Source organism: Gemmatimonadota bacterium (assembly GCA_041390125.1).
Taxonomy (GTDB): Bacteria; Gemmatimonadota; Gemmatimonadetes; order Longimicrobiales; family Gaopeijiaceae; genus JAGQIF01.
In genome coordinates this window covers 230687-288357 of the sequence record JAWKQN010000002.1, presented here as the reverse complement: position 1 = coordinate 288357, position 57671 = coordinate 230687, and the positions used below count along the sequence as shown (strand labels likewise).

Sequence of the window (57671 nt, the reverse complement as noted above, 5' to 3'; positions counted from 1 at the left end):
TGCCGTCATCGCGTCCCTGATCGCCGGCGTGCGCGCCGATCCCGCCGTGCGCCGCATCGAGGGCGACTTCGACTACCTCGTCGGTCGCTCCCGCGTCCCCTGGTATCACGACGCATCCGAGATCGTCCCGTTCGCGTCGCAGACCGGCGCTCTCCTGAACGATACCGCCGAACGCGTCCTCGTCCGGGCCGAAGCGGTCCTGGCGCTCGCCCGTCAACGGGCGGTGCAGAACGGGCGGGCGGCGCTCGCCGCGGCATTGGCGGCCTTCGGGCTGGGCACGCTGGTCCTGGCCGGGCTGTCGCGCGGGCGGCAGCGCGAAGAGGCGCACCTGCGCAGCGTGGCCGAGACGGATGCCCTGACGGGCATCTCGAATCGCTTCGCCCTGTTCGCGCGTGAGCAGGCGCGGCTGCGGGACCCGCAGCGGGCGCCGTTCGCGCTGTTGCACATGGACCTGGACCACTTCAAGGAGATCAACGACCGCTACGGTCACTCGGTGGGCGATGCAGCGCTGATCGCCTTCGCCGACGTGTGTCGCGGTGTGGTCCGCCATGCGAGCGACACGCTGGCGCGCATCGGCGGGGACGAGTTCGTCATCGTCCTGCACGAGCTGCAGGATCCGGGAACGGAGGCGGCGGCCGTGGCCGACCGGATCCGCACCCTGTTGCAGGAGCCGCTGGACCTGCTCGGGCACAAGCTGGCCCTGAAGGTGAGCGTCGGGGTCGCGGTCGCGCATGGACCGGTGGAGCTGGAGGCCTTCCTGCACCAGGCGGACGTTGCGCTCCTGGATGCCAAGAAGGATCGAGGCAGCCGCCACACCCTGTTCGAGCGGAACCTGCACGGCAACCTGATCCACGAGCTGGAGGAGGCCCTGGGCGCGGGCCTGGTGCAGCCGGTCTTCCAGCCCATCGTGCGCGCCACCAATCAGCGCGTCGCGGGCTTCGAGGTCCTGGCGCGCTGGGAGCGCGCCGACGGCAGCGCCGTCCCCTCCGAGAGCTTCATCCGCGCTTTGCAGGCGCTGGACGCGAGCGCACGCTGGTTGCGTATCATCCTGGTGCGGGTGGCCGAGTTGAGCGCGTTGGTCCCCCACGACTTCGGGGGGCGGTTCTGGATCAACGTGAGCCTCGCCGACCTGGTGGCCACGGGATCGGAGTCCGTGCCCGCGCTCTTCCGGGCGTCGGGGATCCCACTTCACCTGCTTGGCGTGGAGGTGACGGAGCGTGTATGCTGCGCAGATCTGGCCGCGGTCCGTGACACGCTCGTGGAGCTGCGCGACGCCGGCGTGCAGGTCGCCCTGGACGACCTGGGCAGCGACGGCGTGCCGCTGCGCCATCTGCTGGATCTGCCGCTCGACCGTGTGAAGCTGGACGGCGGCCTCATCCGCGGTCTGGAGCGCTCCGAGAGCGTCCGGCACATCGTCCAGGGCCTGTTCGCGATCGCGGTGCACCTCAAGCTGCAGATCGTGGCCGAGCAGATCGAGACCCCGGAGGAGCATCGTACGCTGTTGCAGCTCGGGGTGACCTACCTGCAGGGCAACCTGCTCGGGCCTCCGATCGCGGCGGCCCACGTGCCAGCGCTGATCGAACAGGGCTACGTGGAGGCGCTGGGCGGGGTCGCCTGACCGGAACGGCCGGGCCGCGGTCGGCTTGACAGGCCGCGGGGACGGCGCCGAATCTGGCCCGGTCCCCAACGGAAGCGAGGCCATGGACTCCCGCCGTCGAGGCCGCCCCCACGCCGTGAGCGCCGGGTGAGCCTGCCCCTCCTGTCGCTGCTGGCTCTGCTGGCGGCGATCCTGATCAGCTCCTTCACCCGCGTCAACGTCGGCGTCCTGTCCATCGCCTTCGCGTTCGCCATCGGTGTGGGGCTGGGCGACCTGGGCACGCGGGACGTGGTGCGCGGCTTTCCCGGCAGCCTCTTCCTGACGTTGGTCGGCATCACGCTGCTGTTCGCGATGGCGCGGCAGAACGGCACGCTCGACCGGATCACCACGGCGGCGCTGCGACTCGCGCGCGGCCGCGCCGGCCTCGTGCCCATCGTGTTCTTCCTGTTGGCGCTGGGATTCGCGAGCGCGGGGCCCGGCAACATCGCCGCGGTGGCGATGCTCGCGCCGGTGGCGATGGCCGCCGCGGCCCGGGCCGGCATCTCCCCGTTCCTCATGGCCGTGATGGTCTGCAACGGGGCCAACGCCGGAGCGCTCTCCCCGATCGCCCCCACGGGCATCATCGCGAACGGGCTGATGGCCGACATCGGGCTCCCGGGCGTCGAATGGCGTACCTACTTCAACACGATGATCGCGCAGTCCTTCGTCGCCCTGGTCGCCTTCGCCGTGCTGGGCGGCGTGCGTCTCCTGGCCCGCGCGGATGGTGCGGTCACGGCCGACATGTTGGGGCTGGAGCAGAAGGGGTGGGACTGGCGACAGCGCTGGACGCTGGCGGTCATCGGGCTCCTGCTCGTCGGCGTGGTCGCGTTCGATCTGGACGTCACCATGGGGGCCTTCCTGGCCGCGGCGGCGTTGTCCGTGACGGGGGCCACCGACGAGCACGAAGCGCTGGCGCGCGTGCCCTGGGGAGCGATCCTGCTCGTGTGCGGGGTGACGGTGCTGGTCGCGATCGTGGGCAGCAGTGGCGGGATCGAGCTCGCGGCCCGCTGGATGGCCGGCGTCTCCAATCCCACGAGCGTCAACGGCCTGATCGCCTTCGTCACCGGCGTGCTGTCCGTCTACGCCAGCACGTCCGGCGTCATCCTGCCCGCCTTCCTTCCGATGGTGCCGGATCTGGTCTCGCACCTGGCCGGCGCCGATCCGCTGGCCATCGCGTCGTCCATCAACGTCGGCGGCCACCTCGTGGACGTGTCGCCCCTGTCGACGCTGGGCGCCATCTCGCTCGCCGCCGCACCGGACGAGGTGCGGGCCCGCCTCTTCAATCAGCTCCTGGTGTGGGGGCTGTCGATGGCCGTGGTCGGGGCGATCGTCTGCTGGGTGTTCTTCGGCCTGCTGGGCTGACGGCATCCCGGCGGCTCGGCGCCGGTCCAGCGCCAGGGCGAGGCCGGTCCGCGCGTCCCGCCGGATCGGCTCAGGGCAGCCGGGGCGCGGTGGGCAGGACGGCAGCGATGATCTCCCCCACGAGCTCGCGCGCCAGCGCCGCAGCGTCGCGTCCCTGGAGCGGGACCCGGCGGGCGAAGACGTGGGCCCCGTCCGAGTGCCGCACCACCTGGACGAAGAGGACCGAGTCGGCCGCGCGCGCGCCCCCCGACACCACGTATCCGGCCTCGAGGCGCGCGCCCACCTCGGCCGCGGTGGCGCCGCCCTCCACCAGCGGACCGGTGGTGAGCGGGCCCACCACCGCCAACCGGTCGGGGCGGGCGGCGGTCAGCTCCGCGACGAGGGCCTCCTCCACGCCCCGATTGAGCCGGTCCAGACCGCCCGGCGAATCCGGATCGGACAGCGGGAGGACGATCCACCGCTCCGGCCCGGGCCCCACCGGGGTGGGGGGCGTGATGGCGCGGTTCCAGGCGAACAGCCCCAACAGGCCCACGAGACCGACACCGGCCGCCCACCTCCAGGGGCGCCTCGGCCGGGCGGACGCGGCGCCCGGGGCGGCGGCCCCGGAGTCGGCCGCGAGCGGCCCGCCGGCGGCGACACCGGGCCCGGCGGCTGCGGGGGAGAGCGCGGCGCCCTCCGTCTCCACCGGCACCAGGAAGCGGTAGCCGCGCCGGGGCAGCGTCTCGATGAAGCGGGGCGCGTCGGCGCGCTCGCCCAGCGCGGAACGGATCTGCCGGATGCAGTAGTTGATGCCCTGGTCGAACTCGACCTTGGTGTCGGGCCAGACCTGCGCCTGCAGCTCCTCGCGGGTGACCAGCGTCCCGCTGCGCGCGGCCAGCACGGCCAGGACGCGCGCCGGCTGCGGTTGCAGGCGCACGTCCCCCTCCGGACCGCTCAGGTCGCCGGTGGCGGGATCGAACGCGAAGCCCGCGAAGCGCAGTCGGGAGGGCGTCATGTCCCACGATAGTCGGCGCCGGGGTGCCCGGGACAGCGGGGCCGGCCACGCCTCAGCGTTTCCTCACCGCCCTCTCAGCGCCCGCCCCTTGGACGGGCGCAGTCGCACGCGCACTCTGCAGGAGGCGATCCCCACATCGGGCGGGCGCCGCGCTCCAGCCGGAGGTTCCACCATGGCGGGACTCGCATCGCTGTTCGATCGGCGCTCGTTCCTCACCGGGGTGCTGGCCGCCCCGGCCGTGCACGTCCTGGCGCCGGGCACCGCCTCCGCGCTCCCCTTCTTGCCCCAGGCCGATGCGAACGGCTTCCGGCAGGACCCGGCTCTGGTCCAGGAGGTCGTGGGGGCCTCCCACCGGGACCTGGAGCGGGTACGGGCACTGGTGGAGAGCCGGCCCGCCCTGGCGCGTGCCTCCTGGGACTGGGGCTTCGGGGACTGGGAGAGTGCGCTCGGAGCGGCCTCCCACACGGGTCGCCGGGAGATCGCGGAGCTCCTCATCGCGCACGGCGCCCGACCCACCCTGTTCACGCTGGCGATGTTGGGCCACGTCGATGCCGTGCGGGCGTGGGTGCATGCGCAGCCGGGCGTCGAGTCCATCGCCGGTCCCCACGGGATCACGCTGTTGGCGCATGCCCGGGCGGGACGCGAACCGGCGAGCGCCGTCGTCGACTACCTCGAGGGGCTGGGCACCGCCGATCCCCGCGCGGTCTCCCAGCCGCTCGACGCCCGCGAGCGGGCCGACCTCATCGGCACGTATGCCTACGGCAGCGCCGAGACGGAGCGGTTGGAGATCGGGGAGAACGCGCAGGAGCTCCTGACGCTCACGCCGCCCGGGGGGGTGGTCCGCAACCTCTTCCACCTGGGCGGGCGTGCGTTCCACCCGGCAGGGGTGCCGTCCGTGCGCATCCGGTTCCCGGACGAGGAAGGGGAGGCCCGGACGCTGACGATCCACGACGGCGATCAGCGCCTGGAAGCGCGCCGCCCGTAGGCACCGGAGGTGCGTCCGGGCGGTACGGGTCCTGGCGGTGCGGGTCCTAGCGGTGCGACTCGAACACGCTCACGGTCCCGTCGTGCTCGAACGACAGCACGTCGTACGGGTCGGTGCGGGGGCCTTCCATGCCCGGTGAGCCCATGGGCATGCCAGGCACCGCGAGGCCCGCGATCTCGGGCTTCTCGGACAGCATGCGGGCGATGTCGGCGGCGGGGACGTGACCCTCGACCACGTATCCGTCGATCACACCGGTGTGGCACGACTGCAGACGGGGATCGACGCCCAGGTCCGCCTTGATGGCGCTCAGGTCGTTGAGGTCCCGCGTCTCCACCTCGAAGCCGGCCTCGCGGAGGTGATCCACCCACGCGCTGCAGCAGCCGCAGGTCGGCGTCTTGTAGACCAGCATGGGACCCGCGGCCGCCACGGCGGCAGCGTCCACGGCAGGGGCCGGATCGGCGAAGACGCGGGTGGCGGCGAACGTACCGGCGCCGAGAGCCGCGCCCAGGATGGCGATGGTGGCGACGCGCATGGGACCTCCCTGACGCGCTGAAGCGGGTGGCAGGAACGCCCAAGTCTGTCACCGCAGGCTCGGCGGGACAACCCGAACGGCTCCCGAAGCGCTGCACTCGCACCGGCTCCTGCCCGCCCGGATGCGCCGGCCGCTACGCTCCGGAGACCCGGCCGCTCCCGGGTCCGCCGCGTCTCAGGGCCGCAGCGTGTCGTGCTCGCCCACCTCCGGCTCCGCGCCCACCGCCTTCTTCAGGCGCGCCATCACCGTGGTGGCCGTGCCGGTCGACGCCCAGAACTCGGCGGCGTGCGGTCGCACCTCCAGCGTGCGCAGACGCGGGTCGTCCTTGCCCTCGAACCAGGTCCCGAAGAGGGGATTCCAGTAGCGGTCGATCCGTCCCTCGTTGCGCGTCACCTTCGCCTCGCCCTGTACGACGACGTAGGCGCCGTCGTCGGGGTTGCTGTAGATCAGCGTCACCCTGGGATCCGCTTGGATCTGGTCCGTGAGCGACTGTTGGGTCCCGGTCACGAAGTAGAGCACTTCGTCCTCGTCCAGGATCTCCTGCGTCGTCATCGGGCGCGCGTCGATGCGATCGCCGGACGTGCGTGTGCAGAGCATCGCGAAGCGGATGTCTTCGATGAGCTCGGCGAGGCGCGAGAAGTCTTCCTTCTGGGACATGATGCGTCTTCCGTTGAGCGAGGATTCAGCGAGGATCGGATGGGGCCGCGCTAGGCCAGGAACGCGAGCCAGGCGCCGTAGGCGGAGCCACCCGCCATGAGCAGCAGGGTCAGCACGAGCGCGAAGCGGGCCCCGGTCGAGGTGTGGGTCCACCAGCGTCGACCGCGGGTGAACCAGGCGCGGCCCCGGAGCTCGCCGGCGTCCAGCGCCTCCGCCACGCGCTCGGACTCCTGCCCGATCAGGGCGGCTCCGAACGCGAGGCCCAGGAGCCCCGGACCCGGAACGAACAGCGCGACGACACCGGCCAGCAGGAGCACCACGCCGAGCAGGATCCACAGCACCGACACCCACCGTCCGCGTCGGTCCGCCTGGCGCTGCCGGTACCGGTCGCAGAAGCGCTCGCCGGGCCGGGAGCGCTTGAAGCGTTCCCACGCCCCCTTCACCCCGTCCAGCATGTGCACTCCCTTCGCGTGACCGGACCGCCGACAGCGGTGCCCCCTTGTTGTCTGGGCAACCGACGGGCCGCGTCGCCGAGGCGCGTCCGAGGCGGGGAACCGCAGGGGGAGTGGACGCAGCCGCGTCCGTCTCGTGCGGGTGCCTCCGCCGTGAAACAACGCCGCGCCCGACAGTGGACACGGGCCGCGTCGGGGCACGACCTTCCCTGGAAGGCCCGCGCCACGAGGAGGTCGATCCCATCATGCGAGGTGTCCGCCAGCTCCGTTCCCTTCTGCTCGTCGCGCTGCTGAGCGGCTGCGCCGGCGGGGTCACCGCAGATCCCGCGGCCCACATGGGCGAGCACTTCATGGCGTCCGTGGATCTGCAGACCGCCGTCATCCGGGGCGATCTGGAGGAAGCCCGTAGCCACGCCGAGTGGCTGGCGACGCACGACGAGCCCACACGGATGGCGGCGACCGAGGAGGCCTTTCGCGGCCTGCGCGACGCGGCCCGTGCGGGCGCATCGGCGCGCACTTTGACGGGGATGGCCGAGGCCACGGCGCGCATCGCGTACCAGTGCGGCGCCTGTCACACGGCCACGGGCTCGGGCCCGGAGATGCTGCCCGGCAGCCCGCCCGACCCTGGCGCCGACGCCCAGGCTTCGATGTTCGGGCACATCTGGGGAACGGATCGGATGTGGGAGGGCCTGGTCGCGCCATCGGAGCCCTCCTGGAGCGCCGGGGCACGGGTGCTGGCGCTGTCGCGGCTGGATGCGTCCGCCGTGGTCACCGATCCGGCCCGTCAGGCGCGCCTGCGCGACCTCGAGGCGGAGGTCACCGACGTGGCCGAGCAGGCGGGGCGGACCGGCGATGGCGGGGAGCGCGCCCGCCTCTACGGACGACTGCTCGCCACGTGCGCGCCGTGCCACCAGACGCTGGGATTGGATCCGCTGGGGATGCCGCGCTCGCCCTGAGCGCAGGGCGGGGGAGACGAGGACGGAGATGACGCGCGTGCCCGATGGACCTCGTGGGTGGTTCTCGGTGCGACGGCCGCCTGTGCGGACGCCGTCGCACCGCCGCCGGACGGAGGCCGCGTGGTTGGCGTGGAGCCCGTGTGCGGTCGCGTCGGGGTGCCCAGGGACGCGGAGGTGCGCGTCGGCTAGACCGGGGAGTGGGTCACGGTGGACGTGCCGGCGGTGCTCGGCGGGGGCCCCTGGATGCTGGCGGCCGGAGACCTGGACGGCTGTGATCGGCATCGATGAACTCGACGATCTCGTGCTCTTGTACGAGAATCCTGGGTGAGCTGGAATCCCCTCCGTCCCGCCGGATCGTCCGTCATGGCCCACGCGCTCGACCCCATCCTGAGGCCTCGTTCCATCGCCGTGATCGGTGCCTCGCGCCGCCCGGCCTCCATCGGCTGGCAGATCCTCGACAACCTGGTGCGGCACGGGTTCACGGGACCGGTCTATCCCGTCAATCCGAAGACGGACTCCGTCCACTCCATCCGCACGTTCGCCAGCATCCGCGACGTTCCGGGACCCGTGGACCTGGCCGTGATCTCCATCCCCGCCCCGCTCGTGCTCGATGCGGTGCGGGACTGTGTGGAGGCGAAGGTGGGGGGGCTCGTGGTCATCACCGCGGGCTTCCGTGAGGTCGGAGGCGCGGGTGTGGAGCGCGAACGTGCGCTGCTCGAGCTGCTGGAAGGGACGGGCATCCGACTCGTCGGCCCCAACTGCATGGGTGTGCTCAACGTGGAGCCCGACGTGCGCATGAACGCGACATTCGCGCCGTCCGATCCCCCGTACGGCCCGGCGGCCTTCATGAGCCAGTCGGGCGCGATGGGACTCAGCGTCCTGGATTACGCCGAGAGCTTCGGCATCGGCCTGTCGATGTTCGTTTCCGCCGGCAACAAGGCGGACGTCAGCGGCAACGACCTGCTCGAATACTGGGAAGCGTCCGATTCGGTGCGCATGGTGCTCATGTACCTGGAGAGCTTCGGGGACCCTGCGCGCTTCGTTCGCCTCGGCCGCCGCATCACGCGCAGCAAGCCCATCTTCGTGGTGAAGTCGGGTCGCACCGGCGCGGGCGCGCGCGCGGCGGCCTCGCACACCGGCGCGTTGGCGCAGACCGAGCTCGCGACCGACGCGCTGATCGCCCAGGCCGGTGCCATCCGGGCGCACACGGTCGAGGAGCTGTTCGACCTGGCGTCCGCCTTCGCCCACCAGCCGGTTCCCCACGGACGTCGGGTCGCGATCGTCACCAACGCGGGGGGGCCGGGCATCATCCTGGCAGACGCCTGCGAGACCTACGGCCTGGAGGTGGCACGGCTGGAGCCCGCCACGGAAGCACAGCTGCGCGAACATCTGCCGGCGGAGGCGAGCGTCCGCAACCCCGTGGACATGATCGCGAGCGCGACCGCCGAGGACTACGAGCACGCGCTGCGTATCGTACGCGCGGATCCCGGGGTGGACGCCGCGATCGCCGCGTTCGTGCCTCCCCTGGGCATCCAGACCGTGGACGTGGCCAGCGCCATCGTGCGGGCGTCCGAGGTGGCGCCCGAGAAGCCGGTGCTGGCCGTGCTCATGGGTCGGCAGGGGCTGCCGGCGGGCCAGGCCGAGCTGCGCGCCGCCGGCATCCCCGCCTACGTCTTCCCCGAGTCGGCGGCGCGCGCCCTGGGCGCGCTGTGGCGCTACCGCCGGATCCTGGAGCGGCCCGAGGGCGAGCCGCGGGTCTACGACGACGTGGACGACGCGGCGGTGGAAGCCGTCCTGGACCGGACCGCGGCCGCGGGCCGCGCCAAGCTGAGCGAGGCGGACGCGCTCGCGGTCGCGCAGGCCTACCGGATCCCGACCGTGCCCTGGGCGTTCGTCGAAGGAGCGGGCGCGGAAGCCGCGACGGCAGTGGCCGCGGCCGCGGAGCGGCTCGGGTTTCCGGTGGCGCTCAAGGTCATGAGCCCCGCCATTGCCCACAAGACGGACGTGGGCGGTGTGCAGCTCGACCTGGAGGACTGGAACGCGGTCGCGGACGCGGTGGCGCGTATGCTCGTGGAGGTTCCGCGACGTGTGCGGGAAGCCGGAGCCGGGGATCCCGCCATCGAGGGATTCCTGCTGCAGCGCATGGCGCCCGCGGGACGGGAGACCATCGTGGGGCTGACGCGCATCCCTTCGGTGGGGCTCATGGCCATGTTCGGTCTCGGCGGGCTCTACGTCGAGGTCATGCGTGACGTGGTGCTGCGGCTCTGCCCGCTGACCGACGCGGACGCATCGGCGATGTTGCGCGAGGTCAAGCTGAGCCGGCTGCTGGAGCGTGTGCGCGGCGAGCCGGCCCGGGACCGGGCGGCGCTGGTGGAGACCATCCTGCGCCTGGCGCAGCTGGGAGAGCGCCATCCGCGGATCGCGGAGCTGGACGTCAACCCGCTGATCGCCCTGGAGCAGGGCGCCGTGGCGGTGGACGTGCGCGTGCAGCTGGCCACCTGATCCAGGGAAGGCGGGCGGGCACGGGCTTCCGGCGGCGGCTCCGACCCTGTTAGGCTTGGGTCCATGCCCTCCGGCGCCGCCCCTCCGAACGCGAGACCGCCGCTACGGCTGGGGAGGATCCCCTGGCGCCTCCGGACGCACTGGCGATCGTCCCTCCGCCGCCGCCTGACTCCACCCCGGCTCCTGGCCGGATCGTTCCTCGTGCTGATCGCGTTGGGTACGATGGGGCTGCGCTGGCTGCCGGGTCTCTACACCGGGGCGCGGCTGTCCTGGTTGGACGCGCTGTTCACGGCCACGTCCGCGGTCTGCGTCACGGGGTTGATCGTCGTCGACACCGCCACGGCGTTCACGCCTCTGGGACAGGCCTTCGTCCTGCTTCTGATCCAGCTGGGGGGGCTGGGAATGCTCACGCTGACCACCGCGCTGATCCTGGTGCTGGGGCGTCGACTTTCCCTGGCGCAGCAGGATGCCTCGGTCGTGGGCCCCGACGTCACGCCGGACATCGACTTCCGGTCCTTGCTGCGCGGCGTCCTGCGCTACACGCTCGTCCTGGAAGCCATCGGCGCGGGCTTCCTGTTCGTGCTCTGGCTGCCCCGCTTCGACGCGCCGCAGGCGGCGGCGCACGCGATCTTCCACGCGGTGAGCGCGTTCTGCAACGCGGGCTTCTCCACGTTCTCGGATTCACTGACGGGCTTTCGGACCGCTCCGGTCACGCTCACGGTGGTGATGGCCCTCATCACGCTGGGTGGTGTGGGCTTCCTGACCCTCGAAGAGCTGCGCCTCGCGCTCCGGGCGCGGCGGCATCGGCGGCCCTTCCGGCTCACCCTCCACTCGCGCCTCGTGCTCGTCACCTCCGTCTTCCTGGTCGTGGGTGGCGCCGCGCTGTTCGTGCCGCTGGAGTGGTCCAATTCGTTCCAGGATCTGCCCCCTTGGGCGCGGGTGCTCAACGGGGTCTTCATGAGCGTCACCGCCCGCACGGCGGGCTTCAACACGATCGACTACAACGCGGCAGACGACAGCTCCAACTTCGTCACCATGCTGTTGATGTCGGTGGGGGGCTCCCCGGGCTCGACCGCGGGCGGTCTGAAGACCACCACGCTGGCCCTGCTGATCCTGCTGGCCTGGTCCCGGCTGCGTGGCCACGGTGTGACCAGCTGGGCGGGACGGACCGTCCCGGAGCGCACGGTCGACCGCGCCGTCGGGCTGTTCGTCGTGGGGTTCGCGGCCGTTCTGTTCGGCATCTTCCTGATGGTCCTGTTCGAGCTGGGCACCTCTGCCCCGGTGGGCCGGGGAGACGCATTCCTGGACTACGCGTTCGAGGCCGTGAGCGCCTTCAACACGGTGGGGCTCTCGATGGGGGAGACGGCTTCGCTGACGGTGCCCGGCAAAGTGCTGGTGACCTTGCTCATGTACATGGGGCGGGTGGGCCCCCTCACGGTCGTGGCGGCGTTCGCAATCCAACGCCGCTCGGATCGCGCCCACGAATTCCGCTTCGCCTACGAGGACGTCGTCGTCGGATGAGGATGCCATGAAGCGCTTCGTGATCGTCGGTCTGGGCAACTTCGGCTCCTCGGTGGCCGAGGCGCTGCACTCCATCGGCCACGAGGTGGCTGCCCTCGACCGGACTCCCGACCGGGTGGACCACATGGCTTCGCGGGTGTCGCGGGCGGCGGTCGGGGACGGACGGGAGATCGAGACATTGCGCCGCGTCGGCGCGGAGGGTGCCGACGCCGCCGTCGTGAGCACCGGGGACGACATCACCGCGAGCGCCTTGACCACGCTCGCGCTCAAGGACGTGGGGATCGACGAGATCTACGTGAAGGTGATCTCGTACGAGCACGCGCGCCTGATCGAGAAGCTCGGTGTGACGGAGACCATCTTCCCCGAGCGGGAGTCCGGCATCCGGCTGGGGAAGCGCATCTCCAGTCGCTCGTTGCTCAACTACGTGCAACTGGGCGAGGACTTCAGCGTGCAGGAGATGGCCGTCCCCACCGCCTGGGTCGGCAGCACGCTGCGCGACCTGGAGCTCCCGAAGCGCATGCGGGTCACCGTGGTGGCCGTGCACGACATGCTCATGGGGACGATCACGCCCGTTCCCGACCCCGACGCGGTGCTCAAGGAATCCGACACCCTCCTGGTGGCGGGCACGGACCGCGATCTGGCCCGGGCCGCCAAGCTGACCTGACCCCGAGCGGCGCTGCGGCCCGGCGCTTCCGTCGGGGCCGCGCCCTTGCCGTCCCCGCGGGAGCGGGCCCATCCTGGCCCCCTGCCGTCCGGTTCGAGGCCACCCACCGCCGGGACGCCCGACCGGACCCCCAAGGACGGAGGATCCGATGGGCCGTTCGTCACTCGCCGCCGTTTCGGCGGCTGTGCTGCTCTCCTCGTTGCTGCCCGCGTCGCTGGACGCCCAGCAGCAGCGGCGCTCCCGACAGCTCCGTCAGCTCCAGGACGAGGCGCTGCAGGCGGTCGAGTCCCGGGCCAAGCAGGTCCAGGAGATCGTCGACATGGTCTTCTCGTTCGGCGAGCTCGGCATGCAGGAGTTCGAGACCTCGAAGTACCTGACGGGCATCCTCGAGGAGAACGGTTTCACGGTGGAGCGGGGCGTGGCGGGCATGCCCACGGCCTGGGTGGCGCGCTGGGGCTCGGGGGATCCCGTCATCGCGTTGGGCTCCGACATCGACGGCATCCCCCAGTCCAACCAGAAGCCGGGTGTGGGCTACCGCGAGCCCATCCTCTCCATGGCCCCCGGGCACGGCGAGGGGCACAACTCCGGACAGGCCGTGAACATCGTCGCTGCGCTGGCCGTCAAGGAGATCATGGAGCGCGAGAACATCCCGGGCACGCTGGTGATGTGGCCGGGCGTGGCCGAAGAGCAGCTCGCGGGCAAGGCCTATCTGGTGCGGGCCGGGGTCTTCGAGGATGTCGACGTGAACATCTTCACGCATGTCTCCAACAACTTCGGTGTGTCCTGGGGGCAGTCGGGCGCCAATGCGCTCGTGTCGGCCCAGTTCCGGTTCCGCGGCGAGACGGCGCATTCCGCGGGAGCCCCCTGGCGCGGCCGTTCGGCGCTCGATGCCGTCATGCTGATGGCGCAGGCGTGGGAGTTCAAGCGCGAGCACCTGCAACCCGCGGCGCGCTCCCACTACGTGATCGTCGACGGGGGCGACCAGCCCAACGTGGTGCCGCAGCTCGCCACCATCTGGTTCTATTTCCGCGAGCGCGACTACGAGGGCGTGCAGGCCATGTACGACGCCGCCAAGAAGATGGCCGAAGGTGCCGCGCTCATGACGGGTACCACGGTCGACACCATCATGACCATCGGCTCGGCGTGGAGCGGTCACTTCAATCGGCCCGTGGCCGAGGTGGCCTATGACAACATCAAGCGGGTGGGGCTGCCGGCCTGGGACGAGGCGGACATCGCCCTCGCCAAGGGCATCCAGCGCGAGCTGGGCAGCGAGGAGGAAGGCCTGGCTACCGAGATCGGCGATCTGGGCGGACCCGTGGACATGCGTCGCTCCCTGGGCGGAGGCTCGGACGACATCGGTGACATCTCCTGGAACGTCCCCACGATCACGCTGCGCTATCCCTCGAACGTGCCGGGGACCCCGGGCCACAACTGGTCCAACGGCATCGCCATGGCCACACCCATCGCCCACAAGGGAGCGGTGGCGGGGGCCAAGGTGCAGGCGCTCACGCTGCTGGACCTGTTCCTGCGACCCGACCTGGTGGCGGACGCGTGGACGTACTTCCGCGACGAGCAGACCACGGAGACGACCTACACGCCGTTCATCCTCCCGACGGACGAGCCACCGATCTGGCTGAACGCCGACATCATGGAGCGCTACCGCGAGGAGATGCGGAAGTTCTACTACGATCCCAGCCGGTACTCGACGTACCTGGAACAGCTGGGGATCGAATACCCGACCGTGCGCGGCCGCCCGGTGAGCGACGACGGACGCTGACGTTCCGGGTTCGCCGCGCGCGGGCGGCGGCTGCAGGCAGGAAGCCCGTGGAGCTCCGGCTCCACGGGCTTCTCGTTTCCGGGACGCCGTGGGGGCCGCTCAGGTCAACAGCAGCCGTCCCGCCATCACGAGCACCGCCACCAGCACCACCCGTCGGATCCAGACGTGCCCCTTGAGCACGTTGAGGCGGACGCCGGCCCACCCGCCGACCAGGTTGCCGGCGGCCAGGATGGCGCCCAGCCGCCAATCCACCATGTCGGCCCGCGCGAACGTGAGCAGCGCCGGGAGGGTGAAGCCCAGCACCACCAGGACCTTCAGCGCGTTCCCGCGCACGAGGTCGAAGCCCGCGAAGGTGGTGGCCGCGAGCAGGAGGAAGCCGACGCCGACCTGGATGAATCCGCCGTAGAGGCCGATGCCGAAGAAGGCCGCGGCCAGGACGGCGCGTCCCCGAGCCGAGGTGGGGACCGCGGCCTCCGTGGGGGTGCGCGCCTTGAGGGGGTCCCAGATGGTCCACACCGCGACCAGCAGCATGACCACGGCGATCACGTCCTGGAGCTGCGCGTCCCCCACCCGGGTCGCGAGCCAGGATCCGACCAGCGCGCCGATCGTCGCCGGAACGATGGCGAACCCGGCCCAGCTCCAGGGCACGAGGCGATGGCCGTGGAAGCCCCAGACCGCGCCGAGGCTGTTGACGAGGATGCCGACGCGGTTGGTGCCGTTGGCGACGGTGGCCGGCAGGCCCAGGAAGATGAGGGCGGGCAGGGACAGCATCGAGCCGCCTCCGGCGAGCACGTTGATGGTGCCCGTGACCACGCCCACGGCGAACAGCAGCAGTTCCGACATGGGCCCCGAACCTAGTGATCGCAACGGGATGCACCAGACCGGTCGTGAACATCGCGACCGATCCGGTGGGAGGAGCGGCGGCCTGCGCGGCGCTGCGGTCGTGCCACGACCGGAACGGCGGCACGCCGCTCGCTGTATTGCCCCCCATGGAGCGGATCGCCCTCATCCCCGTGCAGTTCGTGCCGTTTCCCGGCACGATCATCCAGTTGCGTCTCTCCGACGACGCGGCGCTGGCGCCGTTCCAGGACTGTCGCGACCAGGACCGCGCCCTCGGGTTCATCTTCCACGACGAGGCGCGCTTCGGGACCTACCGGGTCGAGGAAGGCGGCGTCGGTTGCACGGCGATGATCCGCGCGCTCCAGGACGAGGCATCGGGCGGGCCGCGCGTGATCGCGCAAACGCTCGCCCGGTTCGAGATCGCGGATGCGCTCGTCGTGGACGGACCCCTGCTCGAAGCGGTCGTGCGCCCGTACGTGGATCGCGGGGACAGGGGGGAAGGGCTGGTGGAGCGCAGGGAGCAGACGCTCGCGCTCTTCCGCTCCGTGATCCGCGCTCTGCCCGGGGCGCGGCGCGCGCTGCCCCGCCTGGACTGTCAGGAGGACGTGTCCTTCCGCATGGCGCCCTCGGTGGGCGCTGGCGCGGGCTGGAAGCAGAACCTCCTCGAGATGCGCGACGAGCGTCGGCGGCTGGACCGGCTCGACACCTTCTTCCTGCAGGCGATCGCCCGCTACCGCGCTCCCGATCTCGACGCCTGAGCGCGCGGGCGGCTCACGCGCAGCCTCCCACCGGCCCTTCCGGCGCCGGCGTGCGCGATCCCCAGCCGTAGAGATCGGGCAGGTGCCGGGTGGTTCCGTCGGGCCCATGCACCTCGAGCTCGTAGCGGAAGACCACCCGGGTGCCGAGCGGGGCATGGTAGTAGAGCCGCCAGGCATCTCCCTCGGCGAGTCCCACGCACCCGTTGGAGACGGCGCTCCCGAGCGTCTCGCGGTTGGTGGTCGGGTGCAGCAGCTGCCCCCAGCGGCGCCCGTCCAGCTCCGGCTCCAGCCAGGGGATCCGCGGCAGGCCGGTCAGCCGACCGTCGTCCCGGCGCGTGACGGTGTAGCGGTGGTTGTCCACCGGATTGCGGAAGACCGCATCGCGCTCGATGCGGACGATGGTGCCGCGGCCCGGGTGCGTGCGGAGATCGACGTCCCGACCGGCCATCTGCAGATACCGGGAGCGATCCTGCCCCACCCGCACCCGGAAGGCGTGGATCTGCGCACCGTTCTCCAGGATGCGCAGCGTGAACTCCGGGATGTTGAGGTCGATCACCGTGGCGGCCAGCACCGCGCGGAGCGAGTCCACCTGGCTCGGGTCCGGGATGAGGAGCGTGTCGCCGGCGCGCAGGGCCAACAGGGCCTGCGGATCCTCCGCGAACCGGCCCTGCTCCATCATCGTGTAGTAGTCGGTGGCGGCGAGGCGGTCGACGATCCAGGGATTGGCCCGGACCAGCACGTGCTCGGTGAGGGGCGCCGCGGGCGTGTCGTAGCGCGCGACCAGGCTGTCGACGACCTCGAACCAGCGGCGGATGGGGACGTCCCGGTCGACGACGTGCCGGCGATCGGTCGGTCCCTGACCCCAGAGCGGCGACACCCCCGTGAGCACCACCGTGACGACCCACAAGCCCGCGCGCCGCACCACGCTCAACTCCAGCGGAACCACCGTAGCGCCAGACCGAAGGCGCCGACGGTCCAGGCGCCCAGGATCGCCAGCATGGGTGCGATGCCCGCCAGGCCCACGCCTTCGAGCATGACCGCCCGCAGCGCGTCGTTGATCGCCGTGAGTGGCAGGGCCTTGATGAACGGTTGTACGACGTCCGGGAAGAGCGCGTAGGAGAAGAACACACCGGAGAGGATCCACATGGGCATCATGACCAGGTTCATGAGGCCCGACACCCCCTCGATGGTTCGGGCGCGGCTGGCCGTCAGCAGGCCGAGCGCCGAGAAGGCCAGGGCACCCGCGACGGACACCAGCACCACGAGTCCGAAGCCGCCGCGCACCGGCACACCGAAGAGCAGGACGCCGAACCCGATCAGGACGCCGACCTCGAGCGCCAGGAACATCAGGCGGAACAGGATCTGCGCCAGCAGGAAGTCGCTCCGACGCATCGGCGAGGCCAGCAGGCGCTTGAGCAGCTTCTTCTGGCGCAGCTGCGCGATGCCGAATCCGACGCCCCACATGCTGGTGCCCATGATGTTCATGCCCAGGAGGCCCGGCAGGACGAAGTCGATGTAGCGGCCTCCACGCTCGGCGCTCCCGATGGTCGCCACGTCGATCGCGGGCGCCTGTCCCGCGGCCCGTTGCAGCGCGCGCTCGGTGAGCACGCGGGCGAGGCGGCTCTCCTCCCGCGTCGAGTCGAACTGCAGCGTGAGCCCGGGAGTCGTGCGCACCAGCACCGCGACCCGACCGGTGCGCAGGGCCTGCTCGGCCTCGGCGTCCGACTGGAGCGATACGACCAGATCGGGATCGGCGTCGAGATCCGCCTGTACGCGCTCGGCGTCGGGTCCTGCGACGACCGCCACCGGGACCGGCTCGGGCGCGCGATTGCGGAACGCGATGCCCAGCGCGATCGCCAGCAGGAGAGGGAAGACGAACACCCAGAAGACGGCTTCGGGTTCGCGGATGAACTCGCGGAAGCGCCAGAGCGTCAGCTGGACCAGCGGCCGCTCAGCCATCGCGCAGGCTCCGGCCCGTCAGGTCGAGGAACACGTCCTCGAGGGTGGCGTGGTGGGTGGTCAGCTCGCTCAGGGCCAGCCCCTCGCGCTCCAGCACCCGCATGAGCTCGGGAACCGCCTGGTGCACCTGTTCGGCGGTGAGGCGGTAGCGGTCTCCGACGCGCTGGATCGCGCGCGTGTGGGTCAATCCCTCCCACACCACGGCGTCCGGAGAGGTGTCGGCACCGAGCGCGAACTCGACCACGTGCTCCGCCTCCAGCGAGCGGATGAGCTCGCGCGGGGATCCCAGCGCGATCAGGCGGCCGCGATCCATGATGCCCACCCGGTCGCAGAGCCGCTCCGCCTCCTCCATGTAGTGCGTGGTGAGCAGGATCGTCGTGCCGCGACGATGCAGGTCTCCGATCACCTCCCAGAGCTGTCGCCGTGACTGGGGGTCCAGGCCGGTGGTCGGCTCGTCCAGGAACAGCAGGTCGGGATTGCCGACGAGGGCGCAGGCGATCGCGAGACGCTGATGCTGTCCACCCGAGAGGGTCCGCACCCACGCGTTGGACTTCTCCCCCAGCTGCACCAGGTCCAGCACGTCGTCTACGGGAAGGCCCACCGGATGGAACGATCGGAACAGCGTGAGGATCTCCCGGACGCTGAGCTTCTCGGGGAGCCGGGTCTCCTGCAACTGCGTTCCCAGACGTTGCCGGAGCTCGGGTTCGTCGTGGCGCCAGTCGAGCCCCAGGATCCGCACCTGGCCCGCGTCGGGCCGGAGCAGGCCCTGGAGCATCTCGACCGTGGTGGTCTTGCCGGCTCCATTGGGGCCGAGGAGGCCGAAGCATTCCCCCCGGGGCAGCTCCAGATCCAGGTCGTCGACGGCCGTGAGCGAAGCGAAGCGCTTCGTGACGCCACGGCACACGACGGCCGGAGAGGAGGCCGGGGCGGGGGACGCATCGGTGGTGGGCATGGGCTCCCGGACGCACGATCGGCCCGACGCACGGTGCGCCGGGCCGATCCTCTACCCGCGGGAGGCGCGGGAGATTCGGGGAGGAACGCCTGTGGGCGTCCGCCTAGGCGGCCATCGCCTCCGGCGTCTCCGTCCGTCGATGCTTGAGGTCGCGGAAGCCGATGAGACGCTGCTGCTCCTCGTCCCACAGCGTCAGGCGCAACAACCGCCACGAGTCGCGCAGCCGGATCTGGGTCGCCTGTTGGAGCTGGGGCACACCTTCGTGCGCGTCCTCCAGCTTGTAGTTCGGGATCAGCGCGCTCAGGTGGTGCACGTGGTGCAGGCCGATGTTGGCCGTGATCCACTGGAGCGGCTTGGGCAACACGAGGTGGCTGCTCCCGTGGATGGTGGCGTCGTAGTAGTTCCAATCATCGTGCCGATGCCAGTACGTGTCCTCGAACTGGTGCTGCACGTAGAAGAGGTACACGCCCATGGTGCCCGCGAACATCGTGATGGGCACCTGCACCAGCAGGAACGCCTGCCAGCCGACGAGGAGCGACATCCCCACGATGACCGCGGCCAGGGCGGCGTTGGTCCACCAGACGCTGCGCCACGCCTGCGTCCAGTCGCGCGGGATGTCCCAGGGGTAGCGATGCTTGATGACGAACAGGACGGTGGGGCCGATCCCGAGCATCACGAGCGGGTTGCGGTAGAAGCGGTAGTACCAGCGCTGCCCTGGCGTCATCGACAGATACTCCGACACGGTCTTGGTCGTGACGTCGCCGAAGCCCCTGAAGTCCAGGTCGCCGGAGTGGGCGTGATGGATGGCGTGCGTGCGCCGCCAATACTGATAGGGCACGAGCGTCAGCACGCCGATGCAGAACCCGACGATGTCCCGGGCCCGGCGCGACGTGAAGAAGGAGCCATGACCGCAGTCGTGCTGGATCATGAACAGGCGCATGAGGAAGCCGGCCGTCGGGAACGCCAGGAGCAGCGTCAGTGCGTAGTGGACCTGCAGGCTGGCGTACATGAGCGCCCACATGCCGAAGAAGCCGAGGGCGGAGATGACGAGCTGGCGGACGCTGCGACGGTCGTCGGCGCCCTTGTAGGACGCGATGAGGGCGTTCCACTGGGCCGGCGTCAGGGCCTTGGGTGCGGGGCCCGAGGATTTGGGTTCGGCCATCTACCAGGATCGGGATTGGGAGTGGATTCTCAACAGGGCTCGGCCGCGCCCAAGGTGGGCGTTCGGGCTGCATTGGTCAACGGGCGGAGCGCGCCGTTCGGAGCCGCGCGCGGCGGTCCGGAACCCCGGTCGCTCGTCCGCACCGAACCCCATACCGGATACCGAGTTGTGACTCGGGTCCCGGAGTGGCCTGCGGTGGGTCAGCACTCGAACGGTACCCGCTGCAGGCGCTCCGGGTCCGCGATCGACCGCAAGATGTGGTCCAGGGTCGGCCCTCACCGGCGACGGCTCGCCAGCGCCAGGATCCCCAGCCCACCCAGTCCCGCCAGGAGGGACGATCCCAGGATCGCCACCCGCACGGACGCAAGCGCCTCGGGCCCGAAGGCCAGCTTGGCGATGAACAGCGACACCGTGAAGCCGATGCCGGAGAGGGTCGCCACGCCCGCGATGTGCCTCCAGCCGACGCCCGCCGGAAGGCGGGCCCACCCGAGCGCCACGGCGAGCCCGGTGGCCGCCAGGACCCCCACGGGCTTCCCCAGCACGAGCGCCACCGCGATGGCCTGGGCCGCCGTGCTGGACACGGCGTCGCGCAGCGCGGCCGGGTCCAGCGCCGTTCCCGCCATGGCCAGACCGAACACGGGCAGCACGACGTAGCTGACCCACGGCCTGAGGCCCCGCGCCGCCCGCTCGGCGGGCGCCTCCGTGCGGGCCACCAGCTCCTCCATCGCGCCCAGCAGGGCGTCACGCGAGGTGGGGCCGCGGTCCAGCCGCTCGGCCAACGCCCGGACCCGTCTCGCCGCCTCCTCGCGGTCGAAGAGCGGACGGGCCGGGAGCACCAGCCCCAGCACCACACCCGCGATGGTCACGTGGACCCCGGAGAGCGCGGTCGATGCCCAGAGCAACAGCGCGAGCCCGCCATAGAGCCACGGCGCGCGCGCGTCGGTGCGTCCCAGCAGGAGCAGCGTGGCCGTCACGGCCCCGGCGGCCGCGAGCCAGCCCCAGGCGATCCCGTGCCCGTAGAAGAGGGCGATGACCAGGATCCCGCCCACGTCGTCCACGGCCGCGAACGCGAGGAGGAACGCCTTGAGGGATGCCGGGATGCGGTCGCCGAGCACCAGGAGGAACGCGAGCGCGAACGCGATGTCCGTGGCCACCGGAACGCCGAAGCCCGACTGGGCCGGTGTGCCGCGGGTCCACGCGAGGTAGACGGCGATCGGCACGGCCATGCCGCCGATTGCCGCCGCGACCGGGAGCGCCGCCCGCCGCAGCTCGGACAGGTGTCCGTGCGTGAGTTCCGCGCGGATCTCCACCGCGATGGTGAAGAAGAAGAGGGGCAGGAGCAGCAGGTCCACGAGATCGCGGAGCGACGCCTCCGCGCTCCAGGCCCCGAGGTCCAGCGCCACGGTCCGGGACCACAACGCCTCGTAGCTCGATCCCCAGGGCGAATTGGCCCACAGCAGCGCAGCGATGCCCGCGAGGATGACCGGCCACCCCGCGGTCTCGTCGATGCGCAGGCGGCGGATCGTGGGCACCCCCACACGCCGCGCGAAGCCGGACCGCCCCGCGCGCAGCCGCAGCCGGCCTTCGGTGCGATTCCGGGCCGGGCGCTCGCGTGCGTCGGGCTGGGCGGAGGGCGGATCCCGGTGCATCGGCGCGCGCGACTGCGGGAGGGGCGGCGGCTCAGCCGCTCCCCGCCTCCACGTGGTAGTGGAGCAAGGCGCCCACTCCGTCGCCGATCCGGTCCAGCCGCTCACCGACGGCGCGCGGCAGCAGGTGCGCGTCGGCGCCGTTCGCCCCGAACGCGGTGCCGATCAAGCGGTCGGCCAGGTCGGGATCGCGCTCCTGGAGTCCCACGGACACCGCCAGGGTGCGTACACGCCGCTCGCGCAGCGCCTTCTCGGTCGCCTCCCGTCCCAGGCACCCGTCCCCCTGGGCTCCGGCCTTCTCCGCGATGTCGTCCAGCAAGGCTCCGAGTCGTTGGGACGAGAGCTCCGAGGCCGCGGACTCCACGCGCTGGGCGAGCTCGGCGCGCCCCATGTCGAAGTTGAGCGAAGGGTCTTCCGCCAGACGATCCTGCAGGTCGGCCGGCAGCGCCCCACGCAGCGCGCTCATCTGCTCCCGTGTGCCGCCGACCACGAGCGATGTCTGGCCATCGTGGATCTCGAGCTCGTCGATCAGCCGCTGCACGAGCCGGCGCGCCCCGGTGTCCAGGACGCTCTGGGCCGCGTCGGTGCCCGTCTTGCCCCGGATCCCACTGCGGTTGGTGGCACGCTTGGCCGTTCCGATGTCGGTGAGGTCCCCGACGAAGGTGTCGGCGTGCAACTGGTCCACGTCGGTGAGCTCGCCCTCCTGGTAGCGGTACACAGCGGCCTTGCGGCGGTCGAGCACCACCAGCAACACCGGGCGGGTCTGCTTCAGCGCCCGCACGTAGGGGGCGATGCGAAGCCCGCGCTCCCAACGCACGAGGTCCGGCATGGGCACGTCGATCCGGTCCGTGTGGATCAACGCATCGGCCGTCGCGAAGCCCACCCAGCCCCGGCCGGGGAGGAAGGACGACGCGGTGTCCGCGTCCAACGCGGCCCGGATGCGCTGCTGCGCGGCGTCGAAGGCCTTGGGCTCATCGTGGGGCGCGCCGTCCAACGCATCCTGTGCCTGGGCCATCCCGCCCTTCAAGCGGATCCTCCAGGCGTCGCGCTGGGCCGGATCGTGTTGGTCGGCGTTGACATACACACTCAGGACCCGGTTCTGCTGATGGGTCCGGTAGAGATCGATCAACTGGTCGCGTGTGAGCACGGGCGCTCCTCGGGAACGGGAGAACACGCACGCGGGCCACCCCGGCGGGTGGCCGGGATGGCGCGCGGATCTTCAGAGTACGCCGAGCGGGGCGTGTCGATCAACGGATCTCGTAGTGGGACTGCGCGACGAGCGGCTCGATGGTGAGCATGATCTGGTCGCCGGCGGTGACCGGAATCTGGCGCGTGACGAACTCGTTGGCGCTCCCGATGGGGTCGGCACGAAGGCGCAGGTCGTTCAGCGTGACGTGGGACGGGAGCTCGTAGACCTGCGTCTGACCCGTGGTCACGGTACCCAGGCGGTAGTCGGCCCCACCCGCGATCGCCTCCACGTTGAAGTCCAGCGTATTCCGGTTCTCCACGGCGACGGTCACCTGCTCGGCGGGCGTCATGTCCCCTTCGTACCCGGGCTCGGGATCGCCGGTCGCGCAGGCGCCGACCACCAGCGCCAGTGCCAGGGTCCACATGCTGCGTGTGCGTTTGATCTCCATCGATGTCCTCCTCAACGTGCGGTTCCAGGTTGGTTGGAAGGGGGTGCAAGTCCCCTGCCGGTCCCGCCCCATGAGGAGTCTCAGGCGACCAGCGCCGGGATCATGGTCTCACAGGCGAAGGCCGCCTCGCGGCAGGCCTCGCTGCAGACGCGACAGTGTTCCATTGCGCCCGCGTGTGCATCGCACTCACGGGCGCAGGCCCGAGCGATCTCCGCGCACGCACGCAGCGCCCGCTCGAGCGCGGACTTGTCCTGGCGACCGGCCCGGCAGAGGAGGCGTGCCGTCATCTGCGCAGCGTCCGCGCACTCCTGATTCAGTCGGATGCACTCCCGGAGGGGCGCCGGGTCGGGCTCCGCCAGGCACGCGTCCGCGCATGCGATACAGACCAGGGCGCACTCGGTGGCGCCGTGGATGGCGGCCATCGCTTCGTCCCCGGCCTCGCTGGCGGGGTGCGGATGATGGTCGAACATCGTCTTGAGGCGTTCCATGGGTCCTCCCGGCTTCGGCATCGTGGTCTCACGCGGGCGTGGATTCGGCCCGACGCCCTTGCATCCGGGGCAACGCGCGGGCCAGACCGGGAGGCCGGACGCGGTCCACCCGAACAGGCGGATGCGGGGCACGGTCCGTGTTTCGCCTCGACGGCCGTTGAACGGAACGCGCGCGGATCCGTGGGTCCCGGCACCCCGTTGCCGTCGCCCGGGGCAGGTACGGCTCCTGCCCTCTCGGAGGAGAGTTCCCGGCCCGCGTCTCCGGGCACGGCTCGCACCCCCACGTCCCGAGGAGGCGGATGGGACCCGGATCGGCTTCCGTGCCCCTGCTCCGCCCGGAGCCCCGCTCCGGTGCGACCGTTCCCCGCCGCCGACGCGCGTGGGTGGGGCCGGTGGGGGCCGCGTTCCTGGCCGCCGCCTGCGCCGGACCCCAATCCACGCTCTCCCCCGCCGGAACCGACGCCGAGCAGATCGCGATGCTCTGGTGGTGGATGGCGGGTGGCGCGGCGTTCGTGTGGTGCACGGTGGTGGGCATCGCAGTCTACGCGATCTGGATCCGCCCGGCGGAGCACGACCGCACGCACGGCGTGCGCCTCATCCTGGTCGGAGGCGTCGTGTTTCCCACCGTCGTGCTGGCCGCGCTGCTCGCATACGGCCTGTCCATCCTGCCGCGACTGCTGCTTCCGGGAGAGTCCGACGGTCTCCGGATCGAGGTGGTCGGCGAGGAGTGGTGGTGGCGGGTCCGCTATCTGGAGCCCGGTCAGGAGGCGGTGGAGTCGGCCAACGAGGTCCGACTGCCGGTCGGACGCCGCACGACGCTCACGCTCACCAGCGCGGACGTCATCCACTCCTTCTGGGTGCCGGCGCTCGCTGGGAAGATCGACATGATCCCCGGCCGCACCAACCGCATCGCGTTGGAGCCGACGCGCACCGGCATCTTCCGGGGAGCGTGCGCCGAGTTCTGCGGGACCTCCCACGCCCTGATGGGTTTCCGGGCGGTCGTGATGGAACCGGACGAGTTCTCGGCGTGGTTGGCCCGCGAGCGCCGTCCGGCCGCCGGAGCGGAGCCGACGGACACCACCGGTGGCGCGCGGATCTTCCGCGGCTACGGCTGTGGCGCGTGCCACACCGTCCGTGGGGTCAGCGAGATGGGGACCGTCGGGCCGGACCTCACCCACGTGGGGAGCCGGGTGTCGCTGGCGGCGGGGATGCTTCCCAACGACTCGGCGGCCTTCCACACGTGGATCGCCTCCAGCAGCACCCTGAAACCCGATGTGCACATGCCCGCCTTCTCGATGCTCACCCCGACGGAGCTCGGCGCGCTGGCGGCATGGCTGGAGCGCCTGCAATGACACCGGAGCCGCCGCGCACCGCCCCCGGCGACCCGGGACCGCTGGAAGGACCTCTCGACCCGGAGCTGCAGCAGGCCCAGGTGGAGCGCCTCCTGAAGGTCTGGAAGGGCCCGAGCGGATGGCGCTACTGGTCCGCCGTGAACAACAGCGAGGTCGGGCGGTGGTACACCGCCGCCGCGTGCTGCTTCTTCCTCTTCGGCGGCATGCTCGCGCTCGTCATGCGCATCCAGTTGGCCGTCCCGAACAACGATTTCGTCTCGGCCGACCTGTACAACCAGCTGTTCACCTTGCACGGCACCGTGATGATGTTCCTGTTCGCGGTGCCGATCTTCGAGGCCTTCTCCATCTTCGTGCTGCCGGAGATGCTGGCGGCGCGTGAGCTGCCGTTTCCCCGGCTGTCGGCCTACGGGTTCTGGTGCTTCCTGCTCGGCGGCATCTTCGTGTGCGGGTCGATCTTCTTCGGGGCCGCACCCAAAGGCGGGTGGTTCATGTACCCGCCGATGAGCACCGACGCGCAGCCCGGCATCGGGGCCGACATCTGGCTGCTGGGCCTGAGCTTCATCGAGATCTCGTCGCTGGCCGCGGCGGTCGAGCTCATCGTGGGCGTCCTGAAGTGCCGGGCCCCCGGCATGCGGATCAACCTCATCCCGCTGTACGCCTGGTACATCCTGGTCGTGGCGGTGATGATCCTCTTCGCGTTCCCGCCGCTCATCGCCGGTGACATCCTGCTGGAGCTGGAACGGCTGCTCGACTGGCCGTTCTTCGATCCTGCCCGTGGGGGCGATCCGCTGCTCTGGCAGCATCTCTTCTGGATCTTCGGTCATCCGGAGGTCTACATCGTCTTCCTGCCGTCGATCGCAATCGTCGCGATGATCGTGCCGACCTTCGCCCGCACGCCGATGGTCGGGTACTCCTGGATCGTGTTGGCCGCCGTGGGCACGGGCTTCCTGAGCTTCGGCCTGTGGGTCCATCACATGTTCACGACCGGCCTGCCGGGCATCTCGCTCGGGTTCTTCTCCGCGGCGTCCGAGGCGGTGGCGATCCCCACGGGCATCCAGATCTTCTGCTTCCTGGCCACCCTGCTGGTCGGCCGTGTGTCGCGCGCGGTCCCCATGCTGTTCGCCTTCGGTGGGCTGGTCACGTTCGTGCTGGGGGGACTCACGGGCGTGATGGTGGCGCTGGTGCCCTTCGACCTGCAGGCGCACGACACCTACTTCGTCGTCAGCCACCTGCACTATGTCATGATCGGCGGGACCATCTTCCCCATCGTGGCGGGCATCCACTACTTCTTCCCGCTGCTCACCGGCAAGCGCCTACGGGACCGGCCGGGGCGCCTGTCGTTCTGGGTGATGTTCATCGGGTTCAACATCACCTTCCTGCCCATGCATCTCAGCGGGCTGCGCGGTATGCCGCGCCGCGTCTTCACCTATCCTGCCGATCTGGGCCTGGATACGCTGAACCTCATCTCCAGCGTGGGCGCATTCGTCCTGGCGGCCGGCTTCCTGCCGCTGCTGTGGGACATCGTCTGGACGCTGCGCAAGGGAAAGACCTCGGAGCGGAATCCGTGGGGCGCGGGCACGCTGGAATGGCTGACCGAGATGCCCGGGCAGCCGTGGGGCACGCGTTCGCTCCCGGAGATCGACTCCCGCTATCCGCTGTGGGATCAGCCGGACCTCATGCGCCACGTGGACGAAGGCCGCTTCTACCTGCCCGACGCACAGGAGCTGAAGCGGGAGGCGCTGGTCACGAGCCCGATCGACGCGATCCCCCAACAATGCCTGCGGGTCTCCGGCCCCTCCTTCCTGCCCATGCTGTCGGCGTTCGCCACCGGGGGCGGCTTCATCTTCGCCACATTCCACTGGTGGTGGGCCGCAGCAGCGAGCGCCGGGGCCGCGGTGGTGCTGCTGCTGGCCTGGGTCTGGACCGGGACGGCGCAGATCCCCGAGAAGGACGACAAGGACGTGGGGCTGGGCGTGGTGCTCCCGACGTACGTGTCGGGACCGGAGTCTGTCGGGTGGTGGGGGGTGCTCATCACGATGCTCGGGGACATCACCGCGTTCGGATCCCTCATCTTCGGCTACTTCTTCTACTGGACCGTCCATCCCGACTTCCTGCGGCGGGCGGCGTCGGCGCCCCTGACGACCGGGCTGCTGATCGGTGGGGGGGCGCTGCTCGCGTCGTGGCTCCTCACGCTCTTTGCGCGTCGTCTGAACGGGCGCCCCCGCGGGACGGCGTTCTATCAGGTTCTCAGCGGTGGATTGGCCTGCACGCTCCTGGGAGGCAGCGCGCTGGTGCTGACGCTGCTGCGCTCGGGCCTCGACCCTACTGCGCACGCATACGCCGCCATCGTGTGGGTGATCACGGTGTGGACGGTGCTGCACGTCGCGCTGGGCGGGCTCGTGCAGGCGTATTGCCTGGCGCGCCGGGCGGCCGCGCGCCTCACGCCGCGGTACGACATCGACATCGTCAACACCACGCTCTACTGGCATTTCCTGGCGCTGACCGTCGTGGTCACCGTCGGCGTGCTGGCCGGTGCCCCCTGGCTGGCGTAGGCGGGACGATGAGCGATCCCCTCCCGAGCACCGCGGAGCGCGACCAGACGCTGTGGCTGCTGGTCCTCGGGCCTTTCATCTGGGTCGTACACTTCTTCGTGTGCTACCTGAGCGGGGCCCTGGCCTGCGCGCGCGCGGCCGACCCCGCCCACTCGCTCGGCACCGTGCGCTGGATCGTGGCCGTGGCCACGATCGTCGCGTTGACCGGGATCACCGCCGTCGGGCTCTACGGCGCGCGCCGCCATCGCCTGGAGGAAGCGCCGCTGCCGCATCACCACGATACGCCCGGCGATCGCACCCGCTTCCTCGGCTTCGCGGCCGTGCTGCTTGCGTCCCTGAGCGGCGTGGCCACCCTGTTCGTGGGGATGGTCGCGCTCTTCGTGGAGACCTGCCGATGAGGGGCCGCCTCCTGACGGGGACGCTCGCGCTGGGACTGCTGGCCCTGCTGTGGTCGGGTGTGCTTCCGCGGCTGGCCCCGGGGCCGTTCTCGGCCCACATGGTCGTGCACATGGGGGTGGTGGCCGTCGTGGCTCCTCTGCTGGCCTTCGCGCTCGCCGGCTCCGGGCTGGACCCCGTCCGCGGTCACCCTGCGCGGCTGCCGGCCCTGCCGCTCACGGCGGTGGAGTTCATGGTCGTCTGGGGATGGCACCTGCCGGTGTTGCACCACGCCGCGCGGGCGGGCGGAATGGCACTGCTGCTGGAACAGGGGTCCTTCCTGCTGGCCGGTCTGGCCGTCTGGATGTCGGCGCTGGGCGGGGACGCCGCGGAGCGTGCGGGGCGCGCCGCCGTGGGAACCGTGGCGCTGCTCCTGACGTCCATGCACATGACGCTTCTCGGGGCGCTGCTCGGCCTCGCGCCGCGACCCCTCTACCATGCGGGCGCCGCGCGCGCTGCGCTTCGCGACCAGCAGGTGGGCGGGGCCTTGATGCTGGGGGTGGGTGGTGTGGTCTACCTGGTCGCCGGCGTGGCGCTCACCGCGGCATTGCTCGGCGGCCGACGCGTGCGCCACCCGATGGAGGAGGCATCGTGAGGGTGACCCGCCGCTGCGTGCTGTGGGCCCTGGTCGGCGTGGTCGGCGTGGGCGCGCTGGCTGTGCTCGCAGGCGCGATCCCCATCCGCGCCAGCGTAGGGCACTGGCCCCCGACCCGGTGGCTGCTCCAGCTCGCCAAGGGGCGGGCGGTCGCCACGCAGTCCCTCGCCGTGGAGGCTCCGCCGCCCCTGGACGATCCGGCGCGGGTGTTGCGCGGCGCTGGCCACTACCAAGGCGGTTGTCGCCCGTGTCATGGGGCTCCCGGGATCGAGCCGAGCCGCATCACCGAGGAGATGACGCCCACGCCGCCTCTCCTCGCGGTGCACCGCATCGACGAGCGGAGCGATCGTGAGCTGTTCTTCGTGGTCAAGCACGGCATCAAGTTCACCGGCATGCCGGCCTGGGTCGCTCGCGAGCGCGATGATGAGGTCTGGGACGTGGTGGCGTTCCTGCGCCGGCTCCCGGACCTCGACGAGGCCGGGTACGCCGGGTTGGTGTGGGGTCCGCCCCGGGACGCCGTGGAGCCCGCGGCGGGCGACGCGGGGACGGAGGAGGCCGCTCCCGGGATCGTACGGGAGATCTGCGCGCGCTGCCACGGTCTGGACGGCACGGGACGAGCGGGAGACGCCTTCCCCCACCTGGCGGGGCAACGGGCGGCGTATCTGCAACACAGCCTCGCCGCGTATACCAGCGGCGCCCGTGCGAGCGGGATCATGCAGCCTATCGCGGTCGCCATCGAGGCGAGCGAGCGCGCGGCGGCCGTGGCGTGGTATGCGAGCCGTGCGCGTCCCAGCGAGCCCACTCTGGGGCCGGCGGATACACTGCGCGTCCTCGGGCGGGCTCTCGCGGAGCAGGGAGATGCCGCGCGCCGGATCGCGGCGTGCGACGCCTGTCACGGCAGCGACGCACCCACCCCCGGGGTCTACCCCCGGCTGAGTGGACAGCCGGCCGACTACCTGGAGCGGCAGCTGGAGCTGTTCGCGCGCGGTGTGCGCGGTGGCTCCATCTGGTCGGCGATCATGCGCGAGGTGGCGAAGCCGCTCACGCCCGCCGACCGCGCCGCGCTGGCTGCGTGGTACGGCCGGGACGGCGCCACCCCGCCGGAGTGAAGAGGGCGCTGGAGCAGGCCGGACCCCGCTGCGGACGGGAACGGGTCAGTCCGGAGGATCGCCCCCGGTCAGGGCGCGCCATCCACGGCGTGCGCCTCGTTGCGCGAGCAGCCGGGCCACGCTGGCCCCGGCCGCGCTGAGCAGCCCCCACCCCAGCGCCTCCTGCCAGCGCACGTCCTTCGCGTCCGGATCGACGGGGGGATCGGCGTGCAGGGCCGCCTTCCACCCTTTGCGCAGGATCAGCCGGGTGAGCGCGCCAGCGGCCATGATGGAGAGGCCGGCGGCGATCCTCCAGCTCAGCGAGCGTGACATGCAACACCTCCAGGGGCGCGAAGGGAATGGGAGCCCGCCGACCAGGGGGTCGGACGGATGCCGAACGTCTGCTCCAGCGCCCGGTCGGCCGCGCGCGCGCCGCACAGGCCGTGGACACCGCCTCCGGGCGGCGTGGAGGACGAGCACAGGAACAGCCCGGGCACCGGCGTGCGATAGGGATCCCACCGCACGGCCGGTCGGAAGACCGTCTGGCGGAGCGTCTGGGCGCCTCCGCCGATGTCGCCTCCCACGAGGTTGGCGTTGTCGCGCTGCAGCGTCTCAGGGCTGCGCACCGCACGGGCGCGCACGACGTCGGTGAAGCCCGGCGCGTACCGCTCGACCTGCGCCTCCATCTCCGCCACGCGGTCTGCGTGCGAACCGTGGGGCACGTGACAGTAGCCCCAGGCCGTGTGCATCGAGCCCGGTGCCCGTGTGTCGTCGAACAGGCTGGGCTGCGCGAGGATCAGGAACGGCGCATCCGGCAGCCGCTGGTGGTGCGGCGCCGTGACGGCTGCGTCCACGTCGTCGAGCGTTCCGCCGACGTGCACGGTTCCGGCCCCGCTCGCTGCTGCATGACGCCACGGGATCGGCTCCGACAGGGCCCAGTCCACCTTGAAGACGCCGGGACCGTAGCGGTATCGGCGCAGCGCGTGGGCGTAGCGCGCAGGGAGCCGGTCCCCCGCGACGCGCAGCACCTGCCACGGCGTCAGGTCGAGGAGCGTGGCCCGGGCGGGCGGCAGCTCGTCGAGGGAATCGACGCGGTGCGAGGTCTCCACCGCGCCCCCGAAACGCTCGAGGATCCGCACCAGCGCCCGCGTGAGCGCCCCCGCGCCTCCGCGCGGGAACGGCCACCCCACCGCGTGCCCTGCCAGGGTCAGCACGACCCCTTGCGCCGCACTCCCTGGCGCGCTCAAGGGCCGCACCGAGTGGGCGCTCACGCCGGCCAGCAACGCCCGCGCGCGGCGGCCCCCGAAGCGGCGCTCCGCGAGCCCGCGCGCGGACCGGAGCGCGGAGAGCGCGAAGCGTCCCGTGACCACCGGATGTCGAGGGATGCGCAGGGGTCGCAGGATGTCGTCGAGCAGCGCGTCCCAGTCGCGCAGTAGAGCGGCCGTCCAGCCGGTCCAGGCGGCCCGGTCCTGCCCGTCCAGGTTGTCGGCCGTCTCGTCGGGGGAGACATGGAGGAGCACCGGCTCCTCGCCTTCGAGCACATGGGCAAGAGGGACGCGGGGGTGGACCCATTCCAGGCCCGCGCCCTCGAGATCCAGGCTGTCCAGGAAGGGAGAGGCGACGGCCAGGGGATGCACGGCCGAGCAGAGGTCGTGCACGAAGCCGGGTTCTGTGCCGGCGTAGGAGCGCACGCCCCCACCGGGATCGGGCTGGGCCTCGAAGACGCGGACGGCGATCCCGTGACGCGCCAGCTCGATGGCGGCGCACAGACCGTTCGGGCCGGAGCCCACCACCACCGCGTCCACGCTGGACCCGCTCAGCTCCGGGGCTCCAGCCGGATCTGCACGTCATCGACGTAGTAGATGCGCGTCACCTCATACGTGCCCCACACGCCGATGCTCACCCACAGCGAACCGTCCGCGTCGGAGCGTGCGGTCAGGCCGTAGGATCTGTCCACCCAGACGATGCCGCTCCCGAGACCTTGCTCGTGACCGGTGTCGCCCTGGAAGGTCAGGTCGGTGCGTGTCTCCGGATCGTGCCCGTGTGCGCCGGCGATCACGGTCCAGAGGTTGATGCTCCCGCCGTCTCCGGTGCCGAAGGCGAAGGTGAGGTCGATGTCGTACTCTGTTTCGGGCTCTACGTCGAAGCGCCGTTCGATCCAGATCTTTCCGGCGTCGTTCAGATTCTCGAGTCGAAGTCGCACGGCGCGATCGCCGTCGTCCGCGAACCGCGTGGTGGTGTCGATCTCCCAGGAGATCGGCGGATCGTCCAGATCGGTGGCGTCGGGCTCCCAGTTCCCCAAGCCGCTCTCGAAGGAGAACGCATGGACGTCTCGACCCGGGCCCACCGGGTCGTCGTCACCGCCACATGCGGCCACTCCACTGAACACGAGCAGCGCGGCTCCCAGGTGCAGAAGGGAACACCGTACAACAGCGGTCGAGGTGTCAGACCCCATTCGAGGCTCCTTCGGGGGACCGGCGACAGGCAGAAGGGTGGCACCGTGCTGCGGTCGATGGCGGCAGGGCCCGTGCCGGACATGCGTAGCCCTGTGGCTCTCTCCCTCCCGCTCTGGACCCCCGGAACCGACCCGCACACGACTCCGGATCGTGCACGAGGCCGGTGGCCGAAACAATCGCGAAGCAGGATGGCGAGCGCGGCGGCGCACCGGGGTTGGCCGGGCGCGGAGTGCTTCTTGCGCGCAGCGTCCGGCATCCCGGGTTTCCCGCTTCCGCGGCTCGATCCCCGTCCGGAGGATGCTCCATGCGCCAGAGTCCCGTCCGCCTCCATGGCTGACATGAACCCCACGCCGCCGTACTCCGCATCCCGGTACGAGCATCTGCGCGAGCAGCACCGGGCCACGCTGTGGATCCCGTGGACACTGATCCTGCTGGGGATCTGGATGATGCTCGCCCCGGTGACGTTCGGTCACCTGAATCCGGCGTTGTGGGTCGAGCCGAGCGGCGGTCGTGGCGTGTGGTTCTCGGATGGGACGCACACCGCCCTGCGCGCCAGCCTGATGACCTGGAGCGACGTCCTGTCGGGGGTGCTACTCGTGGGGTTGGGATGGCGTCGCCTTCGCCCGGATCGGCCCATCAGCGGGTGGCTCGCCTGCGGTGTGGGCGCATGGCTGAACGCAGCGCCGCTCCTGTTCTGGGCTCCGACCTCCGCAGCCTACCTGAACGACACCCTCGTGGGGATGTGGGTCATCGCCTTGACCATCCTCATCCCGCGCATGCCCAACATGACGTTGTTCATGCGCATGGGCGGGGCCCGGCCTCCCGGTTGGACGTACAATCCGTCGTCGTGGCCGCAGCGCTGGATCATGATCGCCACGGGGTTCCTCGGGTACCTGGCCTCGCGGGCCTTGGCCATGTACCAGCTGGGCTACGCTCCCGGCATCTGGGATCCGTTCTTCGGTGAAGGCAGCCGCCGCGTGTTGGACTCGGCCATGTCGCACTCCCTGCCCATCTCCGACGCCGGCCTGGGCACGCTGGCCTACACGTTCGAGTTCCTGATGGGCTTCATGGGTGGAGTGAGCCGCTGGCGTACGATGCCCTGGATGGTCGCTCTGTTCGGTGTGCTCGTGATCCCGCTCGGCCTGGTGCACATCGTTCTGGTGATCTCCCAGCCGCTCGTGGTCGGGGCCTGGTGCACGCTCTGCCTGGCGGCGGCGGCCATCATGCTTCCCATGATCCCCCTGGAGGTGGACGAGGTGGTTGCCATGCTCCAACACGTGACGCGGGCCCGGGACCGCGGCGAAGGCACCTGGTCCGTGTTCTGGAAGGGCGGCGACCCTTCCGCCGCGGAGGAAGACGAGGGTGGCATCGAGCTGGTCGAGCTACCGGAGAGGCCCGGGGTGGTCCTGCGCGCCTCGGTGCGGGGGTTCAGCGCACCGGTGCCGCTCCTGCTCACCGCGCTCGGGGGCCTGGCGTTGATGGTGCTCCCTGGACTCCAAGGCGTCGGAGGCACGGCGGCGGATGTGTTCCACCTCGGAGGCGCGCTCCTGCTGGTCGTGGCCGTCATCGCCATGGCGGAGGTGCTGCGCAGCGCCCGCATGCTCGCCGTCCTGCTGGGTGGGAGCGTGGCCGTGGCCGCGTGGGTGGTGGACGCTCCACTGGGCTTCGCGCTCGTCGGTACGCTGATCGCAGTCACCGCAGCGGGCGCTGCGCTGCCGCGCGGTCCGGTCCTCGACCGCTACGGCACCTGGGACCGCTTCATCCGATGACGCGCGAGCAGACGCCACCGCGTGCCGCGGGCCGGGCATGACGGCGCTGTTCCTCGACCGCTCTCCGGTGGTGCAGGCGCTCCTGGCCGGCACGTTCACCTGGGCGGTGACGGCCGTGGGCGCCCTGGCCGTGGTCCTCGCGCGCGATCCGGGGCGGCGGATCCTGGACGTCCTCCTCGGGTTCGCCGCGGGCGTGATGATCGCGGCCAGCTTCTTCTCGTTGCTGCTCCCTGCGGTGGAGCAGGCGCGCGCCGCCGGCGGATCCGCATGGTTTCCCGTCACCGTCGGGTTCCTTCTCGGCGGCGGCTTCCTCGCCGTCCTGGACCGCGTGCTCCCCCACCTCCATCCGAGCCTGCCGGTGGAGCGCGCAGAGGGACCGCGAACCGCCTGGCAACGCTCCACGCTGCTGGTGGCGGCGATCACACTGCACAACATCCCCGAAGGGCTCGCCTTGGGTGTGGCCTTCGGTGGGGCCGCCCTCCAGGGCGGCGGTGCAGGCACCACGCTGGCGGCGGCCGTGGCCCTGACCGTGGGGATCGGTCTGCAGAACCTCCCGGAAGGGATGGCCGTCGCGCTGCCCTTGCGCGGGGAGGGCATGGGGCGGGGAAGGGCCTTCCTGTACGGGCAGGCCTCCGCCCTCGTGGAGCCGATCGCGGCCGTGGGGGGCGCCGCAGCCGTGCTGACCTTCCGCCCGGTCCTCCCCTACGCGCTGGCGTTCGCCGCGGGCGCGATGATCTACGTGGTCGTGGAAGAGCTCATCCCCGAATCGCACGCGCACGGACACCCGGATGCGGCGACCGCGGGGGCCCTGTCGGGCTTCGCCGTCATGATGTGCATGGACCTGGCGCTGGGCTGAGCGACGGATGCCGATCCGGTGGCGGACGGTGCACCGGCATCCCGTGCGAAACAATCTCGACCCGATCGTACGCGACCCGGCCGCGGGGGGCAGGCTCGCGCCCCACGGACCCGATGCGCCCTCCTGCAAGGGCTCGCGAGGGCTCGTCGGCCTGTGCGCGCGTCCGAGCGCGCGCGGACCGGCGTGGAGCGCTTCCTGCTGATCCGGGAACGGTTGCGCCCGTCCGGGCGTGTGGCCGAACACCGACGTCCCGGGAGACGCCGATGGAGCCGACGGAACCGAAGGGCATGAACGAAGCAGCCGGTGTGGACCCCGAGCGCGCACCCCACGGGGCGGAGCGGATCCAAGAGTGGTTGGATGGTCTGGTGGAGCGGGTACGCTCCGGGCGGGCCTTCAGCACGAGCGCGGGGGCCGAGCCCGACCGCGACTACGCGTACCTGGAGGTGCACGACGACACGGGACACCACTCGATCCTGCTCTTCTCCCTGAGCCGCGATGACGAGGGGGTGCGGATCCGCTCGCATCACTTCGTCGGTGCCGCGGACGAGGTGCGTGCACGCGTGGACGACGTGGTCCACCGTCGTGACGGCTGACCGGAGCCCGTCGGCCCCATCGTCGCAGGAGCCGAGCGCCGAGGATCTCCAGGAGTCGCACAGCGGCTCCGATCAACCCAGCACGTACGGCGAGATCCTGGCGGAACAGATCTGGACGGCGGTCCACGAGTTGGAGCGTCCGACGGGAGGCCTGATCCTGTCCGGCTTCTCGGCCGGGCTGGACGTGGGGTTCAGCGTCTTCTTCATGGCCATCGCGTTCAGCATGTTCGGCGCCGACTTCTCCGACGTCGGCGTGCGTATCTTTGCGGCCAACCTGTACTCCTTCGGATTCATCCTCGTCATCCTGGGCCGCTCGGAGCTGTTCACCGAACACACCACGCTCGCCGTGTTTCCCGTGCTCAACCGGCGGGCTACGGTGGGGCAGCTGGGTCGGCTGTGGGGGCTCGTCTACGCGTCGAACCTGGCTGGCGGCGTCGTGGCGGCGATCATCGCCACGCAGGTCGGCTCCCGGCTGGGCGTGGCCGAAACCCGTGCGTTCGGGATGATCGCGGAGCATCTGCTCCGCCCGGACGGCGGGGTCACCTTCGCGAGTGGAGTCCTCGCCGGGTGGCTGATGGGGCTTCTCTCGTGGCTGCTCGCGTCTGCCAAGGACACGATGAGCCGCATCGTCATCGTCTGGATGATCACGACGGGCATCGGCCTCGCCGGCCTCCATCATTGCATCGTAGGCACGGTGGAGGTGGTCGCCGGAGTCCTCGTGGATCCCGCCCTGACCTGGAGCCAGTATGGCGGGTTCCTGCTGTGGGCGACCCTCGGCAATACGGTCGGTGGCACCCTGTTCGTGGCCATCATCAAGTACGGCCATGCCGTGAAGAGCCGCTGAAGCCCCTACGGCTCCGCAGGTGACGGAAGGCCGACCGGCCCCGATACGGGATCGGGTGTACACGCCAAGTGGGACGTGGGGGATGCCCTCCGGGGCTGCCGAGGTGTCCGGCCGCGTCGACGATGGACGAGCCCGGGCGCGTCGACGACGGACGAGCCCGGGCGCCCCCTGGGTCAGATCCCGTACTTGTCCCGCACGTGGCGGGGTAGCTCCCGCAGGTAGTCCTCGAACATCCCCCGCTGGTCCGACGCGCCGGCTCCCGATCCGAGGCGGGAGGACACCTGCTCGAAGTCCACCCCCGCTTCGCGGAAGACATCGGCCAGCGAGCGCCTGGGCACCTCGTCCTCCATGCCGAGGAACCGCGCCGCCTCGTAGGCGCTCAGGTCGCCCCGCACCTCGTCTCCGTGGAAGACGAGGGGTGAGGCGGTCCAGCCCTCCGACCGTATCCGGTCGATCGCCTGCTGCACCTCGGGCGAATGCTCCACCTCCGGCGTGGGGCGCTTGATGTCGCCACGGTCGGTCTCGGAAGGGTCAACGGTCATCTTCGGCACCTCCAGGTTCAAGAACGTTCACTCGACAGGGTCGGGGTGGGCGCACGCGCCTCGCGATCAAGGCGCGATCAGGGAGAGCGGGGATGGTCGCGGACCCGAGGGATCGTCGCCCCGGGATCGTCGCTCCGGGGGATCGTCGCCCCGAGGATCGTCGCTCCGGGGATCGTCGCCCCGGGGATCGTCGCTCCGGGGATCGTCGCCCCGGGGATTGTCGCGGATCCGGGTCGGGGGCCGGGCAGCGGGTGGCAGAGCCATCCCTCATCCGAAGAGCACCCAGGCGCCCCCTCCGATGGACAGCAGCACGAGATTGCAGATGAGATACAGGACCTCGTAGAACCAGCCCTGGCTCTCGTCGCCCCAGAAGCCCGTCTTCCAGACGAAGACCTTCTTGTAGATCGCGCCGAGCATCACGCCGATGAGCAACAGCGCGGCCCACCGGACCCACAGTCCCAGCACGAGCAACACGGCCGCCCCGAGCTCGATGGCCCCCAGCAGCGCGGTGGCCGCGACGGGAAGGCCCACGCTTTCGGCCCGCTCCCGTGGCTTGCTGAGGTGGGACCAGCCGCTGCTCCCGAAGAGCAAGGCCAGCGCCAGGCGGAGAAGGAACAGGGCCAGCCCGCTCAGGAGCGTCGGATCAAGGACCACGCCGGCCCCCGTGCATGTGGGTCGCCGTGGCGTCCCCGCATGCCGACCCCCGGTGGCCGGACGGGGTCGGCAAGCTCGGACCCTCGTGGAACGCGATCATCGGGCACCGACCGGGTCGGGACGCGGGGTCCGGGCGGGGGACGGTTCGCCCGCCGCCGGGGACCGCGTCCGGTCCAGGGCCAGCGCCCCGGGGCCACCGAGCACCAACGTGAGGAGGCCCGCGACATAGAGAAGGTTCACTTCGTAGCCCGGCATACCGAACTGGGGGCCGGCCTCCGTCATCCCCGTGATGTTCAAGAAGTTGAAGCCGTGAGGCAGGTGAACCAGGAACATCGCCGCCAGCTGCACCAGGATGTTGAGGGTCGCGAACAGCCCTACCAGCCCTCCCAACAACAGGCTGACGCCCCCGAAGGTCTCCACCGCACCGATCACCCACGCGCTGAGGTCGGGAGCGGGAACGCCCAGACCCGCGAGCATGCCGACGAACGCGACGTGACCTTCGGCGGAGAAGAGCTTCGGGACCCCGTGATAGAGGAGGCCGGCGCCCAGCATCACGCGTAGTGGGAGCGGAGCCCAGGGTCTCGAGAACGCTCGGGTCGACATGGTGCCTCCGGCGTGGTGGAGGAGAGATCAGCCGTCACCACCCGGATGGGGCACATCGCGTACCGTGCTTCGTGCCTTCGTGGCGTACCTCGCGGGATCTGGCGTCTCGCGCAGGACGGAGTGGGCACAACGCGTACCGTGCCTCTGTGTCGTTCGGATAGGAGGGATGCGGCCGCGATCGGAGGCGCGCTATCCCTGCGCGTCGTCGGCGCGCTGCCCCTGCGCGTCGTCGGGAGGCCGCGCCCCGGTCCGCCGGGGTCCAGGTACGGAACGCCAACCGTTCAGGCGCGACTTCGGTGAAACACGCCCCCTCGTCATGCGGCGCCGTCGGCGTTGAAACACGACACCACGGTGCCATCTTCGACGCCACACCACCCCCGAACGGCAAAACCATCGGCAACGGCGCGATCGCCGACCTCCGACGTACGGGCAACGCAGGTGGGAACGACGTTTGCCCCCAGGGACGCAGACCCTCACCCACCCGGAGCCCGCCCGAGACCGCCGTCCGACGTCGGCGGGCTGGAGGAACGATGTATAGACGACTGACTTGTTCGCTTTCGATCCTTGCTTCCCTCGTACTTCTACCGGCCGCGTCGGCGGCCCAGCAACCGACCACCGTCACCGGCGTGGTCACGACCACCGAAGGAGAGCCCCTGCCGGCGGCCAGCGTACAGATCGCCGATCTCAACCTGGGGTCCCTGACCAACAATCAGGGGCGCTACCTGATCCTGGTCCCCGCCTCGCGCGTGACGGGACAGGAAGTGGTGGTGACGGCCAGCCTCATCGGGCGGGCCGCCGCGACGCAGCGCGCAACCCTGGCCCCCGGAACCGTGACCCTGGACTTCCAGCTGGGCGCGGATCCCCTGCGACTCGAGGAGATCGTCGTCACCGGCGCGGGAACCACCCAGGAGCGGCAGAAGCTCGGCGTCTCCATCAACACGGTGAGCGCCGACGAGATCGTGGAGAGCCAGGAGGGAAACATCGTCCAGGCGCTCGCGGGTAAGGCGCCCAATGTCGAGGTCACCAGCTCGGCCGGCGATCCGGGAGCGGGCTCGTACATCCGCATCCGGGGCGTCAATTCGCTTCTCGGAGACGGTCAGCCCCTGATCGTCGTCGACGGAGTTCCCATCGACAACTCGTCCAACACGATCGAATCGAATGCCGGTGGTACGGTGGAGCAGAACCGCGCTGCGGACCTGAACCCACAGGACATCGCCGACATCCAGATCCTGAAAGGTGCCTCGGCGGCGGCCATCTACGGCTCCCGGGCCGCCAACGGGGTGGTGCTGATCACCACCAAGAAGGGCCGCCCGGGCACGAACCAGGTCCAGTACAAGGTCTCCTACTCCTTCGACGAGGTGACGGAGACGGTGCCGGTCCAGACAAGCTTCGGGCAGGGGATGAGCGACCTTCCGTTCGGCGGTACGACCAACGACGCCTGCCAGGACGTCTACGGGTTGCCACAGCGCCAGTGCCCGGTCAGCTGGGGGGGCGAGATCCCCGCCGGCACACCGGTCTTCAACCACGCCGATGAGGTGTACCAGACGGGCAATCGCCTGGAGAACTTCCTGAGCCTGTCGGGCGGGAGCGAGACCACCAACTACTACCTGTCCCTGGGTCGCCTGGACCACGATGGCGTGATCCGCGGCAACTCCTCCTATGAGCGCACGACCGTGCGCCTCTCCGGTAGCCATCTCTTCCGGGAGGACTTGCGGGTCGGAGCCAACTTCCAGTACTCGGACGCGTCGGGAGACCTCATCCAGCAGGGCTCCAACATCAGCGGGATCCAGCTGGCCGCCCTGCGAACCCCGCCCGACTTCGACAACCTCCCCTATCTGACCGACGACGGCCTGCACCGCTCCTACCGTCTGCCCGACCCGAACACCGTGGCCCAGAGCCGTGGGTACGACAACCCCTTCTGGGTGGCGAACGAGATCACGAACAGCACCGAGGTAGGACGGACGTTCGGGAACATCCAGGTCGAGTACACCCCTACCGACTGGCTGTCGGTCAACTACACGCTGGGCGCCGACTACGCGAACGATGAGCGCCTGACCGTTTTTCCCAAGAGCTCGTCCGACTTCCCGGACGGCCGCCTCATCCGGGCGGACCTGCTGAACTTCCAGGTGGACCACAACCTGGTCGCCACTGCGCGTCGGACCTTCAACGACGACTTCGCGGCCTCGCTGGCCGTCGGGCAGAACCTCAACCACCGCGAGTTCAAGCGGTACCAGGTAAACGGCCAGAACCTGATCCTGGGCACCGACCAGCTCGACTTCACCGTGGACCGGATCCCCAACGAGTTCTACTCGCGGATCCGCACCGACGGGTACTTCGCCCAGGGGACGGTCGATCTCTGGGGCCAGCTCTTCCTGACCGCCGCCCTGCGCGTGGACGGTTCGTCCACGTTCGGAGGGGACGGTGAGCGCTTCGCCTATCCGAAGTTCAGCGGCGCGTGGGACTTCACGCAGTACCTCGGTGGCGGGGAGGGCGTGGTGAGCTTCGCCAAGCTGCGGGCCGCGTATGGCGTGGCCGGGAAGCAGCCGGATCCCTACTCCAACGCGACCGGCTTCACCACCGGGACGATCACCGACGGATGGCTCACGCCCAACGGGCTGGAGACGATCTACTCGGGCCTGGAGGGTGTCGTGTCGCAGGCAACCCTGGGCAACGCCAACATCGATCCCGAGCGCACCGAGGAGTTCGAGGTGGGCGGTGACCTGGCCCTGCTGGACAACCGCGTATCGCTGGCGCTGACCTACTATCGCCAGAACACGACGGACGCGATCCTCGCGGTCGACGTCCCGCCCAGCACGGGGTTCACCTCCAAGTTCGAGAACGCCGGTGAATTCGAGAACTGGGGTTGGGAGGCCACGCTGGGCCTCGACGTCTATCAGGGCGACGCCATCGACTGGAACGTGGATTTCCAGTGGGCGACCAACGAGAGTTGCGTGCAGAGCCTGGCCGGCGCCGAGACCTTCGGGCTGGCGGGCTTCACCGGCGCGGTGGCGTCTGTGGTGGCACCGGAGCGGGATGCCAACGGGAACATCACCCAGTGCTATCCGTTCGGCGTGTTCTACGGTGATGACTTCATCCGCTTCGGACGTGGCAGCACCGTGAACGGCGTGGCCATCGACGACTCCTTCTCCGGCTGGAGCGCCGGGGATCTCTACATCGGAGCGGACGGCTTCCCATTGTCCGACCCGCAGACGCGCGTCATCGGAGATCCGAATCCGGACTGGACGGCGAGCATCAGCAGCTCCGTGACGATCTACGACAACCTGCGTCTTTCGGGCTTGTTGGACTTCAAGATAGGGGGTGACGTGTGGAACGGCACCAAGGGCGCGCTCTACTTCTTCGGCACGCACGAGGACACGGAGCCCTACCACGGGAATGGTCAGGCCGAGGTCTTCGGCGAGACCTACTATCCGAATGAGGGCGTCGCCGGACCCGGCGCTGGACAGGAAGTCCAGCTCAACTGGCTGACGTGGTTCTGGAACGGCATCGGCAGCAGCTTCACCGGGCCCAGCATCCAGTCCATCGAGGACGGTGGCTTCGTCAAGCTGCGCGAGCTCGGGCTTTCCTACACGTTCCGCGATCAGGACTGGTTGGAGCGCAGCGGCTTGAGCAGCCTGGCCCTCTCCGTCTACGGCCGGAATCTGATCACGTGGAGCGACTACTCCGGCGTGGACCCCGAGACCAACCTCTGGGGCCAGAGCCTGGGCCGCGGGATCGACTACTTCAACAACCCGCAGACCCGATCGCTCGTCATCAACCTGACCGCCACCCGCTGAGCGAGGACCGGAATGAATACACGACGAATCCCACGACGCTCACGGGTGGGCGCGGCCCTGATCTTCGGGGCCGCCGCCCTCACCGGGTGCGACTTCATCGAATCGACGGCGCTGGACCCCAACGCCGTACCTTCCGCGACACTCGACCAGCTGTTCACGGGTGTCCAGGTGAACACGTTCTACGTGAGCGAGAGCCAGATCGCCCGGCTCGCGGCCATGTGGACGCAACAGATGGCGGGCACGGACCGGCAGTTCGCCACGTTGGACCAGTACATCTTCACGGAGGAGGAGGCCGACGGTGAGTTCAACTCCATCTACGGGGGTGGAGGCCTGATCGACATCCGGAACGGCATCCTCCTGGCGGAGGACCAGGGCCGCACGACGTACGCGGCGATCCTCAAGATCCATGAGGCATACCTCATCGGGATGGCGGCCAGCGTCTTCGGCGCCCTCCCGTACTCCGAGGCCGTGGACCCGGATGTGACCGATCCTGCGCTGGACGACCAGCTGGCCATCTACGACATGGTCCAGACCCGGCTGGACGAGGCCATCGCGGAGTTGCAGGGGGGCACGGGCTCGGGGCCCGGCCTCGTGGACCTCAACTTCGGGGGCGATGTGGCGGCCTGGACGGCCGTCGCCTGGACCCTGAAGGCCCGCTTCTACCTGCACACGGCCGAGGTAGATGGCCTGCCGGCCTATCAGGCGGCGCTGCAGGCGGCGCAGAACGGGATCATGGACCCGTCGAACAACTGGACCACGGTGCACTCGACCGCGGCGACCGAGCAGAACCTCTGGTACCAGTTCCAGCGGGACCGCTCGGGATACATCAGCGCCGGGGACTACCTGATCCCGCTCATGATCGCCGAGAACGATCCCCGTCTGCCCTTCTACTACAGCGCGGTGGATGGCAACATCCTGCCGAGGCAGTCCGGTCTGTCGGAGCTCGGCTACGGCGGACGCGACTTCAACATCCCCATCGTGACGTGCGCCGAGAACGAGTACATCCGTGCGGAGGCGCTCTACGAGACCGGGGACGAAGCCGGAGCACGTTCCGCGGCGGAATCCGGTCTGGCCTGCCAGGAGCAGCGGTGGGACGTGGATCTGTCGGGCTACGCGGACAACCTACCCGGTGTGACGGGCGCCGACCTGCTCGAGGAGATCATCGAGCAGAAGTACACGGCGCTGTTCCTCAACATCGAGGTCTGGAACGACTACAAGCGCACGTGCTATCCGGCCATCACGCCGAAGGCCGCCGGTGGAGTGCCGCCGCGGCTCTTCTACGGCCAGACGGAGCGCCAGACGAACTCCAACATCCCGGTCCCGGCGAACCAGCAGGATCGCAATGAGAACGACCCGAATCCCTGCTGAGGCAGGGTCGGGGCCGATGCGCGCGGACGGGGGCGGACGCAGTCCGTCCCCGTCCAGGCGTATCCGTGCCCTGCTCCTCCTCGCTGCGTTCGCGACCGGCGGCTGCTACGGCTATCGTCCGGCGGAAGGCCCCTTTCCGCAGGGGACCCCGGTGCGCATCGGAGTCGAGCCGGGCCGGGACGTACCGCTGCGCAGCTTGACCGCGCGCGACGTTGTCCGGGTGGAGGGTGAGGTGGCGCGGTGGCCGAGCGCCGACGTCGGACCGCTGTCGCTCTCCGCCTCGTGGGTGGAGTCCGCGACGGGCTACGGCCTGCCGGGAGAGGGATGGACGGTCGAAGTGCCCTTGGATGCGGTGCGGTCGGTCCAGGTGAAGGAGATCTCCTGGCTCCGCACGGCGGTGTTGGGCATCACGGCCCTGACGATCGGTGTGGTCGCCTTCGATGCGTTCGAGCTGGGTGGCGGAGGCGGATCCGGAGATGGCCCGGGGGGCGAACCGCATTGATGGTGGGGTGCCGAGGCGCCGAGCGGCGTCAGCGCTCCCCCCACACGTGTACCGGCTCGCCGAGGGTGCGCTTCAGATAGAGCACCTGGATCCCCACCACCACGGTGAGCGCCAGCGGCGTGGCGAACATGACGCCGCCGATCCCCAGCAGCGTGCCCATCCCGATCTGCGCGGCGATGAGCACCACTGGAGGAACCGAGACCATGCGCTTCTGCACCTGCGGAGTGATCAGATAGCTCTCCAGGAACTGCACGAGCGCGTAGAGCCCCAACACCTGGAGCGCCGTGGTCGGTCCCTGACCGAGCGCCACGAGCACCGCCGGGGCCGTGGCCGCGAGCGGGCCCAGGAACGGCACGAAGGAGAAGAGGCCTGCGATCAGCCCGAGCGCGAAGGCCAACGGGATGCCCAGCAGGAAGAGCCCGACCATGGTGAGGATGCCCACCAGCGTCATCGACACCAGACGCCCCAGGAGCCACCAGGTCAGTGCCCCACCGAGATGCTCGAAGAGGTCTTGCGTGGCTTCCCGTCCACGAGGCGGGACCAGCCGCACGATCGCTCCCGAGTAGCGGTGGAGGTCCGCGGCGAGGAAGACCACCAGCACCGCCCACGCCACGAGCGCGAAGAGCGTACCCGTGGTGACACGGAACGCCGTCAGGAGGCTGCTACCCGCGGCGCCCTCGCCCTCTCGGAACTGGGCGATCAGGCTTTCGATCTCCGCCGTCAGCGGCTGCAATACGGGGTTCGCGGTCAGGCTGTCCCGGACGCGGTCGAGTCCCGCGGGAATCCGTTCGGTCAGCACCTCGAGCTGGGACGTGAACCGCAGCCCGGCGAACCACAGAAAGGCGGCCACCAGCACGACGGCGCCCAGCAACACAAGCACCAACGCCCAGCCCCGACTCAGCGGCGTGGCCCCAGCGAGCGCCTCTGCTCCACGTGAGGCGGCGGCGGCGAACAGGGCGGCCGCGAAGAGCAGGAGGAGATCGTCCGCCAGCTGCCAGCCGAGAAGCAGGAGGACAACGAGCCCGATCCCGGTGAGCAGCAGCCGGAACGGGCCGGGTGGGACCAGCCGGTTCAAGCCTGGGGCGACGGCGGAAGGTCCGCGGTCACACGGAAGCGCCTCATCACGGTGCGGACGATGAGGAAGATGACACCCCAACGGAGCGCGCGCATGGGGTGCAGTAGCGTGAAGGTGCGCACGGGACTCTTCTTGTAGGCGTAGAGCTTGCCCAAGGTCTTCAGCACAGGATCATCCCTCCGGACACGGTTGTTTGCGTCGGGAGGGAGCAAGACACGCACCACCGGCGGCGGCAACGCGGAGCCGAGCGTAGCGGGGCCTTGGCGTGTCGAGCACCCGCTGTCCCGTGACGATCGTGTTTCGCCAGGATCTTCTGCGCGCGGCCCGTGCGTTCTTGTCGGTACTTCGCCGCCGAGGTCCGCCCCGGACGAGGCGGGGGCTACTCGATGTCCCGGTCGCCCGTGCCGCGCGGGTCCAACGGTGCGTTGAGAGCCGCGCGGAGATCTTCGAGCGCGACGGGCTTCGTGAGGTGGAGATCGAAGCCGGCCGCGAGCGCCCGCGCCCGATCCTCGGCCCGCCCGTACCCGGACAGGGCGATCAGCCGCACGTCGGTCAGCTCGCGGGTGCTGCGAATGCTCCGCGCAACCTCGAAGCCATCGATGTCGGGAAGACCCAGGTCGCAGAGGACGACGTCCGGCCTTGCCGCTTCCACTGCGGTGATGCCGTCACGGCCCTGGGTCGCCACCGCCACCTCATGGCCGGCCTGCTCCAGAAGCTCGCGGAGCACGTCCGCAGCGTCGGGGTTGTCCTCGATCAGCACCAGGCGGAGCCGCGCGTCCGCTCCGTCCTCGGCGGGACGTCCAGCCCGGGCGGGTGCAGATCCGAGGGGAAGGCGAACCTCGAACTCGGATCCGCGTCCCGAACCCCCACTCTTGGCCGTGACTTCCCCCTCGTGGAGCTCGACGAGCGAGCGGACCAACGCCAGGCCCAGTCCGAGTCCGCCGGCCGAGCGAGCCAGCCCTTGCTGTGACTGCCGGAATACGTCGAAGACGTGCGGCAGCAGCTCCGCGTCGATGCCGATCCCGGTGTCCGTGACCCGTAGGATCGCGTGCCCTCGCCGCGTGCTGAGCGTGACCTGGACGACCCCCGCGTCCTCGGTGTACTTGACGGCGTTGGAGATGAGGTTGTCCACGATCTGTACCATCCGCACACGATCCGCGAAAACCCATACCGGCGTCTTCGAAAGGCGCGATCTGAGGTCCAGGGGACGGTCCCCGAGTTGTCGCCGGACATCCTCCAACACTTCCCGGCACACGGCGGCCAGGTCCACCGGGCGCCGCTCCAACGCGATGCGGTTGTTGACGATGCGGGAAACGTCCAACAGGCCGTCCAGGAGCCGGGCCATGTGGTGGGTCTGCCGCTGGAGGATCTGCTGGGCCCTCTGGAGCGCCGGATCCAGGGGTTGCAAGCCGATCAGGTCCGCCGCCGCCCGGATCGCCGTCAGCGGGTTACGTAGCTCGTGGCCCAGCATGGCCAGGAACTGGTCCTTCTGCCGGTCCGCCTCCTTCAGCACGCGTTCGGTCTCGAGCAGGCGGCTGATGTCTCGATCAGTGGATGTGACCCCGACCACTGCGCCTTCTTCGTCCCGGACAGCCGAGCTGCGCACGGAGACGTCCACGGAGGACCCGTCCGCGTGGAGACGCACGGTCTCGTAGGGGTCCATGACCTCGCCCCTTCGGATCCGCTCCCGGGTCTCGTCGATCTCTTTGCGCCGCTCCTCCGGGACGATGCGATACACGGGCGTCCCTACGATGTCGTCCCGTACGAACCCGAACAATGCCTCCGCGCCCGCGAGCCAATCCGTCACGATCCCGTTCAGGTCATAGCTGAGGATGGCGTCGTGCGAAGACTCGGTGATTGCGGCCAGGCGCCGGGCCCGCGCGTGCAGGTCCGCCCTTCCGACGAAGTCCCCCACGGCGCGTCCGATGTTCTCCAGCGAGTGGAGGAAGAGCGGGTCCGCCAGCAGGCGCCGTGCAGCGAAGAGGCGCACCACGCCGATGGCGTTGCCACCCAGAAAGACCGGAAACGTGAGCGCGGATTGGAGCCCGAGCGGCTCTGCTGCGGGAACGAGGTCGGTCAGGGACGGGCGCCCCAGGTCGGTCCACCAGCGTGCGCGCCGCTCCTCCAGCGCCTGCTCGACCATGCGGGTGCTGTGGGTATCGTGCCCGCGCAGATGGTGCAACACCTGTCGCCGGTCGCAAGGCGGAGACGTATGGAGGATGCGGCGTTCCGCGGGCCGGTCTGCGTCGGGGCGCCACCACAGCTCTCCTACCGGCGTGTCCAGCGTCTTTGCGAAGCAGCGCAGCACGTCGTCCAGGAGGGTGTCTACATCGCCGGAGCCGGCCAGTACCTGGGAGACACCCAGCTCGATGGCATGCCGGCGGCGGGTCTGGAAGCGGCCGATCGCTGCCCCGACCACCCCCGCTACCGCGGCCACGAAGTGGGCATCCTCCGTTGTGAACGTCCGCGGCCTGCGCGTGTGGACGCCGAGCACGCCGTAGACGTTGTCTCCGTCGCGGATCGCGGCGGAAACGCCGCTGACCACACCATGGTCCCGCAGCAGCTCCGGTCCTGAGAACCGGCGCTCCTGAGCCAGGTCTTCGACGACGACGGGACCGCCGGCCTCCAGGGTGTACCCGGCCTGGGAGTCGGGGCCGGCCCCCACCGCGCGCTCGCCCACATAGCCAGCCGCCCATCCCACGCCGGCCCGCAGAAGGAGCTGCCGACCGCCGGGCTGCACCTCCAGGATCTTGCAGAAGTCGGTCCCGAGGGTCTGCTGTACGTCGCGGACGGCCTGGTCCAGGAACCCCTGGAGGTTCGACTCCCGAAGCGCGTGTACGCCCATGCGCGCGATGAGCGCTTGTTGCTGTTCCCGGAGCTGGAGCCGGGCGGCGGCTTCCCGGATGGCGGTGATGTCCGTGAACGTGACGACGATCCCCTCGATCCGGCGCGATTCGGTGCGGTAGGGCAGGATACGGCGGTCATACCACCGGTCGCCCTGGCTCCGCAGCTCGCGGCCCACCCCGTTCAGGCTGTCGAGCACGTGCCGTGCCTCGGCTTCGAGACCGTTCTGCAGCAGATCGCGCGCCATAGTGCTCACGAACCGACCGAGGTCCGTGTGATCGATACCCAGGAGCTCGGCCGCGGCCGGGGTGAAGCGCTTGATGCGCAGCTCGTCGTCGAGAAAGATCGTCGCGACCTTGGTACTGGTGAAGAAGTTGTGGAGGTCGTCGTGCGCCTGCTCGAGCTGATCGATCTTCTCGCGTAGCTGACTGTTGACCGTGGTCAGCTCCTCGTTGAGCGACCGCAGCTCCTCCGTGGTGGCCTCCAACTCCTCGTTGGCGGATTGGAGCTCCTCGTTCATCGACATGGATTCCTCGTTCGAAGACCGCAGCTCTTCGTTCGAGGTCTCCAGCTCTTCGATTGTGCTGCGCAGGTCCTGACGCGTCGCGTCGAGCTCCTGCGCCAGTTGCTCGATCACCGCGTCGTCTCCCGTGCCTGCCTCCGGGACCTGCTCGGGCTCCGCGTCCTGGAGAAGCTCGAAGCTGATGGCCACAGCGAGGTCGCCGAGGACCGGCGCCGGGTGCGCCGTGATGCGGACGCGCTGCTGTTGCTCGGTCGGGCTCGACAGCGCGACCACGGGCCTTCCTTCCCGGCGACAGCGGTACAGTACCGAGCGGGTACGCGTGAGGAGATGGGATCGGAGCAGGCCGAGGAGCTCCAGGGTCGGATTGTCGCCCTGAGGGAAGGCGAGGAACGGGCCCAGCTCACCGTGCATATAGAGCACGGAGCCCTCCGCGCCGACGACGACGCTGGGCGGCACCCAGGCATCGAGTAGGGCTCCGCGCGGTCGGTCCTCACGGGGGCCGCCATGTAGGCCCGGGTGCGGGTGCGCCTGGGCCACGAGTGGCTCCGGGAGGGTCTGAGGCAGACGGTGCGAGCCGCGCTCGACCGGCAGTGGGGTGGAGGGACCGGTCTTCCGGTAGATGCGCCAGGACTTGGAGAGCGCACTGAACAGCTCCCGCTGCGCTCCGTGGGACTCCGACGGGCCCAGGAAGAGATATCCGTCGTTGTGCAACGCGAAGTGCAGGACGCGGAGCACCTGACGTTGCGCCTCCGCGGTGAGGTAGATCAGCACGTTGCGGCAGCTCACCAGGTGCATCCGCGAGAACGGTGGGTTCTTGGTGAGATCGTGCAGCGCGAACGACACGGTCTCCCGCAGGGGTTGACGGACGCGGAAGCCGCGGCCAGGCAGAGGTTGGAAGAAGCGCTCGAGCCGCTCGGGCGACACCTGGTCCGCGATGGAGAGCGGGTATTCGGCCCCCCGGGCGATGCCTATGGCCTCGGCGTCGACGTCCGTTGCGAAGATCTGTAGACCCAGCCGGGCGCCGCGGGCGTCGATCGCCTCCAGGAACTCCATTCCCAGGCTGTAGGCCTCCTCCCCGGTGGCGCAGCCGGCAACCCATACGCGCAGGGTCGTACCTGCGGGGGCGGCACGTACGAGGGGATCGACGACACTGTGTCGCAGCGTCTCGAAGGCCTCCGTATCCCGAAAGAACTCCGTGACGCTGATGAGGAGGTCGCGCAGCAGGGTCTGTTGCTCCGCCGGATGGTCGCGCAGATGACCGAAGTACTCGTCTGCCGACTCGAACCCGGAGAGGACCATCCGGCGGAGCACACGCCGCTGGATGGTCCCGGTCTTGTAGACGCGCAGGTCGAAGCCCTGTTGAGCCTCCAGCAGCGCCGACAGACGCGCCAGTTGAGCCGCGTCCAGCACCGGCACGAGTCCGGCCCGCTGCTCGCGGTCCAGTACGAGCTGCTCCTCCTCGCGGGCGAGGATGTCGGCGTGGACGCCCGGGGGAAGGCTCGCGAAGCGCTCCAGGGCGTCGGGGATCTCGTCGATGCCGAGAACGAGATCCACGAGACCGGTGTCGATGGCGCTGCTCGGCATCCCCGGTTGACCGCTCTGCTCGGGCTTCTGTGCGATCGCGAGTCCGCCGACCGCTTTGATCTCCCGCACGCCCGCTGTTCCGTCGCTGCCGGCGCCCGACAGCACGACTCCCACGGCGCGTGGTCCGAACTCACGCGCCAGGCTGCGAAAGAGATGATCGACCGGCAGGCGGATCCGGCGGTGTGTGCGAGGCGCGCTGAGCTCGATCCGACCGTCCCGCACGGCGAGGGCCGTGTCGGGCGCAATGACGTACACGGTGTCGGGCTCGAGGACCGTTCCATGCGTGGCGTCCTGGACGAGCAGCGTCGTGTGCGACGACAGCAGTTCGGCCAGCAGGCTCTTGTGGGTCGGGTCGAGGTGCTGCACCAGCAGGAACGTCATGGCGGAGCCGGGCCTCACGGCCCGCACCAGTGTCCGGAACGCGTCCAATCCGCCCGCGGAGGCTCCCACCCCCACGACGAGACGGGGCTCACTCACAGCCGCAGCCGACATACAGGGTTCCTTGATGGAGGCGGTGTCCTGGCGGGAGCGTGGGGGAGCCGCACCGCATGCCGGGAGGCGAGAAGAGCAGGCGGGACCGCACGAGGGTGTGGGGGTGGCAAAGCGGTTCGTTCCCCGCACCGTGACCCGGACAAGCATGCCGAAGGTGGGCCGGGCTCCAGGCTGGCGCAAGCCGAGTACGGGCTCCCGAGCGTCGTGACGCGGCGCGCGGGCGGGAGGATCGTGTCGTGGCGCGCGCGGACGGAAAGGCATCCATCCTAGGCGTTGTCGGCGGTGACGCGTGGCACGTGAGTGGGGACCCAGCCGCAAGCACGACCCGTGCAGGATCGCGAGGGGCAAGGCTACCGCCGAGTGTCGCCATCCGGGCTCGCGAGCTCGCGGCCGTCGCGTGACCAGGCCACCGCGAATCGCGTCAGCCGAGCGGAATTCTCGAGCTTCAGCTTGCGTCGGATCTGCTGTCGGTGGACCTCGACCGTGCTGACGGATAGCCCCAAACTCAACGCGATGTGGCGGGGCGCAAGGCCGTCTCCGATGAGGCGGAAGACCTCCATCTCGCGTGCCGAAAGCGGCTGCACCGCGACGAGATCGTGCGAAACGGGAGCGCGTCGGGTGAAGGCGTCCCCGCCCCCACCCTCTGGCTGGCCCACCCACCGCTCTCCCCGCAGCACGGCACGAACGGCGTCGACGATCCGACCGGGGCTGTCGCTCTTCAGTACACAGCCACGGGCGCCGACGCGCGCAGCATGGGACAGGTGTACGAGGTCACGCTGCCGAGCGAAGAGGAGGACGGCAAGCGTCGGGTCACGCTTGAGCAGAGCCGGGATGAGGCGGATTCGCGCGAGGGCGTCCAGCCCCGGATCCAACACGACAAGGTGGGGTCGCTCCCGCTCGAGGATCTGCGCCAGCCCGGACGGACCCCGGAGTGCGGAGACGACCCGCACCCCGTTCTCGGCACCCAGCAGGTGGACGAGGGCCCACAGCAGCAAGGGGTTGGCTTCGATCAGAGCGACGCGTCGGGTCACGGCATCCATCCGCCTCACAGGCGGCCGGTGGAGAGGATCGCGGCAGAGATGTGGGGCTCAGCTGCGTGCAACGGATATGCCCGGCACGCGCACGGCGCGGGATGTACCCCTCTCCGTTGGCGCGATCCCGGCCGCGCGACTCGCCCCCACCTTGCGGCGCCCGTCCGCAGGCCGAGCCGGCGCCCGTCGGCCCGCCCCGCCGGCGTCCGCTATCGGTCCGAGCAGGCGCGCCCGCGCGTCCGCCCGTCGTGCAGGTGTACGCACGCGCGAACACGACCCGAGGCCGGGGGCCACACGAGTCAGGCGCGCCCATGGCCTCTGCCGAAGGCATGTCGCTTGCTTTGCAGGGCGCGGCCAAGCCCCCACGAGGAAATCGGTTTCATGAGCATCGTCGTCCCGGGACCTGCGTCACGCACCGCTCGAACGCACCCCCACCCGTCGCACCGCAGGCACCACACGTCGTCGGACGCCGCTCCCCGGATCGTGGTCGTCTCCAACCGCCTTCCCGTTCGTGTGCGCGACGACTCGCACGAGTTGAGGTTGGTTCCCGCAGACGGCGGTCTGGTCACAGCCCTCGGTCCGCTCGTGCGACGACGCGGGGGACTGTGGATCGGCTGGCTTGGACTGGCCACCGAGGATCGCGAGGCAGGCCCGCGGGAGTACCGGCTGGCTCTGGAGCGATTCGCTCGCGATGCGGGGTTCGGGATCCACCCGGTCCATCTGTGCGCAGACGAGATCGACGACTACTACGCCGGTTTCTGCAACGGTGTCCTGTGGCCCCTCCTCCACGGCTTTGCACCCTCCGATTCGCTTTCCGAGCGTCAATGGAAGGGGTACCGCCGCGTGAACGAGCACTTCGCAGAGGCTGTGCTGCGGGAGGTGCGGCGCGGCGACGAGGTCCTGATCAACGACTACCACCTGCTGCTGGTGCCGGGCCTGCTACGGGGTCAAGGGCTGGGCAACTCCATCACGTGCTTCATCCACACGCCGTTTCCGCCCGGAGAGCTCTTCGAGCGGCTGCCGTGGGCGGAAGAGATCACCGCCAGTCTCCTGCAGGCGGACCGGGTCGGGTTCCAGACCGCATTGGACCATCGGAACTTCGTGAGCACGGTGGAGCGACGTCCCACGCGCGAGCGCCATTCGGGGGTCTATCCCATCTCCGTGGACGTCGACGAGTTCCAGGCGCTCGCCCGCAGCGAGCAGACCCGGGCTCGGGCCTCGGCCATCCGGGCGGAGATGGACGTGCCCCATCTGCTGCTCGGCGTCGATCGACTGGACTACACGAAGGGGCTGCTGGAGAAGCTGGCGGGGCTCGAGTCTCTGCTGGAGGAGCGCCCTCAGCTCCAGGGGAGCGTCTGTCTGACCCAGCTCGTCATCCCGAGCCGGGAATCGGTTCCCGAGTACCGGGCGCTCCGCGACAAGCTCGAGCGCCGGGTCGGCGAGATCAACGGCCGGTTCTCGGCGAGGGGATGGGTGCCGGTGCACTATCAGTACGGTCGGTGGAGCCGGGAAGAGCTGGTGGCACAGTACGCCGCCGCGGACGTCGCGCTGGTCACGCCGGTGCGGGACGGAATGAACCTGGTGGCCAAGGAGTTCTGCGTCTGTCAGCCGGACGAAGCCCCCGGAGCGCTGATCCTGAGCCGTTTCGCGGGCGCGGCGTCGGAGTTGCGTGAGGCGCTGGTGGTGAATCCGCACGGCGCCCGGGCGGTGGCCGACGCCCTGCACACGGCGATGACCATGCCGGACGAGGAGCGCCGGCGGCGGATGTCGACCATGGTGCGGAGGATCCGCACCTGGGACGTCTACGAGTGGGCGCAACACCTCCTCCAGGTGGGGGAAGGAGCGCACGCGGCGCGGCCGGCACTGCAGCCGGTGGGGTGACGGAGCGACGGCTACCGCCTCGGGGGAGCCGCCCCCTTTGCCGGTGGCGAAGGAAACGCCGGGCGGGCCGTGCGTGGGCGGGCCGTTCCGTCTCCACCGACAAAGGGCCGGCGCGCGGCCCTCTCCGTCTTTTCCTGCACGATCCGTAGCGGTCGAACAATCCCTGCAGCTTCCGGCTCCCGAGAATCCCGTCACGGTGCGGAAACGCGCTGGCGTGCACCCTGCGCCCTGTAGGGGAGCAATCCCGGAGTTCCGCGGCGGCTGCGCCGCGCGGATGGGATCTTCGATGACGAACGGGAGGATACGGATGGATAGCAAGACGATGAAGGCGGCTACGGCCGCGGCGGCAGCGGCTCTCGCGATACCGATGGCCCTGTCGGCCCAGCAGGAACGCCCCCCCATGGAGGGCCAACACAACGGAACGGTCCGCGTGGAGATGCGCGCCCTGAGTGACGAGGCGGTCATGGGTGAAGTGCACCTGAGGACCGGGAGCGACGCGGCCGCGGGGGATCGGATGGGGATGGCCCACCCCGTGGAACTGGAGTTCGACGTGCGTGGCCTCGAGCCCAACCAGGAGGTGGCGTTGCTGGTGCATCGCGGAGCCTGCTCGGCCGGCACGACCACCATTGCCGAGCTCGGCCGCTTCACGGCCGACGCGACCGGTCAGCTGATGCAGACCGAGACGGTGAGGAACGAGGAGCTGTCGACCCTCATGACGGATGAGGCCCGAGAGATGGATCACGACCGCATGATGGACGATGCGAGTCGCGACACGATGGCCATGTGGGACAGCACGCAGGTGCGCGACACCACCCGCGTCAGCGACACCACGGACGGGAGCGCCTGGAGCGGTGCCGATGCGACCTCGCAGCAGGAGGACACGTACCATCTGCAGCTCGAGGCGAATGGTGAGCCCCTGGCGTGCGGGAACTTCGAGTCGGCTGAAGGCGAATACGGCCTCAACTGATCCGATCACGTTCTCTCCCGGCAGTGCTGATCGCTGATCGGGAGCGGATCGTTGACCGGGAGTAGAAGGCGACGGCCCCACACCGCAGTCGGTGTGGGGCCGTTGGTCGTGGGATCGTCCGGACCGTCAGGAGTGCTGCCGGATGGCGGCGATCAGTTCCGACTTCTTCATGGAGCTACGTCCCTCGATGTCCAGCTCCCGGGCGCGGTTCCTCAGCTCGTCCACCGTGCGGTCTTCCAGGCTGCTGTTGGGGTTTCCCGTGCCCTGGGTCGTCTGGTTGGGGGTCCGTCCCTCCTGACGCCGCTGCTTGTTCACGGTCCGCGCGGCGATCTCCTTCGCCCGCGACTCGGAGCGGCCTCGCTCCTGGGCGCTCTCCTTGATGTGCTCGTACTTCCGCTCGTCCTTGTTGCTCCATTTGCCCTGAGGCATGGGACCTCCTCCGGTTCGTCCGTGGGGGACGGCCCCACTGGGCGCAAGCGGGGTGCCGGATCCCAGGCCCACGTCCGTCCGCATCGTCCGTCCGAGGCCTGGTCTTCGTTCGCCGCGACACCACCGCCCCCTCGCGCGGCGCCTCCGGCGGGATCGTGCAGCCGCGGCACGCGCGGAAACACGATGGCGCGGCAGGGGGTCCGCGCGCCGGCCGCAATTCCAGCAGCCAGGCCACAAGGAGGACGGCGTCCCACGGCACGCCCCCTGCCCCCTGCACCCCCCAGCCACACTCCCGACCACAGGAGGTGACGCATGGGGAGCGGTGTGCCAGGCGGCGCCTGGCGTCCGGGAGAGACGGTCCACCCGTCGTGGGTGCGGCGCGCCGAGCGCATGGCGCGCGAGGGCGCCACGGCCGACCTCGATACGTGGACGCACGAGGAGCTCTTCGCCCGAGCCCGCCTGGTGGAGCTGCCGGGCCGGTCGCACATGACGCGGCGGGAGCTGATCGAGGCCCTGCGCGAGCATTGAGCCGGAGAAGCGGACCGGAGTGAGGGACGTGGGCGACGCGCCCACGGGCGCCCTCAATCCGAAGTTGCTGGCCGAGCGCGCCGAAGCGCTCGCCCGGCGCCACCGTGAAGCCGGGGTCACCACCGGCTCCCCACGCGGGCTCCTGCGTGAGCTCGTCGAGGCCGGGGCATCCCTTGTCGACACGTACGAGCTCTTGGCCCGCGCCGCAGCGCGCGGCGTGGAGACCGGTCCCGCAGCGCACTGGTTGCTGGACAATTTCTACGTCCTGCGGGATCAGCGGCGCGAGGTGATCCGTCACCTGCGCGGCGCCTTCTTCCGGGAGCTGCCGTACCTGGGTACGGGCCCGTCCGCGGGACGGCCGCGCGCGTACGCGCTCGCGGACGACTTCGTGGCCGCGCTCGACGGTTCCGTCGGCGCGACGAACCTCACGGAGTTTCTGCTCGCCTACCAGCGAATCCTGCCCCTGCGGCTCGCGGAGCTGTGGGCCTTGCCCGATGCGCTGCGGATCGTGTTGTTGTTGCGGCTGCGACGGCTCGCGGAGCAGGTGCGGCAGGATCATCTCACGCGCCGCCAGGCGCGCCAGTGGGCGGAGCGGATCGCGGCCCAGGCCGAGGCCGGGGCGATGGAAGCGTCCTGGGAGCTGAAGCGGCTGCTCGATCAGGAAGGAGCCGAGGTCCTCTCCCCACCGTTCCTCGTCGCACTCATCGATCGACTGCAGGTGCAGGGCCCGGACGTCATCCCCATCCGAGAGTGGCTGGAGGACCGGCTCACGACGTTGGGCGTCGAGGTGCAGGACCTGACCCGACAGGAGACCCAACGTCAGGTGTCCGTCGGCAACGCGGTCGCCGCGTTGCGCTGGTCGGCGGATGCACGGTGGGGCCCGCTCATCGAACGGGTCTCTGCGATCGAGCATGCGCTCCAGGACGATCCGTCCGGCGTGTATCCCCGCATGGACCTCGAGACGCGCAACCTGTATCGCCAGCGGGTGGAGCGTCTGGCGCGTCATGCGCAGCGGGAAGAGGAGGAGGTGGCCGCGGAAGTGGTCGCACGGGCCCGGGGAGCACCGGGTGGTCACCCGTCTGCGCTCGACGGCCGCCACGTCGGTCACTACCTGGTGGGAGAAGGCGCGCCCGCCTTCGCACGCGAGCTGGGCAGCCGCCCCCCCCTACGCCTGCGGCTCCTCGCCGCGGCGGAACAGCATCCGGGTGTCGCCTACCTGGGCACCGTGGCCCTCACGACCACGGTCGCGCTCCTGGCCGCGTTGGCCGTCGCCGCCGGTCGCGGCATCTCCGCCGGGATGCTCATCCTCGTCGGCCTCGCGGCGTTCCTGCCTCTCCTGGACCTCGGGGTGGCGGCCACCAATCGCCTCGTGGCCTGGCTGGTCCCGCCCCGTCGCCTCCCGAAGATGGATGCCGACACGGGCCTCGACGACGCCGATCGCGCGTTGATCGTCATCCCGGGGCTGTTGCGCTCGGTGGAGGAGGCGGCCGAGCTCGTCGAACAGCTGGAGATCCACGCGCGCGCCAACCCGGCCGGCCGCTTCCGGTTCGCGCTGCTCACCGACCCTCCCGACGCCGAGGCGCGGGTGATGCCGGGGGACGCCGCGCCCGTCGAGGCGGCGCGGGCGGCGATCCGCCGTCTCAACGCCCACGACCACGACGATTGGGGCGACCGGTTCTTCCTGTTGCACCGGGAGCGACGCTGGAGCCCCAGCGAGCGCGTCTGGATGGGTTGGGAGCGCAAGCGGGGAAAGCTGGAGGAGCTGAACCGGCTGCTGTGCGATCCGGACGCGGAGACGTCCTTCACCGTCGTGGAGGGAGGCCTGCGCGCGCTCCTGGCCCGCACGCCGATCCGGTACGTTCTGACCGTCGATGCCGATACGCAGCTGCCGCCCGGATCGGCGCTCGACCTGGTGCGCACGGCAGCCCATCCGCTCAATCGCCCTGTCTACGACCGGGACGCACAGCGGGTGACGCACGGCTTCGGGATCCTGCAGCCGCGCGTGTCGATCCATCCGGCCAGCACCCACCGCTCGCGCTTCGCCCGTATCTTCTCGGGCCTGACGGGCATCGATCCCTACACGACCGCGGTGTCGGACGTGTATCAGGATCTGTTCGGGGAGGGCATCTATACGGGCAAGGGCCTGTACGACGTCGACGCGTTCAGCTCCGCTCTGGCCGGAGTGGTGCCCGCCGATACCGTCCTCTCCCACGACCTTCTGGAAAGCGTGTTCGCGCGCGCGGCCCTGGTGACGGACGTGGAGGTCTTCGACGACTACCCCTCCGGCTACCTCCCCTGGGCGCGCCGCCTGCACCGCTGGGTGCGAGGCGATTGGCAGATCGCGCGTTGGCTGCCGGGCAGCGTCCGGGGCGCGGCGGGCGAGCCACGGCCCAACCCCATCACCACGCTCGGTCGCTGGCAGATCGTCGACAACCTGCGTCGGTCGCTGACGCCGCCGGCGATGCTGGTCTTCCTGCTCGTCGGTTGGATCGCCCTGCCGCGGTCGCCGCTCTTCTGGAGCCTGGTGGCGCTGGCGGTGCTGGCGTTCCCGGTCTACGTCAACCTGACCAGCGCCGTCTTCGCCCGGCCCCGCGACGTGACCTGGCGCAGCTACTTCGCCGGCGTCGATCGCGACCTCGAGCGCTACCTGGTCCAGACCGGGCTGACCATCGTCTTCCTCGCCCACACGGCGGTGGTGTCACTGGATGCCGGGGTGCGCGCGCTCTGGCGCATCCTCGTCACCCGACGCGGGCTGCTGGAGTGGACCACCGCGAGCGACGTCGAGCGCTCGGCCCCGGCGACGCTGGGGGCATATGTCCGCGCCATGGCGCCGT

Annotated in this window: 48 protein-coding genes and 1 pseudogene (2 of these 49 running past the window's edge); 25 read left to right on the top strand and 24 right to left on the bottom strand. The window is 70.3% G+C overall.

Translation table 11 applies throughout. The annotated features are described in order from the left end of the window. Positions 1-1618, top strand: the 3' portion of a protein-coding gene (locus R3E98_01100) for an EAL domain-containing protein (protein MEZ4421978.1). Its footprint begins 737 nt before the window's first position; 1618 of the gene's 2355 nt are visible here — the last part of the coding sequence; its start codon lies beyond the left edge, outside the window; the stop codon is at positions 1616-1618. A gap of 126 nt (positions 1619-1744) precedes the next feature. Then, positions 1745-2998, top strand: a complete 1254-nt coding sequence (locus R3E98_01095) for an SLC13 family permease (protein MEZ4421977.1) — start codon at positions 1745-1747, stop codon at positions 2996-2998. Between the two features lie 70 nt (positions 2999-3068). Here R3E98_01095 and R3E98_01090 read toward each other — a convergent pair whose 3' ends face one another. After that, positions 3069-3992: a winged helix-turn-helix domain-containing protein gene (locus R3E98_01090; GenBank protein ID MEZ4421976.1), complete on the bottom strand. Its 924-nt coding sequence runs from the start codon at positions 3990-3992 to the stop codon at positions 3069-3071. Between the two features lie 322 nt (positions 3993-4314). On the opposite strand from R3E98_01090, the pseudogene R3E98_01085 reads away from it, so the two are divergent. Then, positions 4315-4665 (top strand): annotated as a pseudogene (locus tag R3E98_01085) (ankyrin repeat domain-containing protein). Between the two features lie 358 nt (positions 4666-5023). Here the strand turns inward: R3E98_01085 and R3E98_01080 are convergent. From R3E98_01080 to R3E98_01070, 3 genes are all read right to left on the bottom strand, one after another. Further along, positions 5024-5509, bottom strand: a complete 486-nt coding sequence (locus R3E98_01080) for a DUF411 domain-containing protein (protein MEZ4421975.1) — start codon at positions 5507-5509, stop codon at positions 5024-5026. A gap of 174 nt (positions 5510-5683) precedes the next feature. Then, a complete protein-coding gene (locus R3E98_01075; protein MEZ4421974.1) occupies positions 5684-6166 on the bottom strand; it encodes a pyridoxamine 5'-phosphate oxidase family protein in 483 nt (160 codons plus the stop codon). 50 nt (positions 6167-6216) lie between these two features. Continuing rightward, positions 6217-6621, bottom strand: coding sequence for a PGPGW domain-containing protein (locus tag R3E98_01070; protein ID MEZ4421973.1), 405 nt, complete (start codon positions 6619-6621; stop codon positions 6217-6219). A gap of 242 nt (positions 6622-6863) precedes the next feature. Here R3E98_01070 and R3E98_01065 point away from each other — a divergent pair, with 242 nt between their 5' ends. The 5 genes from R3E98_01065 to R3E98_01045 all read left to right on the top strand — a co-directional run bounded on the left by R3E98_01065 (position 6864) and on the right by R3E98_01045 (position 14038). Further along, positions 6864-7574, top strand: coding sequence for a hypothetical protein (locus R3E98_01065; protein MEZ4421972.1), 711 nt, complete (start codon positions 6864-6866; stop codon positions 7572-7574). Positions 7575-7898: 324 nt separating this feature from the next. Then, positions 7899-10076 (top strand): acetate--CoA ligase family protein, encoded by a 2178-nt coding sequence (locus R3E98_01060; GenBank protein MEZ4421971.1) that lies wholly within the window; start codon positions 7899-7901, stop codon positions 10074-10076. A 201-nt stretch (positions 10077-10277) separates the two neighbouring features. Then, positions 10278-11597, top strand: a complete 1320-nt coding sequence (locus tag R3E98_01055; GenBank protein ID MEZ4421970.1) for a potassium transporter TrkG — start codon at positions 10278-10280, stop codon at positions 11595-11597. Positions 11598-11604: 7 nt separating this feature from the next. Then, positions 11605-12261, top strand: coding sequence for a TrkA family potassium uptake protein (locus R3E98_01050; GenBank protein MEZ4421969.1), 657 nt, complete (start codon positions 11605-11607; stop codon positions 12259-12261). Positions 12262-12409: 148 nt separating this feature from the next. Beyond that, positions 12410-14038: an amidohydrolase gene (locus R3E98_01045; GenBank protein ID MEZ4421968.1), complete on the top strand. Its 1629-nt coding sequence runs from the start codon at positions 12410-12412 to the stop codon at positions 14036-14038. A 99-nt stretch (positions 14039-14137) separates the two neighbouring features. Here R3E98_01045 and R3E98_01040 read toward each other — a convergent pair whose 3' ends face one another. Next, a complete protein-coding gene (locus tag R3E98_01040; GenBank protein ID MEZ4421967.1) occupies positions 14138-14881 on the bottom strand; it encodes a sulfite exporter TauE/SafE family protein in 744 nt (247 codons plus the stop codon). A 44-nt stretch (positions 14882-14925) separates the two neighbouring features. On the opposite strand from R3E98_01040, the gene R3E98_01035 reads away from it, so the two are divergent. Beyond that, on the top strand, positions 14926-15636 hold the full coding sequence (locus tag R3E98_01035) for an LON peptidase substrate-binding domain-containing protein (GenBank protein MEZ4421966.1): 711 nt from the start codon (positions 14926-14928) through the stop codon (positions 15634-15636). A gap of 13 nt (positions 15637-15649) precedes the next feature. Here the strand turns inward: R3E98_01035 and R3E98_01030 are convergent, their stop codons facing one another. From R3E98_01030 to R3E98_00995, 8 genes are all read right to left on the bottom strand, one after another. Next, entirely contained in the window at positions 15650-16582 is a 933-nt protein-coding gene (locus R3E98_01030) for a L,D-transpeptidase (GenBank protein ID MEZ4421965.1), read from the bottom strand. Beyond that, positions 16564-17595 carry an ABC transporter permease gene (locus tag R3E98_01025; protein ID MEZ4421964.1) on the bottom strand — a complete coding sequence of 344 codons (1032 nt, stop codon included), beginning with the start codon at positions 17593-17595 and terminating at the stop codon, positions 16564-16566. Before R3E98_01025 ends, R3E98_01030 begins: the two co-directional genes overlap by 19 nt. After that, positions 17588-18547 (bottom strand): ABC transporter ATP-binding protein, encoded by a 960-nt coding sequence (locus tag R3E98_01020; protein MEZ4421963.1) that lies wholly within the window; start codon positions 18545-18547, stop codon positions 17588-17590. Before R3E98_01020 ends, R3E98_01025 begins: the two co-directional genes overlap by 8 nt. Before the next feature lie 103 nt (positions 18548-18650). Further along, complete coding sequence (locus R3E98_01015; protein MEZ4421962.1) at positions 18651-19709, bottom strand: fatty acid desaturase; 1059 nt, start codon at positions 19707-19709, stop codon at positions 18651-18653. A gap of 275 nt (positions 19710-19984) precedes the next feature. Continuing rightward, positions 19985-21358, bottom strand: coding sequence for a Na+/H+ antiporter NhaA (gene nhaA / locus R3E98_01010; protein MEZ4421961.1), 1374 nt, complete (start codon positions 21356-21358; stop codon positions 19985-19987). Positions 21359-21389: 31 nt separating this feature from the next. After that, a complete protein-coding gene (locus R3E98_01005; protein MEZ4421960.1) occupies positions 21390-22502 on the bottom strand; it encodes a hypothetical protein in 1113 nt (370 codons plus the stop codon). Between the two features lie 100 nt (positions 22503-22602). After that, positions 22603-22992: a hypothetical protein gene (locus R3E98_01000; GenBank protein MEZ4421959.1), complete on the bottom strand. Its 390-nt coding sequence runs from the start codon at positions 22990-22992 to the stop codon at positions 22603-22605. 80 nt (positions 22993-23072) lie between these two features. Next, the gene (locus tag R3E98_00995; protein MEZ4421958.1) at positions 23073-23480 is read right to left on the bottom strand and encodes a four-helix bundle copper-binding protein; all 408 of its coding nucleotides are present in this window, start codon (positions 23478-23480) and stop codon (positions 23073-23075) included. Between the two features lie 320 nt (positions 23481-23800). Here R3E98_00995 and coxB point away from each other — a divergent pair, with 320 nt between their 5' ends. From coxB to R3E98_00970, 5 genes are read left to right on the top strand one after another with little or no spacing between them, the layout of a single operon-like run. Beyond that, on the top strand, positions 23801-24832 hold the full coding sequence (coxB, locus tag R3E98_00990; protein ID MEZ4421957.1) for a cytochrome c oxidase subunit II: 1032 nt from the start codon (positions 23801-23803) through the stop codon (positions 24830-24832). After that, a complete protein-coding gene (ctaD, locus tag R3E98_00985) occupies positions 24829-27384 on the top strand; it encodes a cytochrome c oxidase subunit I (protein MEZ4421956.1) in 2556 nt (851 codons plus the stop codon). The genes coxB and ctaD overlap by 4 nt, the downstream gene beginning before the upstream one ends. Before the next feature lie 8 nt (positions 27385-27392). Next, on the top strand, positions 27393-27782 hold the full coding sequence (locus R3E98_00980) for a hypothetical protein (GenBank protein ID MEZ4421955.1): 390 nt from the start codon (positions 27393-27395) through the stop codon (positions 27780-27782). After that, positions 27779-28414: a cytochrome c oxidase assembly protein gene (locus tag R3E98_00975; protein ID MEZ4421954.1), complete on the top strand. Its 636-nt coding sequence runs from the start codon at positions 27779-27781 to the stop codon at positions 28412-28414. The genes R3E98_00980 and R3E98_00975 overlap by 4 nt, the downstream gene beginning before the upstream one ends. Beyond that, positions 28411-29523: a c-type cytochrome gene (locus tag R3E98_00970; protein MEZ4421953.1), complete on the top strand. Its 1113-nt coding sequence runs from the start codon at positions 28411-28413 to the stop codon at positions 29521-29523. The genes R3E98_00975 and R3E98_00970 overlap by 4 nt, the downstream gene beginning before the upstream one ends. A gap of 45 nt (positions 29524-29568) precedes the next feature. On the opposite strand, the gene R3E98_00965 is transcribed toward R3E98_00970, so the two are convergent. Genes R3E98_00965 through R3E98_00955 form a run of 3 tightly spaced genes read right to left on the bottom strand, consistent with a single transcriptional unit; the run spans position 29569 to position 31957 of the window. Beyond that, positions 29569-29835, bottom strand: coding sequence for a DUF4235 domain-containing protein (locus tag R3E98_00965; protein MEZ4421952.1), 267 nt, complete (start codon positions 29833-29835; stop codon positions 29569-29571). Next, the gene (locus tag R3E98_00960) at positions 29820-31307 is read right to left on the bottom strand and encodes an NAD(P)/FAD-dependent oxidoreductase (GenBank protein ID MEZ4421951.1); all 1488 of its coding nucleotides are present in this window, start codon (positions 31305-31307) and stop codon (positions 29820-29822) included. The genes R3E98_00965 and R3E98_00960 overlap by 16 nt, the downstream gene beginning before the upstream one ends. Before the next feature lie 11 nt (positions 31308-31318). Next, positions 31319-31957, bottom strand: a complete 639-nt coding sequence (locus R3E98_00955) for a hypothetical protein (protein ID MEZ4421950.1) — start codon at positions 31955-31957, stop codon at positions 31319-31321. A 330-nt stretch (positions 31958-32287) separates the two neighbouring features. Between R3E98_00955 and R3E98_00950 the strand changes: the two genes are divergently transcribed. The 4 genes from R3E98_00950 to R3E98_00935 all read left to right on the top strand — a co-directional run bounded on the left by R3E98_00950 (position 32288) and on the right by R3E98_00935 (position 36020). Continuing rightward, on the top strand, positions 32288-33727 hold the full coding sequence (locus tag R3E98_00950; GenBank protein MEZ4421949.1) for a vitamin K epoxide reductase family protein: 1440 nt from the start codon (positions 32288-32290) through the stop codon (positions 33725-33727). Between the two features lie 37 nt (positions 33728-33764). Beyond that, positions 33765-34583, top strand: a complete 819-nt coding sequence (locus R3E98_00945) for a ZIP family metal transporter (GenBank protein ID MEZ4421948.1) — start codon at positions 33765-33767, stop codon at positions 34581-34583. 287 nt (positions 34584-34870) lie between these two features. Next, complete coding sequence (locus tag R3E98_00940; protein ID MEZ4421947.1) at positions 34871-35176, top strand: hypothetical protein; 306 nt, start codon at positions 34871-34873, stop codon at positions 35174-35176. Further along, positions 35166-36020, top strand: coding sequence for a formate/nitrite transporter family protein (locus tag R3E98_00935; GenBank protein ID MEZ4421946.1), 855 nt, complete (start codon positions 35166-35168; stop codon positions 36018-36020). Before R3E98_00940 ends, R3E98_00935 begins: the two co-directional genes overlap by 11 nt. Before the next feature lie 173 nt (positions 36021-36193). On the opposite strand, the gene R3E98_00930 is transcribed toward R3E98_00935, so the two are convergent. The 3 genes from R3E98_00930 to R3E98_00920 all read right to left on the bottom strand — a co-directional run bounded on the left by R3E98_00930 (position 36194) and on the right by R3E98_00920 (position 37819). After that, on the bottom strand, positions 36194-36562 hold the full coding sequence (locus R3E98_00930; GenBank protein ID MEZ4421945.1) for a hypothetical protein: 369 nt from the start codon (positions 36560-36562) through the stop codon (positions 36194-36196). A gap of 267 nt (positions 36563-36829) precedes the next feature. Further along, positions 36830-37216, bottom strand: coding sequence for a DoxX family protein (locus R3E98_00925; protein ID MEZ4421944.1), 387 nt, complete (start codon positions 37214-37216; stop codon positions 36830-36832). Between the two features lie 96 nt (positions 37217-37312). Continuing rightward, entirely contained in the window at positions 37313-37819 is a 507-nt protein-coding gene (locus R3E98_00920; protein ID MEZ4421943.1) for a DoxX family protein, read from the bottom strand. Positions 37820-38349: 530 nt separating this feature from the next. Between R3E98_00920 and R3E98_00915 the strand changes: the two genes are divergently transcribed. The 3 genes from R3E98_00915 to R3E98_00905 all read left to right on the top strand — a co-directional run bounded on the left by R3E98_00915 (position 38350) and on the right by R3E98_00905 (position 43483). Next, a complete protein-coding gene (locus tag R3E98_00915; protein MEZ4421942.1) occupies positions 38350-41613 on the top strand; it encodes a SusC/RagA family TonB-linked outer membrane protein in 3264 nt (1087 codons plus the stop codon). A 12-nt stretch (positions 41614-41625) separates the two neighbouring features. Beyond that, entirely contained in the window at positions 41626-42981 is a 1356-nt protein-coding gene (locus R3E98_00910) for a SusD/RagB family nutrient-binding outer membrane lipoprotein (GenBank protein MEZ4421941.1), read from the top strand. Positions 42982-43132: 151 nt separating this feature from the next. Continuing rightward, positions 43133-43483, top strand: a complete 351-nt coding sequence (locus tag R3E98_00905; protein MEZ4421940.1) for a hypothetical protein — start codon at positions 43133-43135, stop codon at positions 43481-43483. Between the two features lie 28 nt (positions 43484-43511). Here the strand turns inward: R3E98_00905 and R3E98_00900 are convergent, their stop codons facing one another. The 4 genes from R3E98_00900 to R3E98_00885 form a co-directional block, all read right to left on the bottom strand. Next, positions 43512-44558, bottom strand: a complete 1047-nt coding sequence (locus R3E98_00900; protein ID MEZ4421939.1) for an AI-2E family transporter — start codon at positions 44556-44558, stop codon at positions 43512-43514. Continuing rightward, positions 44555-44725, bottom strand: coding sequence for a hypothetical protein (locus R3E98_00895; GenBank protein ID MEZ4421938.1), 171 nt, complete (start codon positions 44723-44725; stop codon positions 44555-44557). The genes R3E98_00900 and R3E98_00895 overlap by 4 nt, the downstream gene beginning before the upstream one ends. Positions 44726-44937: 212 nt before the next feature. Then, complete coding sequence (locus R3E98_00890; protein MEZ4421937.1) at positions 44938-50001, bottom strand: chemotaxis protein CheB; 5064 nt, start codon at positions 49999-50001, stop codon at positions 44938-44940. A gap of 350 nt (positions 50002-50351) precedes the next feature. Then, on the bottom strand, positions 50352-51032 hold the full coding sequence (locus R3E98_00885) for a response regulator transcription factor (GenBank protein MEZ4421936.1): 681 nt from the start codon (positions 51030-51032) through the stop codon (positions 50352-50354). A 381-nt stretch (positions 51033-51413) separates the two neighbouring features. Between R3E98_00885 and R3E98_00880 the strand changes: the two genes are divergently transcribed. After that, the gene (locus R3E98_00880) at positions 51414-52913 is read left to right on the top strand and encodes a trehalose-6-phosphate synthase (protein ID MEZ4421935.1); all 1500 of its coding nucleotides are present in this window, start codon (positions 51414-51416) and stop codon (positions 52911-52913) included. Positions 52914-53220: 307 nt separating this feature from the next. Further along, a complete protein-coding gene (locus R3E98_00875) occupies positions 53221-53880 on the top strand; it encodes a hypothetical protein (protein ID MEZ4421934.1) in 660 nt (219 codons plus the stop codon). Positions 53881-54006: 126 nt separating this feature from the next. Here R3E98_00875 and R3E98_00870 read toward each other — a convergent pair whose 3' ends face one another. Then, a complete protein-coding gene (locus R3E98_00870) occupies positions 54007-54309 on the bottom strand; it encodes a Rho termination factor N-terminal domain-containing protein (protein ID MEZ4421933.1) in 303 nt (100 codons plus the stop codon). 312 nt (positions 54310-54621) lie between these two features. Here R3E98_00870 and R3E98_00865 point away from each other — a divergent pair, with 312 nt between their 5' ends. Both R3E98_00865 and R3E98_00860 read left to right on the top strand, forming a co-directional pair. Next, complete coding sequence (locus R3E98_00865; GenBank protein ID MEZ4421932.1) at positions 54622-54837, top strand: hypothetical protein; 216 nt, start codon at positions 54622-54624, stop codon at positions 54835-54837. A gap of 28 nt (positions 54838-54865) precedes the next feature. Further along, positions 54866-57671 carry the 5' end (the start) of a glucoamylase family protein gene (locus tag R3E98_00860; protein MEZ4421931.1) on the top strand. The gene runs 5813 nt beyond the window's last position, so only the first 2806 of its 8619 coding nucleotides appear in the window; it begins with the start codon at positions 54866-54868; its stop codon lies beyond the right edge, outside the window.

Bases quoted from the DNA above. Each gene is read 5' to 3' on its own strand.
- R3E98_01050 (MEZ4421969.1), top strand. From the start codon at position 11,605: ATGAAGCGCTTCGTGATCGTCGGTCTGGGCAACTTCGGCTCCTCGGTG.
- R3E98_00910 (MEZ4421941.1), top strand. From the start codon at position 41,626: ATGAATACACGACGAATCCCACGACGCTCACGGGTGGGCGCGGCCCTG.
- R3E98_00875 (MEZ4421934.1), top strand. From the start codon at position 53,221: ATGGATAGCAAGACGATGAAGGCGGCTACGGCCGCGGCGGCAGCGGCT.
- R3E98_00870 (MEZ4421933.1), bottom strand. From the start codon at position 54,309: ATGCCTCAGGGCAAATGGAGCAACAAGGACGAGCGGAAGTACGAGCAC.
- R3E98_00930 (MEZ4421945.1), bottom strand. From the start codon at position 36,562: ATGACCGTTGACCCTTCCGAGACCGACCGTGGCGACATCAAGCGCCCC.
- R3E98_01000 (MEZ4421959.1), bottom strand. From the start codon at position 22,992: ATGGAGATCAAACGCACACGCAGCATGTGGACCCTGGCACTGGCGCTG.
- R3E98_00940 (MEZ4421947.1), top strand. From the start codon at position 34,871: ATGAACGAAGCAGCCGGTGTGGACCCCGAGCGCGCACCCCACGGGGCG.
- R3E98_01090 (MEZ4421976.1), bottom strand. From the start codon at position 3,992: ATGACGCCCTCCCGACTGCGCTTCGCGGGCTTCGCGTTCGATCCCGCC.
- R3E98_01075 (MEZ4421974.1), bottom strand. From the start codon at position 6,166: ATGTCCCAGAAGGAAGACTTCTCGCGCCTCGCCGAGCTCATCGAAGAC.
- R3E98_00865 (MEZ4421932.1), top strand. From the start codon at position 54,622: ATGGGGAGCGGTGTGCCAGGCGGCGCCTGGCGTCCGGGAGAGACGGTC.
- R3E98_00975 (MEZ4421954.1), top strand. From the start codon at position 27,779: ATGAGGGGCCGCCTCCTGACGGGGACGCTCGCGCTGGGACTGCTGGCC.
- R3E98_00890 (MEZ4421937.1), bottom strand. From the start codon at position 50,001: ATGTCGGCTGCGGCTGTGAGTGAGCCCCGTCTCGTCGTGGGGGTGGGA.
- R3E98_01040 (MEZ4421967.1), bottom strand. From the start codon at position 14,881: ATGTCGGAACTGCTGCTGTTCGCCGTGGGCGTGGTCACGGGCACCATC.
- R3E98_00920 (MEZ4421943.1), bottom strand. From the start codon at position 37,819: ATGTCGACCCGAGCGTTCTCGAGACCCTGGGCTCCGCTCCCACTACGC.
- R3E98_01020 (MEZ4421963.1), bottom strand. From the start codon at position 18,547: ATGCCCACCACCGATGCGTCCCCCGCCCCGGCCTCCTCTCCGGCCGTC.
- R3E98_00955 (MEZ4421950.1), bottom strand. From the start codon at position 31,957: ATGGGGTCTGACACCTCGACCGCTGTTGTACGGTGTTCCCTTCTGCAC.
- nhaA (MEZ4421961.1), bottom strand. From the start codon at position 21,358: ATGCACCGGGATCCGCCCTCCGCCCAGCCCGACGCACGCGAGCGCCCG.
- R3E98_01045 (MEZ4421968.1), top strand. From the start codon at position 12,410: ATGGGCCGTTCGTCACTCGCCGCCGTTTCGGCGGCTGTGCTGCTCTCC.
- R3E98_00965 (MEZ4421952.1), bottom strand. From the start codon at position 29,835: ATGTCACGCTCGCTGAGCTGGAGGATCGCCGCCGGCCTCTCCATCATG.
- R3E98_00915 (MEZ4421942.1), top strand. From the start codon at position 38,350: ATGTATAGACGACTGACTTGTTCGCTTTCGATCCTTGCTTCCCTCGTA.
- R3E98_01025 (MEZ4421964.1), bottom strand. From the start codon at position 17,595: ATGGCTGAGCGGCCGCTGGTCCAGCTGACGCTCTGGCGCTTCCGCGAG.
- R3E98_00995 (MEZ4421958.1), bottom strand. From the start codon at position 23,480: ATGGAACGCCTCAAGACGATGTTCGACCATCATCCGCACCCCGCCAGC.
- R3E98_00950 (MEZ4421949.1), top strand. From the start codon at position 32,288: ATGGCTGACATGAACCCCACGCCGCCGTACTCCGCATCCCGGTACGAG.
- R3E98_00980 (MEZ4421955.1), top strand. From the start codon at position 27,393: ATGAGCGATCCCCTCCCGAGCACCGCGGAGCGCGACCAGACGCTGTGG.
- R3E98_01015 (MEZ4421962.1), bottom strand. From the start codon at position 19,709: ATGGCCGAACCCAAATCCTCGGGCCCCGCACCCAAGGCCCTGACGCCG.
- R3E98_01065 (MEZ4421972.1), top strand. From the start codon at position 6,864: ATGCGAGGTGTCCGCCAGCTCCGTTCCCTTCTGCTCGTCGCGCTGCTG.
- ctaD (MEZ4421956.1), top strand. From the start codon at position 24,829: ATGACACCGGAGCCGCCGCGCACCGCCCCCGGCGACCCGGGACCGCTG.
- R3E98_01070 (MEZ4421973.1), bottom strand. From the start codon at position 6,621: ATGCTGGACGGGGTGAAGGGGGCGTGGGAACGCTTCAAGCGCTCCCGG.
- R3E98_01080 (MEZ4421975.1), bottom strand. From the start codon at position 5,509: ATGCGCGTCGCCACCATCGCCATCCTGGGCGCGGCTCTCGGCGCCGGT.
- R3E98_00945 (MEZ4421948.1), top strand. From the start codon at position 33,765: ATGACGGCGCTGTTCCTCGACCGCTCTCCGGTGGTGCAGGCGCTCCTG.
- R3E98_00880 (MEZ4421935.1), top strand. From the start codon at position 51,414: ATGAGCATCGTCGTCCCGGGACCTGCGTCACGCACCGCTCGAACGCAC.